This window comes from Gilliamella sp. Choc6-1 (genome assembly GCF_001690385.1).
GTDB classification, from domain to species: Bacteria; Pseudomonadota; Gammaproteobacteria; order Enterobacterales; family Orbaceae; genus Gilliamella; species Gilliamella apicola_A.
In genome coordinates this window covers 115,343-173,013 of record NZ_LZHI01000028.1, presented here as the reverse complement: position 1 = coordinate 173,013, position 57,671 = coordinate 115,343, and the positions used below count along the sequence as shown (strand labels likewise).

The 57,671-nt window shown below is 34.0% G+C and carries 53 protein-coding genes (2 of these 53 running past the window's edge); 18 read left to right on the top strand and 35 right to left on the bottom strand.

Annotation, left to right across the window (positions count from 1 at the left end):
- From ubiB to ribH, 6 genes are all read right to left on the bottom strand, one after another.
- Positions 1-1,477, bottom strand: partial view of a ubiquinone biosynthesis regulatory protein kinase UbiB gene (ubiB, locus tag A9G36_RS04250; RefSeq protein WP_065585436.1) — the 5' portion only. 65 nt of this gene lie to the left of the window's left edge; only the first 1,477 of its 1,542 coding nucleotides appear in the window; it begins with the start codon at positions 1,475-1,477; its stop codon lies off the left edge, out of view.
- A gap of 14 nt (positions 1,478-1,491) precedes the next feature.
- Positions 1,492-2,268 carry a bifunctional demethylmenaquinone methyltransferase/2-methoxy-6-polyprenyl-1,4-benzoquinol methylase UbiE gene (gene ubiE, locus A9G36_RS04245; protein WP_034944185.1) on the bottom strand — a complete coding sequence of 259 codons (777 nt, stop codon included), beginning with the start codon at positions 2,266-2,268 and terminating at the stop codon, positions 1,492-1,494.
- Positions 2,269-2,329: 61 nt separating this feature from the next.
- Entirely contained in the window at positions 2,330-3,265 is a 936-nt protein-coding gene (gene nadR / locus A9G36_RS04240) for a multifunctional transcriptional regulator/nicotinamide-nucleotide adenylyltransferase/ribosylnicotinamide kinase NadR (protein ID WP_065568630.1), read from the bottom strand.
- Positions 3,266-3,428: 163 nt separating this feature from the next.
- Positions 3,429-4,490 carry a TrmH family RNA methyltransferase gene (locus A9G36_RS04235; RefSeq protein ID WP_065568629.1) on the bottom strand — a complete coding sequence of 354 codons (1,062 nt, stop codon included), beginning with the start codon at positions 4,488-4,490 and terminating at the stop codon, positions 3,429-3,431.
- A 21-nt stretch (positions 4,491-4,511) separates the two neighbouring features.
- The gene (gene nusB, locus A9G36_RS04230; protein WP_034944186.1) at positions 4,512-4,931 is read right to left on the bottom strand and encodes a transcription antitermination factor NusB; all 420 of its coding nucleotides are present in this window, start codon (positions 4,929-4,931) and stop codon (positions 4,512-4,514) included.
- 4 nt (positions 4,932-4,935) lie between these two features.
- A complete protein-coding gene (gene ribH, locus A9G36_RS04225; RefSeq protein ID WP_034944187.1) occupies positions 4,936-5,406 on the bottom strand; it encodes a 6,7-dimethyl-8-ribityllumazine synthase in 471 nt (156 codons plus the stop codon).
- Between the two features lie 386 nt (positions 5,407-5,792).
- On the opposite strand from ribH, the gene lpcA reads away from it, so the two are divergent.
- Positions 5,793-6,371 carry a D-sedoheptulose 7-phosphate isomerase gene (gene lpcA, locus A9G36_RS04220; RefSeq protein ID WP_065585435.1) on the top strand — a complete coding sequence of 193 codons (579 nt, stop codon included), beginning with the start codon at positions 5,793-5,795 and terminating at the stop codon, positions 6,369-6,371.
- Between the two features lies 1 nt (position 6,372).
- Complete coding sequence (locus tag A9G36_RS04215) at positions 6,373-7,152, top strand: class II glutamine amidotransferase (protein WP_065568628.1); 780 nt, start codon at positions 6,373-6,375, stop codon at positions 7,150-7,152.
- Between the two features lie 282 nt (positions 7,153-7,434).
- On the opposite strand, the gene A9G36_RS04210 is transcribed toward A9G36_RS04215, so the two are convergent.
- The 5 genes from A9G36_RS04210 to pncB form a co-directional block, all read right to left on the bottom strand.
- The gene (locus tag A9G36_RS04210; RefSeq protein ID WP_034944191.1) at positions 7,435-7,893 is read right to left on the bottom strand and encodes a methylglyoxal synthase; all 459 of its coding nucleotides are present in this window, start codon (positions 7,891-7,893) and stop codon (positions 7,435-7,437) included.
- 136 nt (positions 7,894-8,029) lie between these two features.
- Positions 8,030-9,181: a porin gene (locus A9G36_RS04205; protein WP_034944194.1), complete on the bottom strand. Its 1,152-nt coding sequence runs from the start codon at positions 9,179-9,181 to the stop codon at positions 8,030-8,032.
- A 299-nt stretch (positions 9,182-9,480) separates the two neighbouring features.
- Entirely contained in the window at positions 9,481-10,611 is a 1,131-nt protein-coding gene (locus A9G36_RS04200; RefSeq protein WP_065585434.1) for a porin, read from the bottom strand.
- A 287-nt stretch (positions 10,612-10,898) separates the two neighbouring features.
- Positions 10,899-12,302, bottom strand: coding sequence for an asparagine--tRNA ligase (gene asnS / locus A9G36_RS04195; protein ID WP_034944214.1), 1,404 nt, complete (start codon positions 12,300-12,302; stop codon positions 10,899-10,901).
- Positions 12,303-12,467: 165 nt separating this feature from the next.
- A complete protein-coding gene (pncB, locus tag A9G36_RS04190; protein WP_065585433.1) occupies positions 12,468-13,661 on the bottom strand; it encodes a nicotinate phosphoribosyltransferase in 1,194 nt (397 codons plus the stop codon).
- Positions 13,662-13,818: 157 nt separating this feature from the next.
- Between pncB and pepN the strand changes: the two genes are divergently transcribed.
- Positions 13,819-16,452 (top strand): aminopeptidase N, encoded by a 2,634-nt coding sequence (gene pepN, locus A9G36_RS04185; protein WP_065585432.1) that lies wholly within the window; start codon positions 13,819-13,821, stop codon positions 16,450-16,452.
- Positions 16,453-16,575: 123 nt separating this feature from the next.
- Entirely contained in the window at positions 16,576-16,905 is a 330-nt protein-coding gene (locus A9G36_RS04180) for a rhodanese-like domain-containing protein (RefSeq protein WP_065568624.1), read from the top strand.
- Between the two features lie 50 nt (positions 16,906-16,955).
- Here A9G36_RS04180 and A9G36_RS04175 read toward each other — a convergent pair whose 3' ends face one another.
- Entirely contained in the window at positions 16,956-17,804 is an 849-nt protein-coding gene (locus tag A9G36_RS04175) for a MetQ/NlpA family ABC transporter substrate-binding protein (protein WP_065568623.1), read from the bottom strand.
- Positions 17,805-18,077: 273 nt separating this feature from the next.
- Between A9G36_RS04175 and A9G36_RS04170 the strand changes: the two genes are divergently transcribed.
- The 13 genes from A9G36_RS04170 to citG all read left to right on the top strand — a co-directional run bounded on the left by A9G36_RS04170 (position 18,078) and on the right by citG (position 31,466).
- The gene (locus A9G36_RS04170) at positions 18,078-19,136 is read left to right on the top strand and encodes a methionine ABC transporter ATP-binding protein (RefSeq protein ID WP_034944229.1); all 1,059 of its coding nucleotides are present in this window, start codon (positions 18,078-18,080) and stop codon (positions 19,134-19,136) included.
- An 85-nt stretch (positions 19,137-19,221) separates the two neighbouring features.
- Entirely contained in the window at positions 19,222-19,821 is a 600-nt protein-coding gene (locus tag A9G36_RS04165) for a methionine ABC transporter permease (RefSeq protein ID WP_442902651.1), read from the top strand.
- A gap of 290 nt (positions 19,822-20,111) precedes the next feature.
- Positions 20,112-20,927, top strand: a complete 816-nt coding sequence (gene mlaF, locus A9G36_RS04160; RefSeq protein ID WP_065585431.1) for a phospholipid ABC transporter ATP-binding protein MlaF — start codon at positions 20,112-20,114, stop codon at positions 20,925-20,927.
- The gene (mlaE, locus tag A9G36_RS04155; RefSeq protein WP_141670303.1) at positions 20,927-21,706 is read left to right on the top strand and encodes a lipid asymmetry maintenance ABC transporter permease subunit MlaE; all 780 of its coding nucleotides are present in this window, start codon (positions 20,927-20,929) and stop codon (positions 21,704-21,706) included. Before mlaF ends, mlaE begins: the two co-directional genes overlap by 1 nt.
- Before the next feature lie 10 nt (positions 21,707-21,716).
- Positions 21,717-22,289, top strand: a complete 573-nt coding sequence (gene mlaD, locus A9G36_RS04150; protein WP_034944238.1) for an outer membrane lipid asymmetry maintenance protein MlaD — start codon at positions 21,717-21,719, stop codon at positions 22,287-22,289.
- Between the two features lie 9 nt (positions 22,290-22,298).
- Positions 22,299-22,943: a phospholipid-binding protein MlaC gene (gene mlaC, locus A9G36_RS04145; protein WP_034944241.1), complete on the top strand. Its 645-nt coding sequence runs from the start codon at positions 22,299-22,301 to the stop codon at positions 22,941-22,943.
- Between the two features lie 5 nt (positions 22,944-22,948).
- A complete protein-coding gene (locus tag A9G36_RS04140; protein WP_034944243.1) occupies positions 22,949-23,221 on the top strand; it encodes an STAS domain-containing protein in 273 nt (90 codons plus the stop codon).
- A 90-nt stretch (positions 23,222-23,311) separates the two neighbouring features.
- Positions 23,312-23,569, top strand: a complete 258-nt coding sequence (locus A9G36_RS04135) for a BolA family protein (protein WP_034944245.1) — start codon at positions 23,312-23,314, stop codon at positions 23,567-23,569.
- A 95-nt stretch (positions 23,570-23,664) separates the two neighbouring features.
- On the top strand, positions 23,665-25,692 hold the full coding sequence (gene prlC, locus A9G36_RS04130) for an oligopeptidase A (RefSeq protein ID WP_065568620.1): 2,028 nt from the start codon (positions 23,665-23,667) through the stop codon (positions 25,690-25,692).
- Positions 25,679-26,410, top strand: a complete 732-nt coding sequence (locus tag A9G36_RS04125) for a class I SAM-dependent methyltransferase (RefSeq protein WP_065585430.1) — start codon at positions 25,679-25,681, stop codon at positions 26,408-26,410. The genes prlC and A9G36_RS04125 overlap by 14 nt, the downstream gene beginning before the upstream one ends.
- Before the next feature lie 21 nt (positions 26,411-26,431).
- Positions 26,432-27,121, top strand: coding sequence for a 16S rRNA pseudouridine(516) synthase RsuA (gene rsuA, locus A9G36_RS04120; protein WP_065585429.1), 690 nt, complete (start codon positions 26,432-26,434; stop codon positions 27,119-27,121).
- A 459-nt stretch (positions 27,122-27,580) separates the two neighbouring features.
- Positions 27,581-30,469 (top strand): DNA translocase FtsK 4TM domain-containing protein, encoded by a 2,889-nt coding sequence (locus A9G36_RS10485; RefSeq protein ID WP_065585428.1) that lies wholly within the window; start codon positions 27,581-27,583, stop codon positions 30,467-30,469.
- A 109-nt stretch (positions 30,470-30,578) separates the two neighbouring features.
- Positions 30,579-31,466: a triphosphoribosyl-dephospho-CoA synthase CitG gene (gene citG, locus A9G36_RS04110; protein WP_081295229.1), complete on the top strand. Its 888-nt coding sequence runs from the start codon at positions 30,579-30,581 to the stop codon at positions 31,464-31,466.
- 179 nt (positions 31,467-31,645) lie between these two features.
- Here citG and yfbR read toward each other — a convergent pair whose 3' ends face one another.
- From yfbR to A9G36_RS04005, 21 genes are all read right to left on the bottom strand, one after another.
- On the bottom strand, positions 31,646-32,239 hold the full coding sequence (gene yfbR, locus A9G36_RS04105) for a 5'-deoxynucleotidase (RefSeq protein WP_065576012.1): 594 nt from the start codon (positions 32,237-32,239) through the stop codon (positions 31,646-31,648).
- Positions 32,240-32,319: 80 nt separating this feature from the next.
- Positions 32,320-33,234 (bottom strand): UDP-3-O-acyl-N-acetylglucosamine deacetylase, encoded by a 915-nt coding sequence (gene lpxC / locus A9G36_RS04100; RefSeq protein WP_065585427.1) that lies wholly within the window; start codon positions 33,232-33,234, stop codon positions 32,320-32,322.
- 66 nt (positions 33,235-33,300) lie between these two features.
- On the bottom strand, positions 33,301-34,440 hold the full coding sequence (ftsZ, locus tag A9G36_RS04095) for a cell division protein FtsZ (RefSeq protein WP_034944256.1): 1,140 nt from the start codon (positions 34,438-34,440) through the stop codon (positions 33,301-33,303).
- A gap of 81 nt (positions 34,441-34,521) precedes the next feature.
- A complete protein-coding gene (ftsA, locus tag A9G36_RS04090; protein ID WP_065585426.1) occupies positions 34,522-35,775 on the bottom strand; it encodes a cell division protein FtsA in 1,254 nt (417 codons plus the stop codon).
- A gap of 9 nt (positions 35,776-35,784) precedes the next feature.
- Positions 35,785-36,630: an FtsQ-type POTRA domain-containing protein gene (locus A9G36_RS04085; RefSeq protein ID WP_065568614.1), complete on the bottom strand. Its 846-nt coding sequence runs from the start codon at positions 36,628-36,630 to the stop codon at positions 35,785-35,787.
- Positions 36,631-36,642: 12 nt separating this feature from the next.
- Complete coding sequence (locus A9G36_RS04080; RefSeq protein WP_065568651.1) at positions 36,643-37,551, bottom strand: D-alanine--D-alanine ligase; 909 nt, start codon at positions 37,549-37,551, stop codon at positions 36,643-36,645.
- 2 nt (positions 37,552-37,553) lie between these two features.
- Positions 37,554-39,005 (bottom strand): UDP-N-acetylmuramate--L-alanine ligase, encoded by a 1,452-nt coding sequence (murC, locus tag A9G36_RS04075; protein WP_255305665.1) that lies wholly within the window; start codon positions 39,003-39,005, stop codon positions 37,554-37,556.
- Positions 39,006-39,179: 174 nt separating this feature from the next.
- Positions 39,180-40,232 (bottom strand): undecaprenyldiphospho-muramoylpentapeptide beta-N-acetylglucosaminyltransferase, encoded by a 1,053-nt coding sequence (murG, locus tag A9G36_RS04070; RefSeq protein ID WP_034944260.1) that lies wholly within the window; start codon positions 40,230-40,232, stop codon positions 39,180-39,182.
- Positions 40,232-41,383, bottom strand: a complete 1,152-nt coding sequence (gene ftsW, locus A9G36_RS04065) for a cell division protein FtsW (RefSeq protein ID WP_051825073.1) — start codon at positions 41,381-41,383, stop codon at positions 40,232-40,234. Before ftsW ends, murG begins: the two co-directional genes overlap by 1 nt.
- A complete protein-coding gene (murD, locus tag A9G36_RS04060) occupies positions 41,380-42,714 on the bottom strand; it encodes a UDP-N-acetylmuramoyl-L-alanine--D-glutamate ligase (protein ID WP_065576013.1) in 1,335 nt (444 codons plus the stop codon). The genes ftsW and murD overlap by 4 nt, the downstream gene beginning before the upstream one ends.
- 23 nt (positions 42,715-42,737) lie before the next feature.
- Positions 42,738-43,820: a phospho-N-acetylmuramoyl-pentapeptide-transferase gene (mraY, locus tag A9G36_RS04055; RefSeq protein WP_065585425.1), complete on the bottom strand. Its 1,083-nt coding sequence runs from the start codon at positions 43,818-43,820 to the stop codon at positions 42,738-42,740.
- Positions 43,821-43,835: 15 nt separating this feature from the next.
- Positions 43,836-45,197 carry a UDP-N-acetylmuramoyl-tripeptide--D-alanyl-D-alanine ligase gene (murF, locus tag A9G36_RS04050; RefSeq protein ID WP_065585424.1) on the bottom strand — a complete coding sequence of 454 codons (1,362 nt, stop codon included), beginning with the start codon at positions 45,195-45,197 and terminating at the stop codon, positions 43,836-43,838.
- Entirely contained in the window at positions 45,194-46,741 is a 1,548-nt protein-coding gene (murE, locus tag A9G36_RS04045) for a UDP-N-acetylmuramoyl-L-alanyl-D-glutamate--2,6-diaminopimelate ligase (protein WP_065585443.1), read from the bottom strand. Before murE ends, murF begins: the two co-directional genes overlap by 4 nt.
- A 13-nt stretch (positions 46,742-46,754) precedes the next feature.
- The gene (gene ftsI / locus A9G36_RS04040; RefSeq protein WP_080715856.1) at positions 46,755-48,521 is read right to left on the bottom strand and encodes a peptidoglycan glycosyltransferase FtsI; all 1,767 of its coding nucleotides are present in this window, start codon (positions 48,519-48,521) and stop codon (positions 46,755-46,757) included.
- A complete protein-coding gene (gene ftsL / locus A9G36_RS04035) occupies positions 48,521-48,904 on the bottom strand; it encodes a cell division protein FtsL (RefSeq protein WP_051825074.1) in 384 nt (127 codons plus the stop codon). The genes ftsI and ftsL overlap by 1 nt, the downstream gene beginning before the upstream one ends.
- Positions 48,894-49,832, bottom strand: coding sequence for a 16S rRNA (cytosine(1402)-N(4))-methyltransferase RsmH (gene rsmH / locus A9G36_RS04030; protein WP_034944273.1), 939 nt, complete (start codon positions 49,830-49,832; stop codon positions 48,894-48,896). Before rsmH ends, ftsL begins: the two co-directional genes overlap by 11 nt.
- A 16-nt stretch (positions 49,833-49,848) precedes the next feature.
- A complete protein-coding gene (mraZ, locus tag A9G36_RS04025) occupies positions 49,849-50,295 on the bottom strand; it encodes a division/cell wall cluster transcriptional repressor MraZ (protein WP_034944276.1) in 447 nt (148 codons plus the stop codon).
- Between the two features lie 366 nt (positions 50,296-50,661).
- Positions 50,662-51,360, bottom strand: a complete 699-nt coding sequence (pgl, locus tag A9G36_RS04020; protein ID WP_065568612.1) for a 6-phosphogluconolactonase — start codon at positions 51,358-51,360, stop codon at positions 50,662-50,664.
- A gap of 16 nt (positions 51,361-51,376) precedes the next feature.
- Positions 51,377-52,834, bottom strand: a complete 1,458-nt coding sequence (gene zwf, locus A9G36_RS04015) for a glucose-6-phosphate dehydrogenase (protein WP_065568611.1) — start codon at positions 52,832-52,834, stop codon at positions 51,377-51,379.
- 187 nt (positions 52,835-53,021) lie between these two features.
- The gene (gene rplY / locus A9G36_RS04010; protein WP_034944284.1) at positions 53,022-53,306 is read right to left on the bottom strand and encodes a 50S ribosomal protein L25; all 285 of its coding nucleotides are present in this window, start codon (positions 53,304-53,306) and stop codon (positions 53,022-53,024) included.
- Between the two features lie 184 nt (positions 53,307-53,490).
- Entirely contained in the window at positions 53,491-54,363 is an 873-nt protein-coding gene (locus A9G36_RS04005; protein WP_051825077.1) for a D-hexose-6-phosphate mutarotase, read from the bottom strand.
- Positions 54,364-54,555: 192 nt separating this feature from the next.
- Here A9G36_RS04005 and hemW point away from each other — a divergent pair, with 192 nt between their 5' ends.
- Entirely contained in the window at positions 54,556-55,689 is a 1,134-nt protein-coding gene (hemW, locus tag A9G36_RS04000; protein ID WP_065568610.1) for a radical SAM family heme chaperone HemW, read from the top strand.
- A gap of 227 nt (positions 55,690-55,916) precedes the next feature.
- On the opposite strand, the gene A9G36_RS03995 is transcribed toward hemW, so the two are convergent.
- Together A9G36_RS03995 and A9G36_RS03990 are read right to left on the bottom strand one after the other, a co-directional pair.
- A complete protein-coding gene (locus A9G36_RS03995) occupies positions 55,917-56,885 on the bottom strand; it encodes a sugar kinase (protein WP_065585423.1) in 969 nt (322 codons plus the stop codon).
- A 1-nt stretch (position 56,886) separates the two neighbouring features.
- Positions 56,887-57,671, bottom strand: the 3' portion of a protein-coding gene (locus A9G36_RS03990) for a DeoR/GlpR family DNA-binding transcription regulator (protein WP_034944292.1). It continues 31 nt past the right edge of the window; only the last 785 of its 816 coding nucleotides appear in the window; its start codon lies off the right edge, out of view — the gene reads right to left on this strand; it ends in the stop codon at positions 56,887-56,889.

The window sequence follows — 57,671 nt, the reverse complement described above, 5'->3', positions numbered from 1 at the left end:
GTTCATGCTTTTTACTTTGTTGTAATTTTTCATTGATAAGTTTTAATTGATTGTTCATCTGTTTTGTTATTCGTTGGTAATCGTTTATTTTTGCTGGCAGCTCAGGAATAACTGTACGCCATTGTGGTAGTGAATCCCAAGCTTGTTGCAATATTTTTTTTACACTATATTTTTCTTCATACCATTTTTCTAAAAAGGGTTTAGCTGTTTGCCATAAATCAAGCTCTGGATAGAGCTGGCGACCTAATCCTTCAATATAAAATAAGGTTTTTTGTAGTAAAATTAATTGTGGTTGAATTTCCATTTCAAATTTTCTGGCAACTTTAAATAATTGAAGCAATATCTGAGAGAATGAGATTTCAGCTAGTGGTTTTGCAAAAGCTGGCTCACAAACATTACGCATAGCCATTTCAAAGGCGATAGGATCAGTAGAGTCAGACACCCAACCGGATGTAATGTAAGTTTCTGCTATTTTTCGATAATCTCGATTAAAAAATGCTAGAAAGTTTTCCGCCAGATAATGTTGATCATCTTCAGTTAGCTTACCCACAATAGCGCAATCTATACCAATATAACGCGGGTTGTTTGGATCAGTGATATCCACAAAGATATTACCAGGATGCATATCTGCATGAAAAAAGTTATCACGAAATACTTGTGTAAAAAAAGCTTGTACACCACGTTCAGCAAGTAGCTTCATATTGACGTTATTTTGTCTGAGTTGCTCGATATCTGCAATGGGAACGCCTTTTATACGTTCTTCAACAAGGATATTCTTCCGGCAAAAATCTTGATAGACATAAGGAATATATAAAATATCGCTATTAATAAAATTAGCACGTAACTTATCCGTATTATAAGCTTCTTGCAGTAAGTCTAACTCTTTTAGTAGTGTCATTTCATAATCATGCACAATTTCAACTGTATGCAATTTTTCGCCTGATTTTATTCGCTTTGTAAATTGTTTGGCAGCAAAATACATTAAACGAATATCAGCTTGAATAATAGGCAAAATATCAGGCCGTAGTACTTTAATAACTACCTCAGCTTGACTACGTTTTAAGATCGCTGTGTGTACCTGTGCAATGGATGCTGATGCTAAGGGCTTTTGATCAAAATCTGCAAAATAATAGTCAATTGGTTGTCCAAGTGCTTCTTCAATCATTTGTTGAGCTCTTTTACCGTCAAAAGGATCAACTTGATCTTGTAATTTTGCTAAGGCATTTGCTATATCTGTCGGTAAAACATCACGCCGAGTTGAGATCATTTGCCCAAACTTAATCCAGACAGGTCCTAGCTCTTGTAGCGCTTGGCGTAGACGTTCGCCAATGGCTTGCTCTTTTGCTTTAGGTTTAACCCAAAATAAACATAGCAATAAAAAGCGTAACCATTTAGATGAACGATGATTTGGTAACAGTTCGTTTAGTTGATAAGCACGAAATAGTGTTAATATTTTATATAATCGAAAAAATGTCATTATGTCTCATCGCATCAAAATTTAAATCCAGTATGTAACGCTACAATTCCACCTGTCATATTGTGGTATTTCACATTAGCAAATCCGGCTTCTTCCATCATTTTTTTCAATGTATTTTGATCAGGATGCATACGAATGGATTCAGCTAAATAGCGATAACTTTCAGAGTCATTTGCCACAATTTTGCCCATTAATGGTAACATGGTAAATGAATATAAGTCATAAGCTTTATTTAAAATTTGATATTGTGGTTTGGAAAATTCAAGGATTAATAAACGACCGCCAGGCTTTAATACTCGCCACATGGATCGTAATGCTTTTTCTTTGTCAGTGACATTCCGTAAGCCAAATGAGATTGTAATACAATCGAAATAGTTATCCACAAAAGGTAATTCCTCGGCGTTAGCTTGTACATATTCAATATTTTTAAATAAGCCTTTGTCTCGAAGTTTATCTCGCCCTACTTTTAACATCGATTCATTAATATCAGCTAACACAACTAATCCATCATCACCAACCAGCTGCGAGAATTTTGCCGTTAAGTCACCTGTTCCACCAGCCAGATCTAAAACTTTTTGCCCTTTACGTACACTACTGTATTCAATAGTCACTTTTTTCCAAATTCGATGGATACCAAATGACATGAGATCATTCATAACATCATATTTATCGGCAACGGAGTGAAATACTTCAGCAACACGTTTTACTTTTTCTTGTTTTGGGACTTGCGTATAGCCAAAATCAATTTTTTCTTGATTTGTATTATCTTGTTTGTCAGAAGATTGAGACATAAAATTTACCTATCACAAAGATTTAGCCTATTTTAGCATAAGCCATTATAAATGTGATGAACTAAATCAGTAATGTATCAACCATTTTGGTAACAGTTTCAAAATGTTCTAATGCTGACTGTTTAGGATCTAAATCCTTTTCATAAATAACTAAATCAAAATGATAACTCTCTGTTAGGGCTTTTAACACTTCATGCTCTTTTTGAAAAATTTGGCTGTAGTATCGAGCTAGTGTGTCAAAATCGATTGAAGTAAAAAGTAATTTATTTGCAGTCAATTCAGCATTGTTAATTCGTTCGACATGTAACATAGCAATTTTAATATAGTCAGTTTCATTTAAATAACGTCTATTATGTTGCGTGGAAATTTCTCGCTCAATATAATTAATATAGCCATTGGAAACATATTCAGTATTATAAATATTAGCCAGTTGAATTGGTAAGCCACAAAACCTATTTTGACCAATAATGGCAACTTTTTTAACAAAAAAAGGTTTTGCTGCTTGCGCAATAAAAGACCAATTTTTGTAAGGGTGTTTACGGATTTGTGTTGCACTGATATTCATGAACTTTCGATCCGCATCAATAATTACAGCTGGACAATTAAAATAAACTTCATGATTTTTAACATCTTGAGGTTCGCTGGTAAAAATAACGTTTGGTTTGATTTTATACTCATCAAGAATTCGGTTGACGCGATCACTCCAATCTTTCCAGCCATTTGGGTAATATTCAATACCTGCTTCATCTAATATATGGATATGGATATTGTGGCGATCTTTAAAGGTTTTTTTTAACCATGAGAACCGATCACTGACTTGTGGTTGTTTTGGTAAATGGCTTTTATCAAAAAGCTGTTTATCTCGTGATTCTTCACAACCAAGAAAGATATGAAGCTCTTCGACCTGATTTATTGCTTTTTCAATCAAGTAAATATGCCCACTGTGTAAAGGATAAAACTTACCAAAAATTAAACCAACTTTATTTTTTGAAACCATGATACTTACCAACACATTTAAAAATTGTGTAACAATGTACAGAATTAAAATGCATTTTCTAACCAATTGATGCTATTTGACATATTTATAATCGAAGCGAGATATTTTTGACCACCTCAGTCTGCGGTGGTCAAAATAAAAATAGAATTTTTTAAGGGTAGGATCACTTTGGTAATGTAGATAATAAAATCCCTGTTGCAACAGATATATTAAGTGCAGGCATATTTTCGTTACCTTTTAGATGTATAACTACATCAGCATTATTTATTAGCTTCATGTTAATTTGCTGAAAAATTACAATAGCTATCTTTTTATTAAATGTAATTTGATGTAATTCACTTGATGCTATTGATTTTAACTGACAAGGCAATAGTGCAACAATTTGATAACCATGTCGTTTAAGCATATCAAGTGAAGCAACAAAATCATCGCTTTTGATTGATTTAATTGCCTCAATGCCTCCTTCTGCTACTCGCATAGCTGCCCCACTTTCGAGCAGGTTTGTTTGACGTAATATGACACCATTAACATTGTAAAATGCAGCACTTCGTATTAATCCTCCTAGATTATGAGGATTATTAATATCATCAATCGCTAAAACACAATCGTCATCTTTATCACTATTACTTTCTAAATAATCCAATAATGTAAGCGAAGCACGTTTTTTAACAATTAAACAAACTCCACCATGATGTTGTGTCTGGGTTATTTTAGAAATTTGTTCATTAGATACAATGTCATAGCCTAAACGTTGTTTAACTAGCCAGTTTATTAGATCCTTAAACTGATAGGTCATTTCTTGAATAATAAACAATTTAACAATGGCTGAGCGTCGATGTTTGAAAACGGCTTTACAACTGTTTTCGCTATAAACCAATGTTTCTTCTTTACGCTGACGATACCCGTCATAGCCAAAGGTTGGCGTTTGTTCGTTGTCACGCACTTTTTTTTGCCATGGGGAATTATTGTCAATTAATGATCGTGATTGAGTGCGATTAATTTCAACAACAATATTTTGTCTTACAAAACCAGATTTTCCAGCTCTAGGTCTAAAAGTTTCAATACGATCATTTCGTTCTAGTTGAGTATTAGACTGAAATGAATCATCTTTAAATTTTTTATTCCAATTTGTTTTTTTCTCTTTTGTTGAACGAGAATATTTTTTTGTTTCGCTTTTTTTAGTATAAAAAACGGTTGGTTTTTTTTGTTCGTTATTGTCGTTCATATTAATCTCACATTTAATCGGTTACCGTGTACGTATGGTTGGCGCTAATTTATCTAATACGCCATTAACAAATTTATGACTATCTGCCGCACCGAATGTTTTGGTTAATTCAATAGCTTCGTTAATCACAACTTTATAAGGAACATCTTGGCGTTTAAGTAATTCGTAAAGTGCAATTCGCAATACGGCTAATTCAACTTGACCAAGTTCTTCAACGGTACGTTCTGTAAGGAAAGGCGCCATCTTTTCATCTAAATCAGTTCTATTTTTAACAACGCCATTTAATAGTTCTCGAAAATACTTAGCATCAACTCCTTTCATATCTTGTTCAGCAAGAAAACTTGCCTCAACATCAGCAAGATCATTTCTGGAAATTTGCCAAGAATAAATTGCTTGTACTGCACACTCTCTTGCTCTACGACGAGGATTGACTAATGCCACTAAATTACTCCTTAATTGCTTTAATAATGTTTAGCATTTCAAGTGCAGTTAATGCTGCTTCTGAGCCTTTATTACCCGCTTTTGTGCCTGCACGTTCAATAGCTTGTTCAATACTTTCAGTAGTTAAAATACCAAATCCGACTGGAATGGTGTAATCTAAACTTGCGCTTAGTAATCCTGAACTTGATTCACCAGCTACAAAATCAAAATGTGCTGTACTACCACGAATCACTGTTCCTAATGCCACAATAGCATCATATTTTTTAGATTGAGCAGCAACTTTAGCTGTAAGTGGGATTTCATAAGCACCAGGTACCCAAATAACCGTAATATTTTTATTTTCTACTTGCCCAATACGCGTTAATGCGTCAATTGCACCATTAACAAGGTTTTCGTTTATGAAATGATTAAAACGAGCCACTATTATGGCAACTTTAGCTTTTGGTGCAGAAACTTTTCCTTCAATTGTTTGCATATTTATTCCTTATTCATTGATTTTAAATGCAATTTCATTATTACTTTCGGTGAAAAAATTATTCTTAAATTGTATCACAAATTAAAGGCTTATCCTATTAGCAAATAGCGTTGCAACCGAGATCTATCCTTTTAATTTTTTAAAAGTAGATACAATAAATTTAACAATTGAAAATGTTGTATTTAGATAGTTTAAATATTTTAGAAATAATAATATAAAGCCTAAATTTTAATCACAGACTTTCCATGTCCAAATTTTTTTAATTTTTATATATGGAAAAAACTAATACATTTATATAAAATAAGTTATTTTTCGATTATCTCTTGCAAGCTGTTTTTAACGAATTACAATGGTGTATAGATTAAATTATTGATGGAGTAATATTGATGTACATTGACAATATTCGTAATGAGTTAAATCAAGCAATTGATGTATTGACTAATTTTGTTTCTGATAACAATAATCTTTTAAATATTCAAAAAGCTGCAGTGCTAATTGCTGACTCATTTAAACATGGAGGTAAGGTTCTTTCATGTGGCAATGGAGGATCTCACTGTGATGCCATGCATTTCGCTGAAGAGCTAACTGGTCGTTTTCGTGATAATCGTCCAGCTTATCCCGCGATTGCAATATCTGATGTAAGCCATATTTCTTGTGTGAGTAATGATTTTGGGTTTGATTATATTTTTTCTCGCTATGTTGAAGGTGTTGGTAAAAAAGGGGATGTACTTTTAGGTATTTCAACTTCAGGAAATTCAGCTAATGTATTAAAAGCCATTGAGTCTGCAAAACAAAAAGACATGAAAATTATTACACTTACAGGTAAAGATGGTGGTAAGATGAATGGGCTTGCCGATGTCGATATTCGTGTTCCACATCTAGGTTACGCTGATCGCATACAAGAAGTTCACATTAAAGTGATTCATATTCTAATTATGCTTATTGAAAAAGAGATGGCCAAGTGAAATGTGTGAATTATTGGGTATGAGCGCTAATGTGCCAACCGATATCTGTTTTAGCTTTACCAGCCTAATTAAACGTGGTGGGGAGAAAGGTCCTCATAAAGATGGCTGGGGTATTACTTTTTATGAAGGCAAAGGTTGCCGGACATTCAAAGATCCAGAACCTTGCAGTTTTTCATCAATTGCAAAAATGGTTCAACAATATCCTATAAAGTCTAAAGCAGTGATTGCACATATTCGACAAGCTAACCGAGGCGGTGTTGCGCTGGAAAATACTCACCCATTTACTCGTGAATTATGGGGGAAAAACTGGACTTTTGCTCACAATGGGCAATTGGCTGACTATCAAAATTTAGATACTGGGCTTTTTCAACCCGTAGGTGAAACTGATAGTGAATATGCTTTTTGTTATTTGATTAATCAATTACAACAAAGATATTCCCATAAACCTAACAATGATTTGCTGTTGTTTAATTTTATTAAACAATGTGCCGATAAATTAAGTCAGTTTGGTGTATTTAATATGCTGCTTTCTGACGGGCAATATGTATTTGCTTACTGCACTACCAATTTGCACTGGATAACTCGTAAAGCACCTTTTGGCAAAGCAAAACTACTCGATGAAAACGTGGAAATTGATTTTCAAAAGCACACTACACCAAACGATGTTGTAACAATTATTTCGACATTACCTTTAACTTCCAATGAGACTTGGCATAAACTCAATACCAATGAAGCAATTTTGTTTAAAAATGGTGAAGTTAATCAATCTTCCGCATTTTAATTCTTGGTTTGGTGGTTTAACTTAAATTAATATTGTAAATAGCCTTAATATGGCTAACCTAATTATTAATATTATCCATGGCAAATGCTGAAAAATAATTTATATACATATATCATAAAGATAATCCGTACAGGTATGATCAATAAATCCTCTTAGAGCAGAGTAAACAATGCACTCTATCCAACCTTGTTAACAAGGCGAATTGAAAAATAATATATTCAAAAAAATAAATAAATTATCAATTATATTTATTTAGTTATTTTGCTGATTTGGGATGGACATTTATTTAATCCTTCCAGCTAGATAGGCTTGATAATCTGGTATTTCGATTTCAACCTCTTGAGTAAAAATGGAAGACTGAATTAATGCATTAGCTGTAGCTTGATTTGTGGCAACAGGAATGTTCCAAACTGTGGATAACCGCAATAATGCTTTAACATCTGGATCATGTGGTACAGCATTAAGTGGATCCCAGAAAAATATTAGAATATCAATTTTACCTTCAGCAATTAATGCACCAATTTGCTGATCTCCCCCCATTGGACCACTGAGCATTGGAGTAATATTTAAGCCAGTCTCTTTTTTAATTAACGTGCCGGTCGTTCCAGTACCACACAAATGATGATGTGAAAGCTCTTCACAATTTTTCTTACACCAAGTTAATAAAGAATCTTTTAAATGGTCATGCGCAACTAATGCAATATTTTTTTTAGCCTTTAATTTTCGTGTGCTATAAAGCATTGTGGTTATCCTACTCTATGATTGTCTATGACGTTTTTAACAGAGTATCTATTAAAGTGCAAGACATATTTGTTAAGATTAGTAGCAATAAAAAAGGCACCGAAGTGCCTTTTTGAAGATATACAATTACAATTAATTAGAATTGATAAATTAAACCAAGCGCAACAGTATCTTTAGTGTTTGCTTTGACAATTGAATGACTGTCACTATAGTCACTACCATATAAACTGCGACGAGCGCCAATATCATCTTTATCTAACAAATTGATTTTGTAATCAACAAGCGCTTTTAGATTTTTGTTAAAATCGTAAGTTACACCAATATCAACATATTTAGTTAAATCATCACCTTTAAGTCCCACGTCACCACTTCTCGCTAAACTTGATGCATCTTCAACTCTATGTTGGATATAAGCAACAGATGGTGTTAAACGACCAATGTCAAAGTCAATACCGTATTGTGCTACAACTTCAAAACCTTTAGTTTTTAAATCATCAGCATTACGTGTACTTGAGGCATTGTTCCAACCGTATTTTTGTTTACCTTGAATGTATAAGGCTGCTAAATAAACATTATTATTGTCATATTTGATACCTGCAGACCATGATTTAGCATCTTTATGTCCACCTGTTTGTGCATAACCTGCACCTATAGTTAAACCAGTATCAAACATATCCCAATCAATTACTGATCCCCATGCTTCAGCACTATCATGACCGTTGTGGCTTTCAAAAGTATTGAAGTGGCGAGTAGAGCTATTATCACCATTGTCCGCATATTGTACAGCAAAACGTAGGCCATTTACTAAACCAAAGAAATCTGAGTTACGGTAAGTTGCTACAGCTTTAGTTCGAGCAGTTAATGCGTAAAGATCATTATCAGAAGCATCACCACCAAATTCTGGTAATACGTCAGTGTAAGAAGTTAATGTCTTTAATATACCATCGTTTCGTCCATAATCAAATGAACCAAAGTCACCAAAGTTTAAACCAGCAAATGCATAACGAGTTTCATTATCTGAATTTTTACCAGTGGCAGTTTCATATTCCCAACGTCCATAACCAGATAACCAGTCAGTAACTTGAGTTTGACCTGACATACCCAAACGTGCCGTAGTTTTATCGCCTTCGCCAGTTTGATTGTTACGATCAGTAATATAATTTAAAGCATAAACTCGACCATAAAAGTCAACTTTATTACCATCTTTGTTCCACACTTCAATAGATGCGCCTGCTGTGCCCGCAATTAAAAGTGCAGGAATAGCGATTGCTAATAGATTACGTTTCATTTTGTTACCCTCATAGGTATTTATTATTAAAGATGCAAATTACTTTGCTCTCGGTTAATAAATAATTGCTAACGTGATTAACAATTACATTATTATTGTGATATCTACTATTTAGATATTGGATTTTTATTGCTCACATTGCTAATAAACAATATTAGTTAGATAATTTCTGCGAAATTCGTTTTTATTCTAGTTCCAGAAATAAATTTCTTTTAAACATAAAATGTGTTTTTAGGTAGGAATAGCTTTAAAAGGCGAGAAAAAAGGCACAAAAGTGCCTTTTTTGAGATACTAAGAAATTAGAATTGGTAGATTAAACCAAGAGCTAAGGTATCTTTTGTACCAGGTTTATTTAAATGACGGTCACGTTGATGAGCTGTGTTATCTGCTGCACCAATATCTTTACGATCAAGTAAATTGAATTGATATTCAACGATAGCGCTGAAGTTTTTGTTTAGGTCATATGTTGCACCAACAGAAACATATTTAGCTAATGGTGAAGTAATTGAACCATTGCGATATAACCATTCACCATGAGACTCATTGTATTTAGCTTTATGTTGAACATATGCTAATGATGGAGTTAAACGACCAATTTCTAAATCAATACCATATTGAGCAACTAACTCAATACCTCTGATTTTAAGATCAGAAGAGTATGCATCACCGTCTTCATCTTCAAAACCAACTTGTTTAATTTTACTTTGGAAGTAGCTAGCACCGAAATATACGTTGTAGTTATCATATTTAAGACCAGTAGCCCAAGTATTGTGGCGAGTTTGGCTAACTGTTGATTGAGCATAACCTGCACCAGCAGTTAAACCAGTATCAAAAATACGCCATTGGATGTTTGCACCATATGCTTCTCTTGATTTACCTTTGATAGAATCAACAGTACTTGAGTTGTGGCCATTATCTGCATATTGAACTGCAAAGCTAACGTCATCATTTAAACCAAAGAAGTTATTGTTGCGATAAGTAGCAACAGCTTTAGTACGAGATGAAAGTACATTCCAGTTGTTGTTAGCTGCATCACCACCAAATTCTGGTAATACGTCTGTATAAGCAGTAATTGCTTTTAACACACCGTCATTACGACCATAATCAAATGAACCAAAGTCACCAAAGTTTAAACCAGCAAATGCATAACGTACTTCGTTATCAGATTTTTTACCCGCTTCCGCTTCGTATTCCCAACGACCATAACCTGATAGCCAGTTAGTGATTTGAGTTTGACCAGACATACCTAAACGAGCTGAAGTGTGATCACCTTCATCTTTGTGTCCACGGTCAGTAATATGGTTAGCTGCTTTTACACGACCATAAAAATCAACTTTATTACCGTCTTTGTTCCAAACTTCGATAGAAGCATTTGCTCCAGCAGCAGCTAGAAGTGCTGGAATAGCGATTGCTAATAGATTACGTTTCATTTCTTACCTCATGGTTATTATAAATAAGACACTTTTCCTATAAGTTTAGCATCTAATTTCGTACAAAAATTATTCAGTTAAAATAATATTTCTATTATCTTTATTTACTTTTTACAGTAGCGTAAATTATGTATAAAAAAATTTTAAAATCAAGCGAACTTTTCATTAAATATGATGTCTAAGACGAAAAACACTTCTGTTTGGTTATTTTTCATCCAAAAAATAGCCAAACATCAATTTGCTTTTTTATCATAAATAAGTATATTTATTTTTATTTTCTATTAAGTTCAAAAATTCGCATTCCTCGGTGTTCTTGGGAATGGTATAACATCGCGCACGTTTTGTACGCCTGTAACATAAACAATTAAACGTTCAAAGCCTAAACCAAAACCAGAATGCGGCACAGTACCGTATCGACGTAAATCACGATACCACCAATAATCTTCTTTTTTGAGTCCCAATTCTTCCATGCGCTTATCCAACATATCTAAACGTTCCTCACGCTGAGATCCACCAATGATTTCACCAATTCCTGGCGCTAAAACATCCATTGCCGCTACCGTTTTACCGTCATCATTCATACGCATATAAAAAGCTTTAATATCTTTCGGATAGTTTTTTACTACCACTGGTGCTTTAAAATGTTGTTCAGCTAAATAACGCTCATGTTCTGAAGCTAAATCAATTCCCCAGCTGACTGGGTTTTCAAATTTAACATCACAATTTTGTAAAATGGTAATAGCATCAGTGTAATCCACTTGAGCAAAATCAGCATTAATAAAGTTTTCAAGGCGATTGATTGCTTCTTTATCGACATGCTGTGCAAAAAATTGCATATCGTCAGCTCGTTTTTCTAGCACAGCTTTAAACACATATTTCAACATATCTTCAGCAAGCTTTGCATTATCATTTAGATCAGCGAATGCTACTTCAGGCTCCATCATCCAAAACTCAGCTAAATGGCGAGTAGTATTTGAGTTCTCTGCTCTAAATGTTGGACCAAAAGTATAAACTTTAGAAAGTGCACAAGCATAAGTTTCAGCGTTTAATTGTCCAGAAACGGTTAAAAAAGCTTCTTTACCAAAGAAATCTTTATCAAAATCAACTTTACCATTATCAGATTTAGGCAGATTTAGCATATCAAGTGTCGAAACGCGGAACATTTCGCCCGCCCCTTCAGTATCTGATGCGGTAATAATAGGAGTTGATAACCAATAAAAACCACGTTCATCAAAAAATTGATGAATAGCTTGCGCAAGCGTATGGCGTACACGCGTTATCGCACCAACAATATTGGTTCTTGCACGCAAGTGAGCCACTTCACGAAGATATTCAATCGAATGACGCTTTGCTGCCATTGGGTAAGTTTCGGGATCATCAATAAAGCCATATACTTGAACTTGCGTTGCTTGTAATTCATATTTTTGACCTTGACCTGGGGACTCCACCACTTTACCGGTCACTTTAACCGAACAACCAGCCGTTAAACGTAAGATCTCTTGTTCATAATTAGGTAAATTATTTTCAATAACTGCTTGAATAGGATCAAAGCAAGAACCATCATAAACGGCTAAAAATGAAATGCCTGCTTTAGAATCACGCCGAGTTCTTACCCAACCTTGAACCGAAATTGTGCTACCAACAGCAATTTTGCCTTGTAACACATCAACAATAGGAGCAATTGAAGTCATTTTAATTATCCATCTCTACATTAATTAATTGTTTAAATAATATTTAAAGTAATACAGATATATTCAAATGGTTATTCCATAGCAAAATAGAATTTTTGAATAATAAAATCCTTATTACTAATTTTTATTTTCTAATATGAACAATAGGTTAAGTGTAAATTATTATCAATTTTTAACACTAAAAGTTCGTTTTAGCTCATCGATAAAATCTAAATCCTGGGAAATCGTTTTACCTGGGCTATCTGATAGTTTCGCAACAGATTGATTATTGCATTCCGTTAATTTAATTACAATATTCAATGATTTAGTATTAGTTTCTGTTGATGGAATATCACAAGCTAAAAACCCACCCACACCAAAAGATAATTTTACGCGATGATTAAAATGTTGGTAGATATTAATCGCTTTATCAAAATTTAAACTATCTGAAAAAACTAACATTTTCGTTTGCGGATTTATGCCCAACTGTTTGTAATGAGCAATCGCTTTTTCTCCCCATTCAATTGAATCACCCGAATCATGACGAAGTCCTTGGTAGTGAGAGGCAAAGTGTAAATTAAAATCACGTAAAAACGCATCCATTGTAATACAATCAGTTAATGCTACTCCCAAGTTATTAGGATATTCATCTAACCAAACCTGAAGAGCATTTCTTTGGCAATTTTGAAGATTGGTGCTTAAACGTTGATGGGCTTGAAACCATTCGTGTGCTTGCGTTCCAACAGGGGTGAGCCCTAAACGATAGGCAAGTAAATAATTGCTCGTGCTATGGAAGTGATTAAAGTGCGTTTTCAAATAACTGACAACAGCTTCTTGCACCGCAAACGAATAACGCCTACGTGTACCAAAATCCATTAAGTTAAAACCAGACATATCCATATTAACTGTTTTTTCATTAAACAATGCTAATTTATCTTTTAGCCTAGCTAGTGCCTCTGGAACGCCAATATTTGGTGAACGATCTTTATGAACAATCTCACTAATAACAGCAAGTAATGGCACTTCCCATAAAATAACATCTAACCATTTACCTTCAATTGTAATAGAAAGCACTCCATTTTTATTTTTGATAGTGAGCAGATCACTGTTAAAACGCCATTTTTTGAGCCAATTTAAATAGTCAGATTTAAAAAAAGAAATATTTGATAAATAGTTAAATTCATCATCAGACAGCGCTAATGATTCCATTAATTTGACTTGATGTATTATTTCATCAACATATTGCCCCAATAAATCATCACTACGGCAACGAAACTGTGCAACTACTGTTGTATTTGGATAGTGATGAAATACAGCTTGCTGCATATGCAACTTATAAGCATCAGTATCTAATATTGATGTAATTATCGCTGGTAACATGTAAATTTAGTGCTATTACTTTAAATAAAATTCCGAAGATTATAGCAGAATAATAATGAAGATATAGATTAATTATGTAATAAGATTGTTTTTAATCGGTTATAATATGAAATAGCACAACATATAAATTGAGTACCAACCAAAAGGTCATAAAAATATGAATACAAAAACGCCTGAGTCGCAACCTATTGCCAAAAATCGTCTTGATTATAAAGCGTCTGATTTTACTATTACCAACATTGATCTTGATTTTGATTTAGCACCCGAAATAACAACCGTCACAGCTCGCAGCCGTGTTGTTAAAAAAAATAATGAAGCGGACAATTTAATTTTAGATGGTGAAGACCTTAAATTGATTTCTGTTAATATTGACGAACAACCATGGCATAATTATCAGATTACAGCAAGCGGGTTAATCATCCAAGGCGTTCCTACCGAATTTACCTTAACAATTGTTAATGAAATCAAACCAATTGATAATACAGCCCTTGAAGGTTTATATGTATCAGGCAATGCGCTTTGTACTCAATGTGAAGCAGAAGGATTCCGTCATATTACTTATTATCTTGACAGACCTGACGTTCTTGCATGCTTTTCAACACGTATTACCGCGAATAAACAACATTATCCTTATCTACTTTCGAACGGTAATCGCATAGCGCAAGGCGAACTTGCCGATGGACGTCATTGGGTACAATGGCAAGATCCTTTTCCAAAACCGGCTTACTTATTTGCATTAGTTGCTGGTGATTTTGATATTTTAAAAGATCAGTTTATCACGCAATCAAAACGGAAAGTTGATTTAGAAATTTACGTTGATAAAGGTAATTTAGATCGGTCGCAGTGGGCAATGACAAGCTTAAAAAATGCCATGCGTTGGGACGAAACACGTTTTGGGCTTGAATACGACTTAGATATCTTTATGATTGTAGCGGTTGATTTTTTCAATATGGGAGCAATGGAAAACAAAGGATTAAATATCTTTAATTCAAAATATGTGCTTGCCAAACCTCAAACAGCAACAGATGATGACTATCTAGGTATTGAAGGTGTAATTGGTCATGAATATTTTCACAACTGGACTGGTAATCGGGTAACCTGTCGCGACTGGTTCCAACTTAGTTTAAAAGAAGGATTAACTGTATTTCGAGATCAGGAATTTAGCGCTGATATGGGATCTCGTGCAGTAAAACGCATTGAGGATGTCAAACTTTTGCGCACCGTTCAATTTGCCGAAGATGCTAGCCCAATGTCTCACCCTATTCGGCCTGAACAAGTAATAGAAATGAATAACTTTTACACAGTCACCGTGTATGAAAAAGGCGCTGAAGTTATTCGTATGATGCATACTTTATTAGGAGAAGATAAATTCCAAGCAGGGATGAAACTTTATTTTAAACGCCATGATGGTAGTGCCGCAACTTGTGATGATTTTGTTGCAGCCATGCAAGATGCCTCAGGTATCGATTTAACTCAATTTAAATTATGGTATAGCCAATCAGGAACACCTGAATTAACCGTTACCGATAATTATGACGAGAAAAATCAACAATATACTTTAACAGTAGAACAATATACACCAGCTACTCAAGATCAAGCACAAAAACAGGCTTTGCATATCCCACTTGATATCGAGTTATATCAACATAATGGTGAAATAATTCCACTACAATACCAAGGCAAACCTGTTCACCATGTTTTAAATTTAACAAAAAACAAACAACAATTTATCTTTGATAACGTAACTCAAAAACCAATCATTTCATTACTACGTGATTTTTCAGCACCTGTTAAGTTAACTTATGATTATCAAGATAATGATCTTATTTTCTTAATGCAACACGCTACTAACGCATTTAGCCGTTACGATGCAGCTCAAATGTTATTAGCAAAATATGTTCGCTTGAATGTGAAAAATTATCAAGAAAATCAAAATTTAATGTTGCCTGATTCAGTATTAGATGCATTTAGAGCCGTATTGTTATCAGAAAAAACTGACCCTTTCCTTATTGCACAAATATTAACCTTGCCATCTGAAAATGAGTTGGCAAATTTATTTACTGTGGTTGATCCAATTGCAATTCATCAAGTGCGTCTATTTTTGTTAACTCATTTTGCAAACGAACTTTATGATGAATTATTAGCCGTTTATCACCACAATAAAACATCACAATATCAAATTAAACATAACGATATTGCTAAGCGGTCACTTAAAAACTGTTGTTTAACTTTATTAGCTCATGCCGATGATAATTCGTACGCCAATACATTGGTTAACCAACAATATTATCAAGCAAATAATATGACTGATTGTTTAGCCGCCTTAAGTGTAGCTGTAAAAGCTGAACTTGATTGTCGAACTGAGTTATTGGCTAACTTTGATGACAAATGGCATCAAGATGGACTTGTTATGGACAAATGGTTAGCACTAAACGCAACAAGCCCAGAAAAGAATGTTCTTGCTACCGTGAAAAAATTATTAACTCACCGCTCATTTACACTCAGTAACCCAAATCGGATCCGTGCATTAATTGGAGCATTTGTAAATAATAACCCTGTGGCATTTCACGCTGAAGATGGCAGTGGTTATCAATTTTTAGTTGAGATTCTTACTGAATTAAACCAAAAAAACCCGCAAGTTGCAGCAAGGCTTATCGATCCTCTAATTCGATTAAAACGTTATGACAAAAAGCGTCAACAACAAATGCAAAAAGCACTTGAAGCATTGCTAAAAATTGAAAATTTATCTAAAGATTTATTTGAAAAAATTAACAAGGCACTAGAAGACTAAGTAGGAAATAGCATCCTGCAATATCGTTGCAGGGTGCCATTAATAAATTTAAAATTAAAGTTTTATACTAAAACGTATAGTTTCCTGAAACTTTTTTACAATCACTTTAATAAGTTTTAAATAATGACAATAAAAGAAATCGCTCCCACAGAACTTGCACAAAAATTAAATCAGCAAAATAATCTATTTCTGCTCGATGTACGAGAACCCAATGAAATAGCCATTTGCAGTATTAGCAACGCAATTCATATTCCAATGAATATGATCCCTTTATATCTAGATAAAATCCCAGATGAAATCGATATTGTTATTTATTGTCATCACGGCAGACGTAGCCTAACTGTTGCTCATTATTTAGCAGAAAACGGGTTTGATCCTAACTTTCTCTATAATCTTACAGGGGGGATTGATGCTTGGGCGTTAACGGTTGATAAACAGATGATAAGGTACTAAAATGCCCGTAATAAAACGGGCGTTTCTTTATAACTTTACCTTGCTATTGCTTATTCTTGAGGCATCACCCAATAACCATTTTGGTTATGCGTTTTCATATAATCTTTAAATTGTTGAGATTGATAAATACGCTTCACATCTTGAGCCCATCGACTATTTTCGTTTCCTTCATTCACTACAACCATAATTTCTAAGTCAGGAATGATGGTTTCAGAAAGTAATGCTTTGTTCGAGTCAATATTAGCAGAATAAACAATGCTACCTGGAATTACCGCAAAATCTAATTCATTAAGCACTCTAGGGATATTGGCCGAATCCATTTCAATAATTTCAATACCTGCTATATTTTGAGCAATATCATTTTTATTAACAATAATAGGATTTGTATTATTTTTTAATTTTATCCAACCAGCTTTTTCCAGCAGATTATATGAACGAGCTGCATTAGAAGCATCTTGTGGAATAGCAACTTTTGCTCCTGAAAAAATTTGCGTTAATGAGGTGAACTTATGTGAAAATATTGCCGCAGGTACCGATGGTACATGTACAACTGGTTTTAAATTTGCTTTACGCTGGGCATTAAACACATTCATATAAGCTGTGTGCTGTGCAACGGTTAAATCAATACTACCTTCACTTAAAGCTACATCTGATTCAAGTAAATGCGGAAAATTCACTAATTTAACCTTATAACCTTCTGATTCAAGTATGGGTTTAACAGCTTCATTAAAAAGATCGTTATATGGACCTGGTGATACGCCCATGCTAATTTCTTTTTTTGTCTGATTATCGACTTGTTTAGACGAATTATCACAACCAATGGCCAAAAATGCTGAACTAGCAACGAAAGCGATTGATACGTATTTAAATATTTTTTGCTTGATAAACGCATTTTTCATTTCAGCTATCCTCTATAAACATTAAGCGTTAAAGCATAAAATACACTCTAGCACAGAAAAAAGCGTTCATTTATTCCAAGTAATTCTATCTTATAACTATATGGAATAAGATATAAAAAACGATTATTAGAGCAATAATTTAACCTGTGATACCGTTAGATACATTAATTATTGTCAATCTTTGAATATGCCAAACACCTACAAGAAATAATTTATCCAAATTGGCTAAGCAAGCACTTATTCAACTAAAAGAAAATAAATAGGCGATGAATAATGATTAAATTTGAACATGCCTCAAAACAATATGAAAGAAATGGCGTCACAACACAAGCTTTAAACGATATTAATTTAACCATCAGTAAAGGGGATATTTACGGCATTATTGGTTACAGTGGTGCAGGTAAAAGCACCTTAGTGCGCTTAATTAATTTTCTTGAAAAGCCAACTCAAGGCAATGTTATTATTCAAAATAAAGTATTAAATCAATTAACTAGTGCTGAATTACGTCAAATACGCCAAAAAATTGGTATGATTTTTCAGCATTTTAATTTGCTTGAATCAAAAACCGTATTTGAAAATATTGCTATTCCTTTAATTTTAATCAAAAAAGATAAACATTCGATTAAACAAAAAGTCTATGAACTTTTGGAATTTGTTGGATTAAGTGATAAAGCCAACAACTATCCCAAAGAGCTATCTGGTGGACAAAAACAGCGCATTGGTATCGCTCGGGCATTAGCCAACGATCCTGATATTTTATTATGCGATGAAGCAACTTCAGCACTTGATCCACAAACCACTCAAGCTATTTTAGATTTAATCAAAAAAATCAATCAAAAATATAAAATAACAGTCGTGTTAATTACTCACGAAATGCATGTAATTGAACAAATTTGCCATAAAGTTGCAGTAATGGAAAAAGGAAAAATTATAGAACAAGGTAACGTACTTGACGTATTTGGACAACCAAAACACCAAACTACTCAAAATTTTGTTAGCTCAGTGATCAACGATCAAATTCCAAATGGTGTTGTGGAAAATTTGTTAGAAATAGAAGGTAAAAAAGACAATATTAAATTATTTAAGCTCGAATTCTTAGGACGATCTGCGTCAGAACCCGTGATGAATTCACTTATACTGCAACAAAAAGTTATCGTCAATATTTTGTTTGCCCATATGTCAGAAATCGAAAAAACAGTTTTAGGTAGTATGTTTGTTCAACTAAAAGGTAACGATAGTAATATCAAAGAATCAGTACATTACTTACGTGAGTGCGGTGTGCAAGTCACTGAAATTAAACATTGGGAGATGAGTAAAAATGGAAATATTTAATACTATAATCGACTATTTGGTCTCTTTCTTTGCAACATCAGTAACCACTGAACAATTTGTTCAAGCATCCTATGACACCCTGATTATGGTAGTTTTCTCCTTAATTTTAGGTTCATTAATCGGAATTCCACTTGGTATTTGCTTAGTTACAACAAGACCTTATGGACTATTAGAAAATCGTCGAGTGTTTCGTATTATCAACCCGATTATTAATATAGTTCGCTCATTGCCTTTTATTATTTTATTAGTTGCTATCCAACCTTTAACAAAGGCCATTGTAAATAGCTCTATTGGCACTATAGCAGCAATTGTTCCGTTAACATTTTATGTTGCTCCTTACATTGCTAGATTAGTTGAAAATTCATTACTTGACGTGAATAGTGGTATTATTGAAGCGGCTCAATCAATGGGAGCAACGCCAACACAAATTATTTGGTATTTTATGTTGCCAGAAGCATTTAGTTCTTTAATTTTAACTCTTACAACTGCGACCATAGGTTTAATTGGGGCTACGGCTATGGCTGGTGCCATTGGTGCTGGAGGTATTGGTGATTTAGCTGTGTCATACGGCTATCAACGTTTTGATAATACAGTCACTTATATTTGTGTGGTTATTCTAATTATCTTCATCCAATTGGTACAAAGTACAGGAAACTACTTAGCTCGTAAAGCAAGACACGAATAAAATTACCTATTGGTATCCTACATAAGTCTTCCTTAATATAAAAAGGAAAAGGTGTAGCTCTTTTTGACGGTTACCATAAATAACGTAATTTAGGGTTCTAACTTAAAAACTAAATAAGAAGCAAAATATTTAAAGTTAGTTATATCGTTAAATATAAATATTGGATAAGTTATCAACTTATTGAGCTTGTAAATAATCCATAAATAGACAATATCTTTAATTGATTTCCTTATTGAAAAATATCAAGTAGAATAAAAACAATCGTAATTTTGGTCGTGTAGGAAATCACTGTGACAAACACATTACAGCAAAATTTAGTCGAAATTCACGATATGTCATTTTATTGTGGAACGCGACCTATTTATAAAAATATGAGTTTGAATGTCCCTAAAGGAAAAGTGACAGCAATCATGGGACCTTCAGGTATAGGTAAAACCACACTACTAAGGCTCATTGGTGGACAATTAAAAGCGCAGTCAGGAAAAATTTTATTTGATGGTGAAGACATTTCAAATATGTCTCGCTCCCGACTTTATGAAGTACGCAAACGCATGAGCATGTTATTCCAATCGGGGGCTTTATTTACTGATCTAAATGTATTTGATAATGTTGCCTATCCATTACGCGAACACTTCAAATTGCCTGAGCCAATATTGCATAATTTGGTCTTAATGAAATTACAAGCTGTTGGTTTACGAGGTGCCGCAAAAATGATGCCTTCGGAACTTTCAGGTGGTATGGCAAGGCGAGCAGCTTTAGCTCGATCTATTGCGCTTGATCCTGATCTAATTATGTTTGACGAACCTTTTGCGGGGCAAGACCCTATCTCAATGGGAGTTATTGTTAAACTGATATCTGAAATTAACCAATCATTAGGGTTAACCTGCATTGTTGTCAGCCACGATGTAAACGAAGTGTTAAGTATTGCCGATTATGCTTATATTGTTGCTGAGCAACATATTATTGCCGGTGGCACATCGCAACAATTGCGTGATAATGATGATTTACGAGTAAAACAGTTTCTTGACGGCTTGGCAGATGGTCCTGTGCCTTTTCATTATCCTGCTGAAGATTACAAATTAGACCTAAGCAGAGGTACAAAATAATGTTAAATTTACTGGCAAAATTAGGACAATGGATTATTAATATTATTGCGATGATAGGTCGTTCTTGCGTTATGCTTTTTGGGGCATTAATTGGTAAACCACAATTTAAAAAACAGTTTCCTTTACTGATTAAACAATTTTACTTTGTTGGCGTTCAATCCTTAACTATTATTATTGTATCAGGTCTTTTTATTGGCATGGTTTTGGCCTTACAAGGTTATTTTATTCTAACTACCTTTGGGGCCGAAGTAAGTTTAGGGATGATGGTTGCCCTTGCGCTACTTCGTGAGCTAGGTCCTGTTGTTGCAGGGCTACTTTTTGCTGGTCGTGCTGGCTCTGCTTTAACGGCTGAAATCGGTTTAATGAAAGCAACTGAACAATTATCAAGTTTAGAAATGATGGCAGTTGATCCATTAAGACGAATCATTGCGCCACGTTTTTGGGCTGGATTTTTTTGCATGCCGTTTCTAACAGCTATTTTTGTTGCAGTTGGCATTTTAGGTGGTATGTTGGTTGGTGTTGATTGGAAAGGTATTGATTCGGGATTTTTTTGGTCATCAATTCAAAGCAATGTAGATTGGTGGCACGACTTAGGAAACTGTTTTGTTAAAAGCTTTGCATTTGCCATTGCTAGCACTTGGATTGCACTGTTTAACGGTTATGATTGCGTACCAACATCAGAGGGAATTAGCCGAGCAACAACAAATACCGTTGTTTATTCATCATTAGTTATTTTGGGGTTAGATTTTATTTTAACCGCATTAATGTTTAGTCATTGAGGTCATAGAGATGAATCGTAAAGTTGAAATTACCGTTGGATTATTTATGTTGCTAGTTATTTGCTCAGTGCTATTTTTGTGTTTTAAAGTCACCGATCCAACATCATTTGCTAGCCATAGCACTTATCGGGTTTATGCTGTATTTGATAATATAGGAGGTTTAAAAGCACGTTCACCAATAAAAGTTGGTGGTGTGGTTATTGGGCGTATAAGTGATATTACTCTACACTCATCTGAACAAGATATATACAAACCTTATGTGACAATAGATATTGATGCACAATACAACAAAATTCCAAGCTCAAGTTCGCTTTCAATTAAAACATCCGGATTATTAGGCGAACAATTTATTGATATTAACCTTGGATTTGATCGAATGACTGAGTTTGATATTGATTCTGACGGCGTAGCCAACGCCGCTTTGCAAAAAAATAAAATTCCACCTTACTTTGAAGAAGGTTTTGTCATACATAATACTAAACCCGCAATGGTCATCGAAGATTTAATCGGTCAATTTATCTATGGCGTTGGCAACTCAAATAAAGATAAACAACAAGATACACAAAATAAAAATGACGAATAAGGAGTTCACATGTTAACAAAATTGAAACAAACGATTGTGTTAGTATTAGCTTTAGTATTTAGTACGATAGCATTTGCTGAAAATGATCCTTATAAAGAAATGCAAATTTCTGCTGATAAGCTTTTTAGCACTATGAATTCACAATCTGCGACATTAAAATCAAACCCTAACAAACTGAAAGAGATCGTAAGAACTGATTTATTACCTTATGTACAAGTAAAGTATGCTGGCGCATTAATTTTAGGTAATTATTATAAAAGTGCTACAGATGCGCAACGTAAAGCTTATTTCGCTGCTTTTGAAAACTATTTGGTACAAGCTTTTGCTCAAGCATTATCTATGTATAATGGCCAAACTTATCAAGTTGAATCACCAAAAGATTTAACAGGTAAAACGCTTATCTCTATTCGTGTTTTATTAAACCAACCTAATAAAAACCAACAACCATTGCGTATTGATTTCCAATGGCGTAAAAATTCAGTGACTGGCGAATGGAAAGCGTATGATTTAATTGCCGAAGGCGTTAGCATGATCACCACCAAACAAAATGAATGGTCAACTATTTTGCGTCGAGATGGTATTGATGCATTGACTAAACAATTAAATGAACTTTCAAATCGCAATATAGACCCAAACGCTAAACCAAAAGGCTAGTGATAATGTCGCGAATAAAAACAGAAAAACAACAAGAAGTATTGTGTTTACAAGGTGAACTTGATGTTCACTCTTTAAATGATTTATGGTCAACACAAAACTCCATTTTAAATGGTGTAAAATACATTGATGTAGCGCAACTCCCACGGGTTGATTCTTCAGGGCTCGCAACTTTAATTTATTTTTGCAATAAATATCATGTAAAGCTCAAAGGTATTAATCCCCAGCTACAAACATTAATTACCTTATATGATCTACAACCTGTAATTAATACTTAAAAAATGTTAACTTTTATACTAAAACACATGGTTTTTCTGAAAATTTTTGACAAAAGAGTCCTACATTTATATTAATGATGAGCATTACTAATGAATAAACAAGAAATTATAGACAAATTAAAAAGTTCGCTTGAACTTGATGATCTCCATGTTTTAACTGACGATGGAAGTCACTTTCAAGTTATTGCGGTGGGTGAAGTATTTGCCGATTTAAGTCGAGTAAAAAAACAACAAGCAATTTATGCTCCTTTGGCAGAATTTATTAATGATAACCGTATCCATGCGCTTTCTATAAAAACGTATACACCCACTGAATGGCAACGAGAACGCAAATTGATGGGATTATAACCATTTTTAGCATAATAATCCCTTGAATTAATTGTTTTCGCCACCATATTGTGTTTTATCGATAGACAACACCATTTGTATAAAGGTATCGCTACATGACAAATCCATTATTAACAGATGCACCATTACCCCTTTTTTCACAAATTAAACCCGAACATGTTTTGCCTGCTATACAAGAAACTTTAAAAAACTGCAGAAATACCATTGAAACAGTATTAAAGCAAAATAGCCAATATACTTGGGACAATTTAATTCAACCAATTGATGAGATGGATGAAAAGTTTACTCGGGCTTGGTCTCCGGTTAGTCATCTTAACTCAGTTAAAAATAGTCCCGAATTACGTGAAGCTTATGAAGCTTGTCTGCCATTACTATCTGAGTACAGTACATGGGTTGGGCAACATAGACCTTTATATCAAGCTTATAAGCAACTCAAAGAAAGCGAGCAATATGCTACTTTAACCAAAGCACAGAAAAAAGTGGTTGACAATTCATTACGTGATTTTGAATTATCTGGAATTGGCTTACCTGATGACAAACAGAAACGTTATGGTGAAATTGTCGCAAAATTATCCGAATTATCCTCAAAATATAGTAACAATGTGCTAGATGCCACCATGGGATGGTCAAAATTAATTACCGATATCAAAGAACTATCTGGCATGCCTGAAAGTGCGCTTTCTGCCGCAAAAGAACAGGCTAAATTAAAAGATAAAGAGGGTTGGTTACTAACCTTAGATATACCAAGTTATCTTCCCGTCATGACCTACTGTGATAATCGTGATTTACGATTTGAACTTTACCAAGCCTATAATACGCGTGCATCAGATCAAGGACCAAATGCAGGAAAATGGGATAATACTGATATCATTAAGCAAATTTTAGCATTACGTAATGAGCTTGCACAGTTATTAGGCTTTAATACTTATGCTGATAAATCGCTCGCAACAAAAATGGCAAAATCAACTATACAAGTGTTCGAATTTTTAAATGATTTAGCCACAAAAGCTAAACCTCAAGGTGAAAAAGAGTTAGCAGATCTTAAACGTTATGCTTATGAGTTTTTTGGCGCAAGTGACATCAAACCATGGGATATAGCTTATTATAGTGAAAAGCAAAAACAGCATTTGTACGCTATCAACGATGAAGAATTGCGTCCTTATTTCCCTCAACAACGAGTTATTAATGGTTTATTTGAAGTAGTGCATCGCATTTTTGGTATTACAGCCAAAGAGCGACAAGGCGTTGAAGTTTGGGATCCTGAAGTTAAATTTTATGATCTTTTTGCCGCAAATGGTGAGTTAAAAGGTAGTTTCTATCTTGATTTATATGCACGTGAACATAAGCGTGGTGGTGCTTGGATGGATGATTGTATTGGTCGTATGCGTTTTGCTGATGGTCATGTACAAAAACCCGTTGCTTATTTAACTTGTAACTTCAATCGCCCTGTTGGTGATAAACCAGCACTATTTACACACGACGAAGTCACAACCCTTTTCCATGAATTTGGTCATGGTTTACACCACATGTTAACCGAAATTGATACTTCGTCAGTTTCTGGTATTAATGGGGTGCCATGGGATGCTGTTGAATTACCAAGTCAATTTTTAGAAAACTGGTGCTGGCAACCTGAAGCGCTTGCATTCATATCTGGGCATTATCAAACTGGTGAACCGCTACCAACTGATATGTTAGAAAAGATGCTAGATGCTAAAAACTATCAAGCAGCACTATTTATTTTACGCCAATTGGAATTTGGTCTTTTTGACTTTAAATTACATACACAAAAAGATCCTGATATATTAAATACATTGGCTGAAATAAGAAAGCAAGTTGCTGTTGTTCCTACCGTTGAATGGGGAAGATTTCCACACGCATTTAGCCATATCTTTGCTGGTGGTTATGCTGCAGGGTATTATAGCTATTTATGGGCAGAAGTATTATCTGCTGATGCATTTTCACGTTTTGAAGAAGAAGGTATTTTCAACGCTAAAACAGGCAATGCATTTCTTGATAACATCTTGTCACAAGGTGGTAGCGATGAGCCTATGACATTATTTAAAAACTTCCGAGGCCGTGAACCTCAACTTGAAGCATTACTTCGTCATTATGGTATCCACTAATTCTAACTTTGCTCAGCTAAAATTATTAGCTGAGCAGTGGTTATCCACACATGCTGATCTTCCATTCGCTCTTGTTACCCAAAACAATCAACTTGAGTTACAAAAAACTGACGAACCAAAACTAGGGGCAATATGCGTAAACTTTGTTTCTGGAACAATGGCTCATCGTCGCCAATTTGGTGGTGGACGTGGCGAAGCAATTGCTAAAGCAGTAGGTATCAAAGGTGAGTATTTACCTACAGTTCTTGATACCACAGCAGGGCTTGGTCGAGATGCATTTGTTTTAGCATCAATCGGTTGCCATGTCACTATGTTTGAAAGACATCCTGTCGTTGCAGCATTGCTAGAAGATGGCTTGCAGCGTGCCTACAAAGATCCCCAAATCGGTAGTTGGCTTGAGCAACAGTTACGTTTAATTTATCATTCAAGCATTGAGGGATTGAGTACTTACCCTGAAAAACCTGATGTTATTTATCTCGATCCAATGTTTCCACATCGACCAAAAAGTGCACTTGTCAAAAAAGAGATGCGCATTTTTCAACAATTAGTGGGCAGTGATAATGATGCAGATAGCCTATTAGAACCAGCAAGAAAATTAGCAAAAAAACGGGTTGTAGTAAAAAGACCCAATTATGCACCGTTTTTAGCTAATCAAAAACCGACGGTTGAAATTAAAACTAAAAATCACCGTTTTGATATATACACACCTCTAGAGTAATACAAGGATATTGTTTAAATTATGCGATTAGATAAATTTCTCGCTCATCACTTAGGCGCTAGCCGCACTATTGTAACTAAAGAACTCAAGGCTAAAAAGGTGACTGTCGATGGTGAAATTATAAAATCAGGTGCTTATCAATTATCACCAGAGCAGATTGTTCAATATGATGGTTACCAAATTGAGCAAGTTACAGCTCAACGCTATTTCATGCTCAACAAACCGCAAGGCTATGTCTGCTCGACTGACGATCCTGACCACCCTACTATACTTTATTTTATTGATGAACCGATGCCTGAAAAATTGCATGCAGCAGGTAGACTTGATCTTGATACTACAGGACTTGTTCTGCTTACTGATGATGGTAAGTGGTCACACCGTATTACATCACCCAAACATCATTGCAAAAAAGTCTATTCCGTCACGGTTGAACAGCCATTATGTATTGAACTGATTGATATATTTAAAAATGGTATCCAATTAAAAAATGAGAAATCACTTACCAAACCAGCTGAATTAAATATTATTGATGACTTTCATGCTGAATTGACCATTAGCGAAGGACGATATCATCAAGTTAAACGTATGTTTGCAGCAGTTAATAACCATGTTGTTCAATTGCATCGCAAACAAATAGGTAAGGTAATTGTTGATATCCCAGAAGGAGAATATCGACCGCTAACACAAACAGAGATAGAATCATTTGGTTAACATCTAATAATTTATAACTAAAAAGCAGAACGCTTCGAAATAATATTCGTTTTCTATTGCGAGCTGCTTTAAACTACTTTTATTATCTATATTGATATACACTTTATATAATAAAATTCGATTTTTCGTACGAGCTTAATCGGTATATATTGTGTCGATTTTAGTTTTCTTTCCATACTGCTTCAACAATGCTTGAAAATAGCTCCACTAAATGATCTATAGTAGGTAAAACATTATTATGTAATTTTAGTGCAGTGAAACTTTTTTCAGCATAAAAATGTTAAAAAAAGATAATAACAATATTTTATCTAAAACAACATAATACTTAATATTTTCTTGTTAGCTATTGCATAATAACCCAACAATAAATTTGGTTTTAAGTGGTATTCTCTCTTTGAGCAGAAGCTTTTTATGATAAAATGCCAACAAATTTAATAAAGATAGTATTTAGGTACGTGTTTGAAAAAGCCCAAAATTACAAAAAAGCAGATTATTTTCCAATTTATCCTAATTACAATGGTAGGATTATCTATTTGCTTATTCTTATCACAGTTTTCATACAATACATCAGATCCAGGCTGGTCTCGTACAGCTTGGCACTCGCCAATTAGTAATTTTGGTGGCTACTTAGGTGCTTATGCTAGCGATATTTTTTTTCAATTTTTTGGTTTTATTGCTTATAGCTTACCCTTTATAATTATATTTATATGTTCGCAATTATCAGTACATTTTTATAAACATGCTAATGATCCTGTTAACTATTTCAGCATATCCTTTCGGATTATAGGTGTTTTAGCTTTTATATTTAGTTCTACCGGTTTTTTTTCATTAAATATCCGTGATGCTGAACAATTTGGGGCGGGGGGGTATCTCGGCGCAATAGTAGTTGAAAATCTTTTGCCACTTATGAATAACTTCATTCTGTCACTGGTTTTACTTGGCATTTGTTTAGCATGCGTCACTTTATTAACAGGATTATCATGGATTAATTTAATTGAAAAGTTAGGTGCTTTTGTCATGATATTATTAGCCCCAATCAGGTGGCTACTTTCATCGAAAAAAACGAATCAAACCAATAAAACATCTATAAAAGAAAATGAAGAACAGCGGATCACCATTCCTCTTGAAAAAGAAAATATTGATTCAGAATTATCTACCAATAAAAAAGCAAAGTTTGAAACTACCGCTTATAAAAATGATAATACTTTAAATAATTTGGCTATGATTGATCCTGCTCTTTCTGAAACATCAAGATCAAGTGAAGAAGATAAGGAATTAATCGATACCACAACAGAACTACTTGAATCATGTGAACAATCACCGACACATCAGCCGTTAAACATTAACACAATCAAAAAAGAAATTGATCCTAGTGAAATATTATCTCGCTTAGAATCAATTATTAAAAATATGGATTCGCATAATGTTACGCAAACGCAAGATCAATCATTATCCTCATCTATAGAGCAAATCAAACAAATAATTCAACACAATACATCAGAGGAAAAATCTTTTTCTGAAGAATCTGAAAAATATAAAATTTCTGATGCTCCAAGTAAGTCTTTATTTACGTTGTCACATCACGAATCCGAAATAAAATTAAATAATACGCCAGTACCATTGGAACCAGTTGAAGAAATATCAGCAATAGAAAATGAGTTGCCGTTTATACAAGAAGAAAATATTTTTAATGAGATTATTGAGACAAAAGAAGAACAAGAATACGTTGATACTGAAGCATTAAAAAAAGCAAATCCGGTAATTGACGACATTCAAACTCTATCCTCTTTTGAGTCGGGCAGTGAAGATAGCTTAATTCATCCATTATTAAAACGTGATAATAAACCTTTACCCAAACCAACAACACCGTTACCTTCTTTAAATTTATTAACAGCACCATCTACAACTCGAATTGAAGTAGATCATGCCGTATTAAATACAATGTCTGAGCTTATTGAAAAAAGTTTGTCTGATTATCGTGTTAAAGCTAAAGTAGTTGATTACATGCCTGGACCAGTTATTACACGATTTGAAATCGAACTAGCTCCTGGCATTAAAGCTGCCCGTATTTCAACATTGGATCGAGATTTGGCCCGTTCACTATCTATGCCTTCTGTACGTGTGGTTGAAGTCATTCCAGGAAAACCTTATGTTGGTATTGAATTACCAAATAAAAATCGACAAACTGTCTACTTCAGAGAAGTTTTAGATAGCCCACAATTTAAAAATGCTCAATCACCACTTACTGTTGTATTAGGTAAAGATATAGCAGGTCAATCAGTAGTTGCTGATTTAGCCAAGATGCCACATTTATTAGTTGCTGGTACTACTGGTTCTGGTAAATCGGTTGGTGTAAATGCCATGATCTTAAGCATTTTATATAAATCGCAACCTGAAGATGTCAGGTTTATTATGATTGACCCAAAAATGCTTGAACTCTCTATTTATGAAGGCATACCACACCTGTTAACTCAAGTAGTTACCGATATGAAAGATGCAGCTAACGCCTTAAATTGGTGTGTAAATGAAATGGAACGTCGCTATCGTCTCATGTCGGCATTAGGTGTACGTAATATTGCTGGCTATAACGAAAAGATTAAGCAAGCCGAAGAAATGGGTAGACCTATTCCTGATCCACTTTGGAAACCAACCGATAGCATGGATCTTAATATGCCGACTCTGGAAAAACTTCCATATATTGTCGTCATGGTGGATGAGTTTGCTGATCTAATTATGGCTGTAGGCAAAAAAGTAGAAGAACTAATTGCACGGCTTGCTCAAAAAGCGCGAGCAGCAGGTATTCATCTAGTCCTAGCTACACAGCGCCCATCGGTGGATGTCATTACGGGCTTAATCAAAGCAAATATACCAACTCGTATCGCTTTTACCGTATCAAGTAAAATTGATTCTCGTACTATTTTAGATCAAATGGGAGCAGAATCATTACTTGGTATGGGGGATATGCTTTATTTAGCCCCTAATAGCTCCATTCCAATTCGTGTTCACGGTGCATTTGTACGAGATGAAGAGGTTCACGCTGTAGTACAAGATTGGAAAGCACGCGGAATACCTAAATATATTGAAAATGTCACTGTTTCCTCTGATGATAGTGATAATAGTGGTTCAAATATGCTAGAGGAAGAGCTCGATCCACTTTTCGATCAAGTGGTGGCTTTTGTAGTTGAAACACGAAGAGCTTCTATCTCTAGTGTGCAACGGAAATTTCGTATCGGTTATAATAGAGCAGCTCGAATTGTCGAACAAATGGAAGTTGAAGGCATTATTAGCCCCCCTAGTCATAATGGTAATAGAGAAGTTCTGGCTACACCATCGCATAGCGATTATTGATTTTAATGTATTAAGACTGGCCATTTCTTTTAAACCTATAAATTGGCAATCTTTATATTAAGCATTACTAAAATCTATTATATATCTTACAAATAGGTAACCATTAATAATGAGTGATTATTCACAACAAATAGCATTGTTAGAATTAGAACTCAACAATGATCACAATCGATGTTTGCATGCACAATTAGCGATAAGAGCATTAATAAAAGAGATCTGTTTATCACCCAAGCCTGGATTGGTTGATATGAATAATAGTGGTGCACATAATGATATGGACTTTGAAACTTTTGTGCAAAGCATTAAAGCTATTTGCGTCTGGTTTGAGCGTTTTTATCAATATGGTAAGATATCGGCTCAGTTGAACAATCAACAGTTCTTAGCTGGTATTAGACCTATTGGTATTCAATGCGAGCAAGCTATGTTTAGTGCGACAAATCAAGTAAACACACATAAAGGTGGCATTTTTGCTTTTGGATTATTACTTGGTGCAATTGGTAAATTAGAACAGTTAAACTTGCCAATCAACATTAAAAATATTTGTGGTCAAGTTTCTACTATTTGCCAAGGGATTGTCGCCAATGAGTTAAAAAAAAATAATCGTCCATGCTCTGTTGGAGAAAAATTATTTAAACTTCATCACTTTTCTGGTGCAAGAGGAGAAGCTGAGTCAGGATATGCGACTGTTCGAAATATTTCATTGCCTATCTTTCAAACCATGCAAAAGAGTGGTTATGATGAAAAAACAAGTTTATTGCAAGCACTATTATATCTATTAGCCTATAATCAAGATACTAATTTAGTTTCAAGAGGTGGAATCGATGGTTTAGATTTTGTTCAAAAACAGGCAAAACAACTCATTTTACAAGGTGGTATTACACACCCAAATGGATTACAAAATTTAAATAAGTTTGATAATGAGCTAATAAAGCGCAACCTAAGCCCAGGGGGGTCTGCCGATTTAATTGCAATTACGTGGTTCTTATCTCACTACTAACCAATCAAAATAACAAATAATTACTAACGATTATTTTTTGATTCCATTCAACAATTATTCCTTTTAATAATAGCTTTTTAATTTAGTCAGTTAAAAGATGATACTTTATTTTCTTAAAAGAGCATCATAATAAATCTAAGGTTAAGAGAGATTATCCAAGAAAAATTTTTATCCCCACTCTATTTATCCATTGTTATTTCGTCTAGAGATAAACTAAAACTTGGAACAAATACTTCTAAAAAATAATTCATTTCAGGACTGTTACGCTCTGATAATGTCTTTTTTAAACGCTGTTCTGCTAATTTAAATTCATTATTACCGGCACTTAATTCTTCAATTGTTTTTAGATAAGCACATAATACATCTGCTTGTTTTACTATACTCTTTTCATACTCACCATAATAATCATCATCAATAAGTGTTCTAAAATCATCTTGTAGTTCTTTTGGAAGCATATTAATTAACTTATTTTGTGCAATTTTTTCAATCTTTTTATATTCAACTGTTATTTGTGGATTGTAATATTTCGTAGGAGTTGGAAGATCGCCAGTAATAACTTCTGATACATCATGATACATTGCTAATAAAGCTACCCTTTCCGGATTTATCTTACCATTAAATCGTTTATTTTTAATAATTGCTAAGGCGTGAGCAACAAAAGCAACTTGAAGGCTATGCTCTGACACATTCTCAGTCCTTACATTGCGCATTAAAGGCCAACGGTTAATCAATTTTAATCGTGATAAATGAGCAAAAAAATGACTATTATTCATGCTAGTTTCTCTTTAACAATAAAATAAAAACGCTCCCATTAGAAATGGAAGCGTTTATAAATAATAATTAATCGAAAAGGTTATGCTAAAACAAGCTGCTGAGTCCCCAATGCAAGAGGAACAGCCTGCTCATCAGTGAATGTCACATACTCCCATGCATCTTGTTTCGCTAATAATGCTTGCAATAATAGATTATTTAGTGCATGCCCAGACTTATAACAAACTACCTCACCGATCATATTATGACCTACCATGTATAAATCACCGATTGTATCGAGCATTTTATGACGCACAAACTCATCTTCAAAACGTAAACCATCTTCATTTAAAACTTTATAATCATCAACAACAATAGCACAATCTAAACTACCACCAAGACACAAACCTTTTGATTGTAATGCTTCAATATCGCGCATAAAACCAAATGTTCTCGCTCTACTTATTTGACGAATAAACGATTCAGATGAAAAATCTAACTGGTAGCGTTGTGAACTGCTATCAATAGCTGGATGATGGAAATCAATAGTAAAATCTAACCTAAATCCACTATAAGGTCTAACTTCGGCCCACTTATCGCCATTTTCAACACGGACAGTTTCTTTAACACGTAAAAATCTTTTAGGTGCATTTTGCTCAATAATACCTGCATCAAACAATAAATATACAAATGGGCTTGCACTTCCATCCATAATTGGAATTTCTGGTGCGTTTACCTCAATAATAATATTATCGATACCAAGCCCAGCTAATGCAGAATTAATATGTTCAACAGTCGAGATTCGAACGTTATCTTCATTCACCAGACAGGTACAAAGCATGGTATCACGCACTGATTTTGCATCAACTGGAAAATCGACGTATGGGTTTAAATCAGTACGTCGATAAATAACACCTGTGTTTTCAGGTGCAGGACGCAACGTCAAAGTAACTTTCTTGCCAGTATGAAGACCAACACCAGTTGCTTGAATTGTCTTTTTTAATGTTCTTTGTTTCACTTGGCACCTACTATTTTTATTTGTTTCTATTGATATAAGACAATAAAAATCCAAATAAGTTCACTCTTAATTCGCTTGCTTACGAATAAAAGCAGGAATATCTAAAATTTTATTTTCTTCAAGAGGTGAAATTGATTGTTCATTCACCACTTTAGCTAATTTCTCTTCTTGTTTTCCCAAAGTATTACTTTGGCCAAATAATGAGTTTTGTTGAATCGGCTTAGTGATTTTTGCTTCTGGGCGTTTATCCATTCCAATACCTGTTGCAACCACCGTTACACGAATTTCATCTGACATATCAGGATCGAAAGTTGTTCCAACGACAACTGTTGCATTATCGGACGCAAAAGCTCTAACAGTACTACCTACGGTTTCAAATTCTTCCAAACCTAAATCTAAACCAGCGGTTACATTAACCAATACACCTCGAGCACCGGATAAATCAATATCTTCAAGTAATGGGCTTGAAATTGCCATTTCAGCTGCTTCTTCAGCTCTATTATCACCACTTGCGCGACCAGACCCCATCATAGCATACCCCATTTCAGACATCACTGTTCTAACATCAGCAAAGTCTACGTTTATATGACCTGGTTTAGTAATCAACTCAGCTATGCCTTGCACCGCACCTTTTAGAACCCCATTTGCAGCAGCAAAAGCGTCAAGTAATTTAACACCGCGACCTAAAACTTTAAGCAATTTATCATTTGGAATAGTAATCAGTGAATCAACGTGTTTTGCTAATTCAGCAATACCTTGTTCAGCGAAAGCCATTCGTTTTTTACCTTCAAAACCAAAAGGTTTTGTGACGACAGCCACCGTTAAAATACCTAATTCTTTTGCTATTTCAGCAACTACAGGAGCTGCACCAGTGCCTGTGCCCCCCCCCATTCCTGCAGCGATGAAAACCATATCCGCACCTTCAATTGCGCTGCGAATAACCTCTCGATCTTCTTCTGCTGAGTTCCTACCCACCTCAGGATTAGCTCCTGCACCAAGTCCTTTAGTAACGTTAGTGCCGATCTGGATAGTTTGACTTACCTTAATTCTTTTTAATGCTTGTGCATCAGTATTTGCTGCAAAAAATTCAACACCTTCAATATGCTCAGCAATCATATGTTCGACAGCATTACCGCCACCACCACCGACACCAATAACTTTAATGACTGCTGCTGGTTCATCATCTGCAACCATAGGCTCAAACATAACTTATCTCCAAATATACAATCTGAGAACATTGTACAGATAGCCGCCAACAATGTCCACGAAGTTCTTGAAATATATTAGCTAAAATTCTTTTTTAAACCAACCGGTCAATCGTTTAGCTATCCCTTTTAATGATGACTTGCTATTATCTTTGCTATCATCATTTAATAAACTTTGTTTTCCGTAATGCAATAATCCTACTGTTGTTGAACAATAAGGCTTTTGTACATAATCGGTTAATCCTGAAATATTCAGTGGTTGTCCAATACGGACTTGATTTTGAAAAACTTTTTCAGCACATTGAACCATCCCTTTTATTTGCGCTGCACCACCAGTTAAAACTATTCCTGCAGCTAATTGATATTTTATATTTTGCTTTTTAAGCTCATCTTGAAGCGTTAATAATTCTTTTTGCACTAATGACAATAATTCTGAATAACGAGGTTCAATAACGTCTGCAAGAGTTTGACGTTGTAATGAACGTGATGGCCTTCCTCCTACACTTGGAACATCAATAACTTCATCTTTACCAATTAAAGAACCAACAGCACAACCATAACGAATTTTAATATTTTCAGCATCCATCGGTGGAGCACCAAATGCATAAGCAATGTCACTAGTAACAACATTACCTGCATAAGGGATTACAACAGAATGACGTAAGGCGCCGCCAGTATAAACTGTTACATCCATGGTTCCACCACCGATATCAATAACACATACTCCTAACTCTTTTTCATCATCCGTTAAAACAGCATAACTTGAAGCCAATCCAGAAAAAATAAGTTGATCCACTTTCAAACCGCAACGTTCTACTGCTTTCACAATATTTCTTGCCATATCATTATGACAAGTAATTAAATGCACTTTGGCCTTCATGCGAACACCTGACAAACCTATCGGATTTTTAATTCCTTCTTGTAAATCTATGGAATATTCTTGTGCAATAACATGTAATATACGATGTTCATCTAAAATTCTAACAGATTTCGCAGTATGGACTACATTTTCAACATCTTCAGTAGTGACTTCTTCATCAGCTATCGGTACCATACCTATTTCATTTTGGCAACGAATGTGTTTACCTGAAAGGCTTAAATAAACAGAAGATATCTGACAATCGGCCATTAATTCCGCTTGTTCGATTGCTCGCTGAATTGATTTAACTACTGACTCTAAATCATTTACGCCACCTTTATCAACACCTTTAGACGGACAATGACCAACGCCGATAATATTGATAATACCATCGGGGAGAACTTCGCCAACAAGAGCGAGAACTTTAGATGTACCCACTTCTAGTCCAACGACCAATTTTTTTTCAGTTACTTTCATATTTCAGCCTTAATTTATTCCCTTCTGCAGCATTTTTTCTCTCTTTACTGAAATGCCATTCTCATAACGTAAATCAGCGACCGTTATTCTTTCATCTGCTGGTATTCTTAACTGTATTTCAGGAAATAATTTAATAAATTGTTGATAACGTTGTTCAATATTTTCATTACCTAACATCAATTTTAATTCCTGAGCTTCCTCGCAAAAATCACCTATGCATTGTTTCACTATCAATTGCCATGCATTTCTTTCATCCGCTATGGCCGCTTTAATATGCAAAACCAGTTGGTTGCTAGCTAATTTTTTGGAAATATCATTTAATTTGACATAAGTCTCTAATACAGGCTTTGCTTTGCCTTCTGGACCATAAAGCCTTGGTAATTCTAATTCAGAAATACGATCTAGTGGTACGCTAAACACATTTCCATTGTTATCAAGTAAAAATAAATCATTCCAATAAAATGCAGGTTTATATTCTTCTATATATACAATTAATCTATCAGGCCACTGTTTACGTACACTAACCTGTTTAACCCAGGGAAATCTTAGTATTTCTTGTTGTATATCGTTTACATCCTGACCTATATAAGTATTGGGTAACCCCAATCCGAGTATAGCCTCTCTAAGATCATCTTCTGACGTATAAGTATGTTCACCACTTAACGTCAATTGTGATAATACCATCTGCTCTGGATCATCCATCCAATCTTTAACACTTTGAACAATCCAAACACTAATAAAAATAATCATAATAAAGAACAAAAAGCCTATCAGTTGTTCAGTATTACAAAAAATAAGCAGCCGCCTTCTATTTTTATCTTCTCGTCTATGTGCCGCCTGCCTAACTTGTTTCATAAATAAAGTTAATTATAGAGTTGCCAAATTTAAGATTCTAGCTACAAGTTCATTAAATGACCACCCATATTGTTTTGCTGCCATTGGTACTAAACTATGATTGGTCATGCCCGGTGCTGTATTAACTTCAAGCAAATACGGATTTTCATTAGCATCAAACATAACATCTACCCGTCCCCAACCTCTGCATCCTACGGCCTTATAAGCATCTAGTGCTAATTTACGAATCTCTTGTTCTTTGTTATCAGGTAATCCACTTGGGCAAAAGTATTGCGTTGAGTTCGATAGATACTTTGCATCATAATTATAAAATTCGGCAGTGGGTTTAATACGAATTGTAGGTAAAACTTCTTCACCTACAATTGCTACTGTAAATTCTGGTCCAGCTAAAAATGACTCAATCATAACCGCATCATCATATTGAAACGCAATGCCAATGGCAGTTTTTAACTCAGATGCTTCATTAACCCGAGCCATACCTACACTAGAACCTTCATGAATTGGTTTTACAAACAAAGGAAATCCAAGTTGCCTTACAATAGCATCAATATCAATCATCTGCGATTTATTAATCATAACATAATCAGCAACAGGTAGACCAAGTGCTTTCCAAATTAACTTTGTTTTTAGCTTATCCATAGTCAGTGATGATGAAAGAATATCACTACCTGTATAAGGAATGTTTTGATAAGTCAAGATTGATTGAACAATACCATCTTCACCACCACGTCCATGTAAAATAATAAATGCTTTTGTATACCCTTCTTTTTTTAATTGTGTAATAGAGTGATCTTTAGTATCAATAAGATGTGCATTAATACCATTTGCCAATAATCCTGCATGTACAGCTTTACCTGATTTGAGTGAAACTTCTCGCTCGGCAGATGTTCCGCCATACAATACTGCAACTTTATCAACCACCATTATAAATCCTCTCTCGAAAATAATTCAATGTTGGCCAACTGGCGAGCAATACGACCAACACTTCCAGCACCTTGTGTTAACAACAGATCTCCACCTTTTAATATTTCTTTCATTATTTGAGGCAAAAAATCTAAATCAGAAACATAAATTGGGTCAACTTTACCTCGATTACGAATAGATCGACATAAAGAACGGCTATCAGCACCTGTAATAAGTTGTTCACCTGCAGAATAAACATCTAACATTACCAATGCATCTACTTGTGAAAGCACTTGCGCAAAGTCATCAAATAAATCACGAGTTCGAGTATATCGATGAGGTTGAAATAACATCACTAAGCGACGATCGGGCCAACCATTTCTTGCTGCTTGGATTGTTGCATTAACTTCACTTGGGTGATGGCCATAATCATCAATCATCATAATATCTTGACCACTTACATGAGGAAAGATACCTAATAGATCAAAACGGCGACTTGTACCAGCAAATTTAGCCAATGCTTGGACAATTGGTTCATCATCAATACCATCTTCAGTTGCAGCAACAATGGCTGCAACTGAATTTAAGGCATTATGTTTTCCTGGTGCATTTAATTCTATATGCAAGTCGTTATGACCTGGGCGACAAACAGTGTAATAACTCATACCTCGTTCTTGACGATAATTTTTTATAACAACATCGGCATTTTCATTAAAACCATAGGTGATAATTTTACGACCAACAATAGGTAATAATTCACGATTAATTGGGTCGTCATAACACATTATTGCTAGTCCATAAAAAGGAAGATTGTGTAAGAAAGAGATAAATGTTTGTTTTAAGTTTTCAATATTACCTTGATAGGTATCCATATGATCAGCTTCAATATTGGTAACAATAGACACCATAGGTTGTAAATGTAGAAATGATGCATCACTTTCATCGGCTTCAGCAATAAAATAACGACTACTACCTAATTTAGCATGAGTTCCCGCGGCTTTAACTAAACCTCCATTTACAAATGTCGGATCAAATTTTGCTTCAGCATAAATAGCGGTAACCATGGCGGTTGTTGTTGTCTTACCATGTGTTCCGGCAATTGCTATACCATAACGAAAACGCATCAACTCAGCAAGCATTTCAGCTCGTTGAATAACAGGTATGCGTGCTTCACGAGCAGCAACTACTTCAATGTTATCTTGTGAAATAGCAGATGAGATAACAACAACACTAGCATTAAGTATATTTTCAGCTGCATGGCCAATAATAATTTTAGCACCTAACGTTTCTAAATGTTGAGTAACTGCATTTTCTAAGATATCCGAGCCGCTTATTTTGTAACCTTCATTAGCAAGAACTTCAGCAACCCCCCCCATCCCTGCACCGCCGATCCCCACAAAGTGGATATGTCTGACACGTTTCATTTCGGGAATAATTGTTCTTAACTCAACTAATTCCTTTGTATCCACCATTTAACCCCTAAATATTTTGTTATTGTTTAATAATGTTTAGTTTTATTTTTTTTTAAAGCTTTTCTAAATTATTATTAACTGTTTTTTCTGTAATTAATATTATTTTTACCTATACATTAACCTAATCTATAATAAATTGAAAAGATTATTACATAAAGTTATATCAAAAACTAATTATTTTATCACTGATTTAAGTGTTTCTGCCACTCTTTCTGTTGAATTTACAATAGATAAACTTTTAGCTTTAATCGCCATTTCACTTAACTTTTCATAACTTAATTTTAACAATATATTTGATAATGATTTCACATTAAAATCAGGTTGTTCTATAATTTCTGCTGCGCCTATATCTGCTAAAGGTTTTGCGTTCCAGTATTGCTGGCGATCTTTGTGCATAAATGGAACAAAAATAGCGCCAATCCCAACAGTTTCTATTTCACTAACTGTTAATGCCCCACTTCGACAAATTACAATATCGGCCCAATTGTAAGCTTCTGCTACATCAGTAATAAATTCAGTAACTTTATTATTTGTCATATCACAGTGTTGATAAGCTTGTATTACAGATTCAAACATACTTTTACCCGTTTGATGCCAAACAACATATTTGTCAGATAATTCTGTTATCACTTGAGGAACAACATCGTTAATAATTCTGGCTCCTTGGCTACCTCCCATGACGAGTATTCTTATTGGTCTTTCTGAATCTTTAAATCTTATTTCAGGCGGTGCCATTGTTAATAGATCACTACGAACAGGATTTCCTACAACTTCTGCATTAGGAAACGCAGTAGGAAATGCTTGTAAAACTTTAGTCGCAATTTTTGCCAACCATTTATTTGTTAAGCCTGCAACGCCATTTTGCTCATGTAATACTATAGGGATTCCCAGTGTTTTAGCTGCAATTCCACCAGGACCAGAAACATACCCTCCCATGCCTAAAACAACATCAGGAGCATAAGTTTTTAAAATTCTTCGCGCTTGTAAAACCGCTTTTAGAATTTTATAAGGGGCTTTAAATAAACTCTTAATACCCTTTCCGCGTAAACCCGATATCTCGATAAAATCGATTTCAATACCATTTTCAGGAACAAGATGTGCTTCCATTCTGTCCGCAGTACCAAGCCATCTAACCTCCCAACCTTGTTTCATTAAATAATGCGCAACAGCAATACCAGGGAATACATGTCCTCCAGTTCCACCTGCCATAATTAATAATTTCCTCATTATTTTATTGACCTCATTCTTGCTTGCGCTTGTCTTTGTCTAAATTCAAAATCTATTCTAAGTAATATTGCAACGGCAATACTCATTACAATAAGGCTTGAACCACCATAACTAATAAATGGTAATGTTAAACCTTTAGTTGGTAACATACCCGATGTTACCCCAACATTAACGAAAGTTTGGAAACCAAACCAAATACCTATTTCACAAGCTAAATAACCTGAAAATAGCGAACCATCATTTAAAGCACGATAACCAATCGCCATTGCTTTAAATGTCAAAAAGAACAGTAAAGACAGCAATGCTGCCACACCAACATAACCATATTCTTCAGAAATAATTGAAAAAATAAAGTCAGTATGGCATTCCGGTAAGTAACCTAATTTTAATATTGAATTCCCCATACCTTGCCCAGTTATACCACCACTACCAATAGCCATTAAAGAGGCAACTAATTGATAGCCCGATCCAGTTGCATCTTTCCAAGGATCAAGAAATGTTAGTAAGCGAGTTAGACGATAAGCTTCATATAAAATTAGACAAATCACTGCACCAACACCCGTTAATAAAATAGCAATAAATTGCCACAATTGAGCACCAGCAATAAATAAAATACCAATTGTAACCATGAATAAAACAATGACTGTGCCTAAATCAGGTTGTCTCAGTAACAAAATTGAAAGGATTGCCATAACAACCATTGGTTTAAAAAAACCCCAAAAGCCACTTTGTACTTCATCTGATTTACGCGACAAATACCCAGCTAAAAATAAAAATAGTGCTAATTTTGAAAGTTCTGCAGGTTGAAAATTAAAAACGCCTAATGGTATCCAGCGAGAAGCACCATTAATTGAAGAACCGATACCTAAGACAACGACTAACATAATAATCGCGATAATTAATAGCACTGTGCCAAATTGTTGCCAGCGCTGTATTGGAATATATAAAGTTATAAACATTAAAAAACTTGATATACCAAGCTGAATAAGTTGGCGCTGAGTATAAAAAAACGGATTACTTTCACTAAATGACATTGATGAAGATGTCACCATAATTAATCCTATTATCATTAATCCTAGTATGGTCCAAAGTAGATCATTATCAAATGGTATATGTGGATTAACTTGTTTTTTTATCCATAAAAATGTCATTTCGTGCTCCTTTGCGTAAATTGCTTAGCAAGTTGTACAAACTGTTTTCCACGTTCAATATAATTTTTAAATTGATCTAAACTGGCACATGCAGGCGAAAGTAAAACAACATCATTTGAAACAACTTTTTTAGCAATAATTTGCACTGCCTCAGAAAGCGTTTCCGTAACCGTTGTAACATTAGGTGCTAACTTAGCAAGTATAAAGCGATCGCGTCCAAAACAGAAAATTTTAAGATTTCTTTCCTTAAAATAGGGGACTAATGATTTAAAATCAGCAGATTTCCCATCACCACCCAATAATAAAAATAATGTACCATTGCAAACGATACTCTTTAACGCAGCTTCAGTACTACCCACATTAGTTGCTTTAGAATCATTAATCCATTTCACACCATTTTGTTCAAACACCAATTCGAAACGATGAGGTAATCCACGAAAATTAGCTATTGTTGCTAAGCTCGATTCACGGGAAATTCCTAATTTATCTACAATAGCTAAAGCGGCTAATGCATTAAGATAATTATGAGAGCCAGTAAGTTTCATAACATTTGTTGATAAAACAGAGTGTTCTTGAGCAATTAAATGTTCATATTGATTATCTAAATGATAATTGCCAACACTTAATCCAAATGAGAAGCAATCACTATGCTCAATTTTTGGATGGGTTAATTTATCATCATTATTAATAACACAATATTTAGCATTAATATAGATACGTTGTTTAGCTTCAACATACTGCATTAAACCTTGTGGATAACGATCCATGTGATCCTCTGAAATATTTAAAATTGTCGCCACTGTGGCTCTTAAACTATTTGTTGTTTCAAGTTGAAAACTTGATAGCTCAAGTACATAAATATCACAATCCTGTGACAACAACGATAATGCTGGTTGACCTATATTGCCGCCAACACCAACTTTTATACCATAAGACTTAATAATTTCACCAACTAACGAAGTAACTGTAGTTTTTCCATTAGCTCCAGTTATAGCAACAATTTGTTTATTGTTTTGTTGGTTTACTTCACGGCAAAAAAGCTCAATATCACCTATAATTTCAATATTTCTTTTTGATGCTTGTACTAGTTCAGGCATGGATAAAGCAATACCAGGACTAGTAATAATCAAATCAGCATTAAGCAACCAATCAAGTTTCAGCTCTCCTAAGTGGTAATCAACACGTTTATCTAATTGTTCTAATCCTGATGGCAATAAACGGGTATCAATTACTTTAGGAATAACATTTTGAGAAAGAAAATAATCCACACAAGAAAGCCCTGTGATGCCTAAACCAATAATGACGACGTTTTTGCCTTGATAGCTGATCATAATTTTATCCTGGTATATTATAATTAACGTAATTTCAAAGTTAATAAACCAATTACGACTAACATCAATGAAATTATCCAAAATCGCACAATAACTCTAGGTTCTGGCCAACCTTTTAATTCATAATGATGATGAATTGGTGCCATTTTAAAAATTCTTTTTCCTCGTAATTTAAATGAGCCGACTTGTAAAATAACAGACAAGGTTTCAATTACAAATACCCCCCCCATAATAAGCAACAAAAATTCTTGTCGCAATAAAACCGAAATAATACCTAAAACACCACCTAAAGCAAGTGATCCGACATCCCCCATAAAAACCATTGCAGGATAAGTATTGAACCATAAAAAGCCAAGGCCAGCACCAATAATTGCCGTACAAATAATCATCAACTCTCCACTAAATTTAATATAGGGGATATGTAAATAGGTGGCAAAATTAATATTACCTGTAGCCCAAGAAACCAAAGCCAACCCTGCAGCTACAAAAACAGTCGGCATAATTGCCAATCCATCAAGCCCATCGGTTAAGTTAACAGCATTACCCGCTCCAACAATAACCACATAGGTTAGTAAAATAAAACATAGTCCTAGTTGCGGCATAACATCTTTAAAAAATGGAACAAGCAAAACTGTAACCGAACTATCTTTACCATAAGTATAAAGACCAAAAGCAACAACCAATGCAATAAATGATTGCCAAAAATATTTCCATCTTGCAATAAGTCCAGCACTATTTTTTCGAATTACTTTTAAATAATCATCGACAAATCCAATAACACCATAACCAATTAAAACAAATAACACCACCCAAACATATGGATTACGGAGATCTGCCCATAAAAACACCGATAATATAATGGATGCTAAAATAAGCACTCCCCCCATAGTTGGAGTACCTTTTTTACTTAAATGTGATTCTGGACCATCATTCCGTATAACTTGTCCAATTTGTAATTTTTGTAACCAATCAATAGTTTTTTGCCCCATAATTAATGAAATAGTTAATGAGGTTAATAGACCTAAAATTGCCCTTACGGTTAAATAAGAGATAACATTAAAAAAAGAGAAATATTTAACTAAATACTCAGATATCCACACCAACATAATTTTAATCCTGATTCATTTTGAATTGTGTAATTGAATTTTTTCTATGATTTCTTCCATTTTGGCACTACGAGAACCTTTAACTAGCATAGTTAAAATAGGGTATTGTCGTAATAACGTTAACAGAAAATTTACTGCGTCTTGTTTATTATTAAAATGGTGACCTACACCGCTATACTGACTAATAAAATAGCTTAATTTGCCAACACTTACCACACAATCTAACTTTTCATCATGAGCAAGTTTGCCTATTTGTCGATGATATTTTTCAGACTCTAGTCCTAATTCTCCCATATCACCAACCACTAAAACTCTAAATCCTGGCTGTTTTACTAAAACTTGTATAGCAGCTGACATTGAACCAACATTAGCATTATATGAATCATCCCAAATCAATTGGGTTTTATTTAATCTGATTGGGAATAAACGGCCTTTAACTGGTTGTAATGTTGCTAAACCTTTTGTGATTTGTTGGATATCTGCTCCTACTGAAATAGCTAAAGCAGATGCTGCTATCGCATTAGAAACATTATGCAATCCAATTATTGGTAATACAATTTCACTTTCACCATTGGGCGTATGTAAAATAAATTTTGTTTTTTCTGAAATTTGAACATCGCTAGCATAAAAATCAGCTGATGTATTATTTAATGAAAAAGTCCAAACAGTTTTATTTACTAATTGATTAAGCCATTTATCGCAGTAGCTATCTAAATTAATAATAGCGATTCCATCTCGAGATAACCCTTCAAATATTTCACCTTTAGCCATTGCAACACCTTCAAATGAGCCAAACCCTTCTATATGTGCTTCAGCTATATTATTGATTAAGACGCTTTGTGGTTTGACCATATTAGTAGTATAAGCAATCTCGCCGATATGATTCGCTCCTAATTCTATGACAGCAAACTGATTTTGCTCAGTTAATCGCAGTAATGTCAGTGGAACACCAATATCGTTATTAAAATTTCCCTGAGTATAGAGAGTGTTACCACAACATTGCAAAATTGCAGCGGTCATCTCTTTAACGGATGTTTTACCTGATGATCCCGTTACAGCAACAATCTTAGCCAGACTTTGCTGTCGAATAAAAGCCGCTATTTGCCCTAAAGCTTGCCGAGTATCTTTCACAACTATCTGTGGTACAATCTTATCCAGCTTATGATTGACAATCACGACAGTAGCACCATCTTTAACTGCCTGCTCAGCGAATAAATGCCCATCAAAATGCTCACCAACTAGAGCAATAAACAATGCATGTTTAGCAATTTTACGTGAATCTGTACAAATTAAATTAACTACAAGACCTTCATCTTGAATATAATAAGATTCGCCACCCACCATGTTTTTAATTTGTTTTATAGTTAATGGAATCATAATGGATTCTCTACTCCTAGAAGCTGCTTCACTATTTCTTGATCTGAATGATAATGTTTTGTTTTTCCAATAATTTGATAATCTTCATGCCCTTTACCCGCAATTAAAATCACATCATTAGCCTTGGCTTGAGCAAAAGTTTGCGTAATAGCTGCAACTCTATCAATAATAACCTGTACGTTTTTACTCTCAGCTAAACCTTGCTTAATGTCATTAATAATTTTCATTCCATCTTCAGTTCTTGGGTTATCATTAGTTAAGACGATTTTGTCAGCATACTGTGCCGCTATTTCACCCATTAATGGTCTTTTACCAGAATCTCGATCACCACCACAACCAAAGATCACCCATAAAGATCCTTTACAATGAATGCGGCTTGCTTGTAAAGCTTTTTGCAATGCATCTGGAGTATGAGCATAATCAACAATGAAGGTCGGCCGATGATTGGCATGTAGTACCTCCATACGCCCACAGATAGGTTTAAGGAAAGATACCATGTTAACTACAGAAAAAAATGGAAAATCAAGTGTTAATAATGTTGCTATACACATTAGTAAATTTGATACATTAAACTCACCCAATAATCGACTATAAATAACAGCATGACCCCAACTTGATTCCATATGAATCTTGGCCCCTTTATCATGATACTCAATCATGGATACACCTACATACGGAATATTCAAATTTTTTAAATGACTCAGCGATTTTGGTTGACATGAAACAGCAGTGACTTGTGAAAGTTTCTCAATCCACCGCTTACCATATTTATCATCATAATTGATAATTGATTTACCAGAATTGACAACTTGCTTATCTTTTGTTTCAGGACTAAATAATGACCACTTTGCTTTAGCATATTTCCCCATGGTTTTATGATAATCAAGATGATCACGACTTAAATTAGTAAATACTGTTGCAGCAAAAGTTATTCCTTTAACTCGATTCATAACTAATCCATGAGAAGAAATTTCCATAGAAACAATTTTGACATATTTTTTTACAAAATCAGCCAAAAATGTTTGAACATCAATTGCTGATGTTGTTGTATTTTCTGACTGTTCAAGTTGATTATAAATACCATTGCCAATGGTTCCCAAAAGTGCTACTTTTTCATTTAGTAAAGTTGCACATTGAGCTATAAGCTGCGTAACTGTAGTTTTTCCATTTGTCCCTGTCACACCGATAACGGATAATTTTTTTGAAGGAGAATGGTAAAAATCATTTGCTATATAAGACATACGGTTAGATAATTGAAACACTTTTACTTGAGGAATATTTCTTTTTCCTTTTTTAATATAATCAATATGAAGATCATCTGATTTTTTATCTGCCTCGATTAATACAGCAACAGCTCCGGCTTGAATAGCTTGTGGAATAAATGATTTTCCATCAACAGTGCTCCCTTTAATTGCAACAAAAACATCATTTTTTTTGACCATACGACTATCAATACGTAAATAATTGACAGGAAAATCTTCTATACATTCGTTATTATTTCCACCTAATAAGCTGAATAATGTTTTAAATGTGATTATAGTCATCATTTACCACCCATTAATAAATAATCATTTGGCCATCAACTTGACGATCCGGTTTTACATTCATTGTTCGTAACACCCCCCCCATGATATGGCTAAAAACAGGTGCAGAAACAGATCCCCCATAATATTGACCAGCTTTTGGGTTATCAATAACGACAACCAACGAATATTTTGGTGCTGTAGCGGGAGCTATACCTGCTGTATAAGCTAAATATTGATTAACATATCGCCCATCCGATAGCTTTTTTGCTGTACCTGTTTTAACTCCAACACTATATCCTGGAATAGATGCTTTAACTCCACCTCCAGTGACAGCAACAGCTTCCATCAATTGAACCACTTTTTTAGCTATATTTTCAGGTACCACTCTTTCACCTTGGACAGGTTTTGTTACTTTTATTATTGAAACAGGGCGATAAATACCATAGCTACCAATGGTTGCATAAGCTCTGGCTAATTGTAGTGGGGTAACACTCAAACCATATCCAAATGCAAATGTAGCTCTTTCAATATCTGCCCATTTTCGAGTTCTATCGGCCGCAATTGATCCACTAACTTCACCTCCTAATCCAAGACCTGTAGTTTGTCCTAATCCAAAACGGCTATAATATTCAACTAAGTCAGCTGGTTGCATCTGTAAGGCTAATTTACTTACCCCTACATTACTCGATTTTTCTAAAATACCGGCTAAATTAAGTGATTTTTGATATGAGACATCTTTAATTTCGTAACGATTTACATAAAATGGTCTCGTATCAATAACCGTATTTAAATCTGCAATTTTCTTTTCTAACGCCGCCATTACTACTAGAGGTTTAACTGTTGAACCTGGCTCAAAGGCATCAGTCACTGCACGATTCCTCAATAAAGCATAATCAATTAATGAACGATTATTAGGATTATAAGATGGGCTTGTTGCCATTGCCAAAATCTCACCTGTATGAACATCAATCAGTACTGCTGTACCACTGTCTGCTTTATTAAATTCAACTGCTTGAGTAAGTTCACTATAAACTAAAGATTGTAAGCGTTCGTCTATGCTTAATGTTAAATCAGATGCAGTTTCACTATTTATTCGTTCTAATTCTTCAATAACATTACCACGCCGATCACGCCTTACAATACGTTGTCCTGATTCTCCTATTAGCCATTTATTATAACTTTTTTCAATACCTTCCGATCCTTTTTCAGTGCCATGCTCGTCAATATCTGTTAAACCAATCAATTGGGCAATATTTTCAGCAGCTGGATAATAACGCTTAGACGTTTTAGCAAAAGATACTCCCGGTAATTTTAATTTTTTCAAATAACCAGATATTGTCGGTGTTATTTGTTTTGATAAATAAACAAAACGCATCGATGGGTTATTAAGCTTTTGTTCAAGTATTGACATTGGAATATTAAGAACCTTTGCCAATCCTTGCCACCTTGCATCTGCTGGATTCACGCCACCTTTTTGCACTACAATTTTAGGATCAGCCCAAACATCAAACATGGGCACACTTACCGCTAATGCACGCCCATTGCGATCAGTAATCATTGCTCTTGGTGCATCCATTTCTTGATGACGAAGAGAACGTTTATTTCCTTCAGCAATAAGCTTGTCTGGTTCAATGATTTGCAAAATTGCCATTCTGGTCATTAAGCAGATAATCGCAAAAATAATTAAACAATAGACAAGATAAAATCGACTAGGCGTAAAAAACTGTTTTTTACTATTTAGTTTATTAATTTTATTATTCTTAGCTCTATCTTTTTTATGTTTTGTTATTGGTTTCATTATTTACTCTTTATCACAATAACAGTTTCATTTTTTTGCGCCACATAGGACATGCCTAATTGGTTTTTAGCTTTACTTTCAATACGTTTTGGATCGGCAAGCACATTTTCTTCAATAACTAAATTACGCCATTCACTTTCTAATACATCTTGTTCTAATAAAAGTTGCTCACGTTCAAATAACTGTCTACGAACCTGCTGAGTTGTAATTAAAACAGCAACAGATGAAGCAACAATAAGTGCCAGTAAAAATAATGAAAATTTTTGATGCGTAAGAAAATCACTAATAATCAAGCCAAATAAACTCTTAGTTGACCTTTTTTGACTGCCTGTGCCAACATAAGTATTATCATGATAATTATCATTGTATTGATTAGTGTTCATTTTTCCTTTCTGCTATCCTTAATATTGCGCTTCGAGAACGTGGATTATTATAGATTTCAATGCTACTAGGCTTAATTTTACCAAGCGATTTTAATTTCGCTGTTCCATATTGCTTAATTTGTTCTTCTGTCAGTGGTAATCCAGCTGGAAATTCTGGACCTTTGCTTTGTTTATTAATAAATTGTTTTACTATTCTGTCCTCTAAAGAATGAAAACTAATTATGGCAAGTCGTCCATTATTTCCAAGCAAAGGCAAACTACTATTTAATGCTTGTTCAACTTCTTCTAACTCACTATTAATATAGATTCGGATAGCCTGAAAACTACGCGTTGCAGGATGCTTATTCTTATCTTTTTTAGGTATTATTTTTACGATTAAATTAGCTAATTCTAAAGTACGCGTAATAGGTGAAACTCTATTTTGCTCTACAATGGCTCGTGCAATGCGTTTAGCAAATTTTTCCTCACCAAATGTTCTCAGCACCCATGCTATATCGTCTTCACTGCTATTTAGCAGCCATTCGCTTGCCGTCATTCCTTTGTGATTATTCATCCGCATATCAAGTGGCCCATCACGCATAAAAGAAAACCCTCTTTCAGGATTATCTAACTGTGGTGAAGACACACCAAGATCCAACAAAAATCCATCAATTTTGCCTAATAAGCCTTGCTCATCAGCATACTGATAAACATTTGAAAACTCACCATGTATAAAAGTAAATCGAGAATCATTTATATTTAAAGCAACTTTTTGAGCACGATCATCGCGATCTATAGCGATTAATTTTCCTTTTGGACCAAGTTGCTGAAGTATTAATTTCGAATGTCCACCTCGCCCAAAAGTACCATCAATATAAATACCGTCTTTTTTTATATTTAATGCTGTTATTGCTTCATTTAATAATACTGTTGTATGTTGATAATCCATCAAACTTTTACTCTTTTTAAATTGTTAAATTTTTTAAATTATCAGATAAGTTTTCAATATCTACTGGTAGTGCAGCAATATCTTCACTAATTTGCTGATACCAAATTGCTTCATCCCAAATTTCAAATTTATTAGATTGGCCAACGAACATTATATGTTTTTCTAACTTAGCATAAGTGCGTAATGTAGATGGTATTAAGATACGTCCTGAATTGTCCATAAAGCATTCTGCCGCATAACCTAATAATAATCGTTTAATTCTACGTTCAGATTCAATGATTGTAGATAATGTTGACAACTGCTGTTCAATTCTCATCCATTCAAACATAGAATAAAGTGTAAGACAAGAATGATATAAACCAATTGTGCAAACCATACCTTCAGACAAATTTTCACGATAGCGAGTAGGAATAGACATCCGTCCTTTACTATCTAAATTGACTAAAATTGCCCCACTAAACATTTAAACACCATTATTTATAAAATTTTACTATTTTTTAATTGTTAAAAATCAAAAAAATAGATATCTTTATTGGTTTTACCACTTAACCCCACTTTTTACCACAAAAATTCCTAAAATAATAGATATTTAATTAATTAATTTGTAGATATTTGATTGCAGGGTCTTTAACTTATTATGTTAAAAAATTCAAATTGTTAAATGGATATAAATAAATAGGAAATAATGATCTCTTAACGGAATATCTAACTTAATTTATAATTGGATTATGTATTCCGATAGTTAATGATAATATTAATAAAAATAAGTAAAAATCGTTGAAAAGAGAATTTGAAAATTTGCCGACAATTGTCGGCAAACTTAAATAGTTTAAGATTCAGCCCAAAATCCGGTTACATTGGTTTGATTTTGCTTAATTATTGTCCTAATTGGCATTTGGTTAATATCATCACCTTTTTCAGCCTGTTCTAACACATTTAATTTGCTACCACCAATCAAATGTAAATAAATATTTTTACTATTTAATATTGTTGGTAACGTTAAGGAGATCCGATCAAGAGGTGCTGTTAATGGAGTCATACCAACAACTTTTTTACCTGAGTTCATATTTAATCCTGCAGCTAAATTAGCCGCACCAGGAAAAAGCGAAGCAGTATGCCCATCTTCGCCCATACCTAGAATTAAAACATCAAATGGCATCGGAAATTTATCTAAAACTTTGTCCGTAATTTCAGCGCCATCAAATGGGTTATCACAATCATTTTTTAAACCAACAAAATTAGCTGACTTAGCTTTATTTTGTAATAAATAAGTTAGGACTAACTTTTCATTACTTGCATCATCCGTATTATCCACCCATCTATCATCAACAAGTGTAATAAAAATACGATTCCATTCTAAACTTTGTTGGCTAAGTATTGTAAACAATGGAATTGGTGTTTTACCGCCAGAAACAGCAAAAGATGCATATCCTTTTTGATCAATCGCCTGTTTTAACGCACCGATAATGCGTGAAGCTAAATCTTCATTCAATAATTGACTACTTGCATATTTATTTAATATAAACATATTTAAGTTTCCTTTATCAAAATTCGTGCCATGAATGTCCATCTTTAGTAATTAAAGCAACAGATGCCACCGGTCCCCAAGTCCCTGCTTGATAAGTTTTAGGTAATTCTTTTTTACAATCCCATGCATTAATAATTGAATCAACCCATTTCCATGCAGCTTCAACTTCATCACGATGTACAAATAAAGCCTGTCTTCCACGCATTACTTCAAGTAATAATCGTTCATAAGCATCAGCGCTATGTTGATGAAAAGTTTCACTAAAACTCAAATCTAGTTTGGTTGTTTGTAAATTATGTGTGCTGTCCAAACCCGGGACCTTATTTAAAATCTCAATATCCATACCTTCATCTGGTTGTAAACGAATAGTTAACTTATTTTGTGGTAATTTTGGATAAGATTCACTAAAAAGATTAAGAGGTAAAGGTTTAAAATAAACCACCACTTCAGAACATTTACTTGGTAAACGTTTACCTGTACGTAAATAAAATGGCACACCAGCCCAACGCCAATTATCAATATCAACACGAATGGCGACGAATGTTTCAGTATTACTCTCTTTATTTGCACCGTCTTCCTCTAAATATCCTGGTACATTAATACCATTTATAAAGCCGGATGTATATTGACCTCGAACTACTTTTTCATGAATATTAGTTTTATTTATTGGTCTAAGTGCATTAAGTACAGCTATTTTTTCATTGCGCAAATTATCATCTTCAAGATTTGCCGGTGGTGACATCGCAATCATAGTTAAAATTTGCAATAGATGATTTTGTACCATATCACGCATTTGTCCAGCTTTATCAAAATAACCCCAACGCCCTTCAATGCCGACTTGTTCAGCAACCGTAATTTCAACATGATCAATCGAGTTACGATCCCAAAAAGAAGCAAAAACGGGATTAGCAAAACGCAAAGCCAGTAAGTTTAAAACAGATTCTTTCCCTAAATAGTGATCAATACGATATACTTGAGATTCACTAAAAAATTTAGCGACTGAATCATTTATTTCACGAGAAGATTGTAAATCAGTTCCAAGCGGTTTCTCCATGACAATACGGTTTTGTAATTGATTCAATCCTGCTTTTGCTAACCCCTTACAAATTGTTCCAAAGGCTCCTGGATGCATTGCAAAATAAAAAATAGAAGGGTATTTATGATCAAGCTTATTTTTCAAAGCCTCAAAACCGGATATATCATTAACATCTAATTTATGAAAATTAAGCCGTTGACTAAACCTTTTCCAAATATTTTCATCTAAAGGTTCTAACATGAATGTGTTTAATGCTTCTTTTGCCACTTCGATATAAGCAGCATGATCCCAATCAGCTCGACCAACACCTAATATTTTTGTCTGTTCAGGTAGTTTTCCATACTTTTCTAATTGATATAAAGACGGCAATAATTTACGTCTTGTCAAATCCCCTTTAGCACCAAAAATAACTAAATCGCAAGGCGGGATATCAGACATGGTTTTCTCCTAAAATGATATAAATATGATTTATTTTATTATGTTAGACAGTCAGTGTATACCCAATTAATTCAATAAATCATAATAATAGGCGTTTGCCTTTATTTATTTTAAAACAGAAAAGCAAAAGGTCACCAATTGTGGTGACCTTTTGCTTAAGTTTTGTTTATTATATTAAACAATAAAATTATACGCGCACAAAGTCCATATGAACTAATTTTGGCTTGAATGGATGACGTTGAACTGCTTGTACTTTAACTTTAACCGCTTTGCCATCAACTTCAATCGTTAAAACTTCAGAATAAAATTCTGGTTTTTCTTGCATATTAAAAACTCTGTTATGATCCAACACGACAGAGATCGCTGCCTCAGCTCCACCATAAATTATGGCTGGGAATTGACCAGCGTGACGCAGGCGGCGGCTCGCACCCTTACCATGCACTTTTCTAACTTCTGCTTTTAATGTAAACATGTTTATTTCTCTTATTTGTTTAAACAAAAAACCAATCACAGGCGACCCAATAGTTGGCTATCAAATTGGTGCTTTAAAAAGCTAGAGGATTATAATGCGTTATGTTTGTAAACGCAATCAATTAATCCACTCATTATAGATACAAAGTCTATTGATTATGTATATAATTATTGAATACATGGGATTATAGCAATTCTAATTTTAAACCATAGGTTGTTTTATGTGTTGAAGATAATGTTAATAATTTATTAATACATGCTGTTTCAACACAAACCATTGATTTATATTCATCATCACCAAAATCTTCCATTGCTTTCGCTTTTTCTGACCATGGATTCCAAGTCACCACATCGCTAGAATTAATATTAGTTAGCTGAATTGTTCGATTCCCATCAGTGATAATTATTTGCTTATCAGCACAGGTATAAATACGATCTACCTCTTGATTAAAAGTTAATTCTCCAACAGTCCTAGGCTTATTTTCAACTGATAAATGGTCTTGATAATATTTACCTAATCCTTTGACTACGACATGGTCAATGTTATCTATACCAAAATAGGTATGTAATGCGCTAGTTGCTTCAAAGTCTCCCATACAACTCAATCCAACTTCACAAGTGTTCCCCAAATGAAGATTTAATGAAATATTGAAAGGTTTTGAAAAAAAAGACGAAGTTTGTTGATTATTAGTCAGTGATAAAATTAGATCAACTCCATTATCATTTTCTTGGCAAGATTCTAAAGTCCAGTCAACAATACGCGCAAAACCATGTGAAGGATTTCCTAGTTGCCCAAACCAAGGCCAACAAATTGGGATACCGCCACGGATAGCTTTGCCTTTTTTGAAAAAGTTTTTTTCGCTTATCCAAATCACCGGTGTTAATTCTATTGATGGCTGCCAAAATAATAAATGAGCACCTTGTAGTGAAATAGCTGCGGTACAAGTTTTATGTTTAATTATCAGAATTGGTAATTCATTGAAATTAGACTGAATAACCGAAGAGCTTATTAAATAACCTGACAAACTACTATCCAAAATGTCTTTTGAAATACTCATAATTTCTCCTACTTGAAATAAGTTTTCTCGATAATTAATATCGAAAAATTAATATTCATTGTACGTTTTTAACACAAAATTTAAAAACACCAAATAGATTAAATAAGCTTTTTTTTATAAATTGAGTTAATATAACGCTATATTTGTATAATAGAATAAACTAGCTATATTTATAAGTTTTAGGATCGGCAAATGTTTCAGTATAAAATTCCCCTTAGTTTATATATTCATATGCCGTGGTGTATACAAAAATGCCCTTATTGTGATTTTAATTCTCATACCATAAAAAAAACACCTGAATATAGTTCTTACATAGATCATTTGATTGAAGATTTAAAACACGATGCAAAGCTTTGTACCGATCGTGTCATTCATTCTATTTTTATTGGTGGAGGTACGCCAAGTTTATTTTCGGCTGAATTAATTGATTACTTGTTAGCAAGAGTAAATAAAATTATTCAGATAGGTAATGATGCTGAAATTACTCTTGAAGCAAACCCAAATTCGGTTGATATTGAAAGAGTCATAGGATATCAACAAGCAGGAGTAAATCGAATATCAATTGGCGTACAAAGTTTTCAACCAGATAAGCTTTCTAGCTTAGGGCGCATTCATACCCCTTTAGAAGCGATAAATGCAGGTAAACTAGCCCATAGATTAAATTTGCGTAGCTTTAATTTAGATTTAATGCATGGGCTTCCAAATCAAGAACTAAATGATGCACTTTATGATTTAAAGCAGGCCATTGATATTGCCCCGCCACACTTATCTTGGTATCAATTAACTATTGAACCCAATACCCTTTTTGGCTCTAAACCGCCTATTCTACCGGATGATGATAAATTATGGGAAATTTATCAACAAGGTCATCAACTTTTAATACAACATGGCTACCAACAGTATGAAACCTCAGCTTATGCAAAAGCAGGTTCTTGGTGTCAACATAATTTAAATTACTGGCGTTTTGGCGATTATTTAGGTATTGGGTGTGGTTCACATGGAAAAATAACACAAACGAATGGGCAAATAATTAGGACAGTAAAAACTCGTCATCCAAAAGGGTATTTAAAAGGACATTATTTAGATAAATCCTACACTATACCTAAAGAAGAATTACCATTTGAATTTTTTATGAATCGCTTTAGATTATTAGAGCCAACGCCAAAATATGAATTTGAGCAACGCACTTTTTTACATTTACATACTATTGATAAGCAAATTTCATCAGCTATTGAAAAAAATTATCTTGTTGAAGATAAACAAAGTTGGCAAATAACTGAGCATGGTAAACTATTTCTAAATTCGCTATTAGAAATTTTTTTATAGAGAAACAAATTGTTCATTCAATGATGTGTTTACAATAAATTAACATAATACAATCTAAATATTTAATAATTTATTAACATTTAATTACATACTTTTACTAAAAAATTGTACATAATATATCTGACAATGCATTTATTTCATTGTTTTCCTATTCCTTATGTTTTCCCAATAACTTTGTTATTGGGACTTTTTTGCTGTTTATTTTGTATAAAATAAACTTACAATTTTTAATTTGCTTTGGAATTGGAGATAAATTGTTCTAATTCAATTAATGTTGATGTACCCTCCATAGGTCCTTTTTGGGATACCGCTAATGCACTACTAGCATTAGCATACTGTAATGCCTTTTCAATAGAAAATCCTGCTAACATTAAACTTACAAATGTAGCTGCAAAACAATTACCCGCTCCAGTTGGATCAATAGATTGAATTTTAAAACCATCTATATGCATAATTTTAATTTTATTTTTTTCATCATAACCGTAATAATTAGCACCTTTATTACCGCATTTTACAACAATATGCTTAATTCCTTTTTGTAATAAATTAATTGCTGTTTCTTGTTCTGTCTCATGATTATTGTATGCAAAATAACTTATTTCACTTTCACTTAGCAAAAATATATCTGTATATTCTATAATATATCCAAAAGATTGTTCCATTTCTTGAATATTAAACATCTCTTTACGTAAATTGGGATCAAATGAAATAGTTCCTCCTTTTTGCTTTATAATGTTTAAGGCTTTGCGTACTGCATCAATTGCTCGAAATGAATACAGCGATGATCCTATAATATGCAAATGTGTGCAATCTTTTAATAAATTTTCATTGATAAGATTAAATGAAAGTAGACCACAAGCACTATTAGGTATGTTAAAAATAAAATCTCTTTCATTAGATTCTTTATAAGAAACAAAAGCACTTCCTGTATTAGCCTTACTATGAGATGTTATGCCATCAATAATTACACCATCTTTTTTTAACCGAGTAACACACATTTTACCAAAGGTATCTTTACCAACGCAGCTAAAAAAAATAACAGGAAAACCTAATTTTGCAACTTGATCAGCAAATATCGCTGGAGCACCACTAGGAAAGGGACCAATAAACTCGCCTGCTTGATCAAATCGTTGATGCTTTTTTTTTGCTAAAAACTCAACTAATAGTTCTCCAATAGTACAAATTTTAAATCCCATATTATGCCTCCAATGCATTTTGATAAGTCACACTAAATTTATTTGCAAAAAGTTGCTTAAAATTTGAATCCAATAATTGCTGATGATATTCAGTTACTGCTGGTTTTGATAAAATCAAGACATCGATATTTTTCAATTTTCCAATACAATGCTGATCGTTATAAACAATTCGTTGCGGTAAAATACCAATGAGATGACTCGCTTTTTTTGCTACTTGCTGATATGCATTAATTTGTTCAATATCTTCAATTATTAAGTTATTATCACTATTAATTGCAATTAATTCTATAATGAAATGTGTAACTGGATAATTCTGCAAAATAACACCAATAATATCAGTTTGCAAAATATTACTTTCAAGTAATAGTCCGCCAACAAGAATGATATTTGAATCGGTGAATTCATTAGCCAATTGGGCATTATTGATATCATTCATAATCAGTGTTAATGATTTTTTACTATGTAAATAAGGAATGAGTTTTCTTGTCAATCGCCCATGACTTAAAAAAATAGTATCACCATCATTAATATAACTTAAACAGTTTTTAACTAAATCAATATCACAACTATCATCTATTTGAGGCAAATCATTAGCCCCTAAAGCACTAGCTTTATTTGAAGATACTTCAGATGATAAATAAATTGCCCCACCAAAAAAACGTTTTAAATACCCTTGTTGTTCTAAGTAGGTTAAATCTTGACGAATAGTTACGGTTGAAACTTTAAGCATGTATGATAGCTCTTCTACTTTTACTTCACCTTTTTTTCGTATAATTTCCGCAATAT

Coding starts and splice junctions, on each gene's coding strand:
- mraZ (WP_034944276.1), bottom strand. CDS start 50,295: ATGTTTAGTGGGGCAATTTTAGTCAATTTAGATAGTAAAGGACGGATG.
- A9G36_RS04005 (WP_051825077.1), bottom strand. CDS start 54,363: ATGAGTATTTCAAAAGACATTTTGGATAGTAGTTTGTCAGGTTATTTA.
- A9G36_RS04235 (WP_065568629.1), bottom strand. CDS start 4,490: ATGAACGACAATAACGAACAAAAAAAACCAACCGTTTTTTATACTAAA.
- ftsZ (WP_034944256.1), bottom strand. CDS start 34,440: ATGTTTGAGCCTATGGTTGCAGATGATGAACCAGCAGCAGTCATTAAA.
- ribH (WP_034944187.1), bottom strand. CDS start 5,406: ATGCAAACAATTGAAGGAAAAGTTTCTGCACCAAAAGCTAAAGTTGCC.
- rplY (WP_034944284.1), bottom strand. CDS start 53,306: ATGTTTACATTAAAAGCAGAAGTTAGAAAAGTGCATGGTAAGGGTGCG.
- pncB (WP_065585433.1), bottom strand. CDS start 13,661: ATGTTACCAGCGATAATTACATCAATATTAGATACTGATGCTTATAAG.
- nadR (WP_065568630.1), bottom strand. CDS start 3,265: ATGGTTTCAAAAAATAAAGTTGGTTTAATTTTTGGTAAGTTTTATCCT.
- A9G36_RS04180 (WP_065568624.1), top strand. CDS start 16,576: ATGACAATAAAAGAAATCGCTCCCACAGAACTTGCACAAAAATTAAAT.
- A9G36_RS04135 (WP_034944245.1), top strand. CDS start 23,312: ATGAATAAACAAGAAATTATAGACAAATTAAAAAGTTCGCTTGAACTT.
- mraY (WP_065585425.1), bottom strand. CDS start 43,820: ATGTTGGTGTGGATATCTGAGTATTTAGTTAAATATTTCTCTTTTTTT.
- mlaC (WP_034944241.1), top strand. CDS start 22,299: ATGTTAACAAAATTGAAACAAACGATTGTGTTAGTATTAGCTTTAGTA.
- murE (WP_065585443.1), bottom strand. CDS start 46,741: ATGACTATAATCACATTTAAAACATTATTCAGCTTATTAGGTGGAAAT.
- A9G36_RS03995 (WP_065585423.1), bottom strand. CDS start 56,885: ATGGGATTTAAAATTTGTACTATTGGAGAACTATTAGTTGAGTTTTTA.
- murF (WP_065585424.1), bottom strand. CDS start 45,197: ATGATTCCATTAACTATAAAACAAATTAAAAACATGGTGGGTGGCGAA.
- citG (WP_081295229.1), top strand. CDS start 30,579: ATGAGTGATTATTCACAACAAATAGCATTGTTAGAATTAGAACTCAAC.
- yfbR (WP_065576012.1), bottom strand. CDS start 32,239: ATGAATAATAGTCATTTTTTTGCTCATTTATCACGATTAAAATTGATT.
- hemW (WP_065568610.1), top strand. CDS start 54,556: ATGTTTCAGTATAAAATTCCCCTTAGTTTATATATTCATATGCCGTGG.
- pepN (WP_065585432.1), top strand. CDS start 13,819: ATGAATACAAAAACGCCTGAGTCGCAACCTATTGCCAAAAATCGTCTT.
- murG (WP_034944260.1), bottom strand. CDS start 40,232: ATGAGGAAATTATTAATTATGGCAGGTGGAACTGGAGGACATGTATTC.
- murC (WP_255305665.1), bottom strand. CDS start 39,005: ATGGTGGATACAAAGGAATTAGTTGAGTTAAGAACAATTATTCCCGAA.
- prlC (WP_065568620.1), top strand. CDS start 23,665: ATGACAAATCCATTATTAACAGATGCACCATTACCCCTTTTTTCACAA.
- rsuA (WP_065585429.1), top strand. CDS start 26,432: ATGCGATTAGATAAATTTCTCGCTCATCACTTAGGCGCTAGCCGCACT.
- A9G36_RS04215 (WP_065568628.1), top strand. CDS start 6,373: ATGTGTGAATTATTGGGTATGAGCGCTAATGTGCCAACCGATATCTGT.
- A9G36_RS04140 (WP_034944243.1), top strand. CDS start 22,949: ATGTCGCGAATAAAAACAGAAAAACAACAAGAAGTATTGTGTTTACAA.
- zwf (WP_065568611.1), bottom strand. CDS start 52,834: ATGTCTGATATCCCGCCTTGCGATTTAGTTATTTTTGGTGCTAAAGGG.
- A9G36_RS04200 (WP_065585434.1), bottom strand. CDS start 10,611: ATGAAACGTAATCTATTAGCAATCGCTATTCCAGCACTTCTAGCTGCT.
- A9G36_RS04125 (WP_065585430.1), top strand. CDS start 25,679: ATGGTATCCACTAATTCTAACTTTGCTCAGCTAAAATTATTAGCTGAG.
- ftsW (WP_051825073.1), bottom strand. CDS start 41,383: ATGACATTTTTATGGATAAAAAAACAAGTTAATCCACATATACCATTT.
- ubiE (WP_034944185.1), bottom strand. CDS start 2,268: ATGTCTCAATCTTCTGACAAACAAGATAATACAAATCAAGAAAAAATT.
- rsmH (WP_034944273.1), bottom strand. CDS start 49,832: ATGGATTATCAACATACAACAGTATTATTAAATGAAGCAATAACAGCA.
- pgl (WP_065568612.1), bottom strand. CDS start 51,360: ATGTTTATATTAAATAAATATGCAAGTAGTCAATTATTGAATGAAGAT.
- asnS (WP_034944214.1), bottom strand. CDS start 12,302: ATGACTTCAATTGCTCCTATTGTTGATGTGTTACAAGGCAAAATTGCT.
- murD (WP_065576013.1), bottom strand. CDS start 42,714: ATGATCAGCTATCAAGGCAAAAACGTCGTCATTATTGGTTTAGGCATC.
- A9G36_RS04205 (WP_034944194.1), bottom strand. CDS start 9,181: ATGAAACGTAATCTATTAGCAATCGCTATTCCTGCACTTTTAATTGCG.
- A9G36_RS04085 (WP_065568614.1), bottom strand. CDS start 36,630: ATGAAACAAGTTAGGCAGGCGGCACATAGACGAGAAGATAAAAATAGA.
- A9G36_RS04175 (WP_065568623.1), bottom strand. CDS start 17,804: ATGAAAAATGCGTTTATCAAGCAAAAAATATTTAAATACGTATCAATC.
- lpcA (WP_065585435.1), top strand. CDS start 5,793: ATGTACATTGACAATATTCGTAATGAGTTAAATCAAGCAATTGATGTA.
- A9G36_RS04210 (WP_034944191.1), bottom strand. CDS start 7,893: ATGCTTTATAGCACACGAAAATTAAAGGCTAAAAAAAATATTGCATTA.
- mlaD (WP_034944238.1), top strand. CDS start 21,717: ATGAATCGTAAAGTTGAAATTACCGTTGGATTATTTATGTTGCTAGTT.
- A9G36_RS04165 (WP_442902651.1), top strand. CDS start 19,222: ATGGTAGTTTTCTCCTTAATTTTAGGTTCATTAATCGGAATTCCACTT.
- A9G36_RS04170 (WP_034944229.1), top strand. CDS start 18,078: ATGATTAAATTTGAACATGCCTCAAAACAATATGAAAGAAATGGCGTC.
- ftsA (WP_065585426.1), bottom strand. CDS start 35,775: ATGAAAGTAACTGAAAAAAAATTGGTCGTTGGACTAGAAGTGGGTACA.
- mlaE (WP_141670303.1), top strand. CDS start 20,927: ATGTTAAATTTACTGGCAAAATTAGGACAATGGATTATTAATATTATT.
- ftsI (WP_080715856.1), bottom strand. CDS start 48,521: ATGAAACCAATAACAAAACATAAAAAAGATAGAGCTAAGAATAATAAA.
- ftsL (WP_051825074.1), bottom strand. CDS start 48,904: ATGAACACTAATCAATACAATGATAATTATCATGATAATACTTATGTT.